Below are 57671 nucleotides of genomic sequence, written 5' to 3' on the forward strand. Positions count from 1 at the left end.
ATATTGAGTCCTCCACAGGAAATAATACGATTTGTGTGCAGTGGGGTAGTGATGTTTTGTTAAGCGGACTTACCCTGGATAGTGGTGTTGCCAATCCATCAGATTATACTTTCCAATGGTTTTTAAATGGAAATCTAGTGGGTACAGGCAGTACATATTCAATTACAGCCACCACACCGATGCCTTGGGAAGGAGACTACACGGTAGTGGCTACCAGTACCAGTGCTTTAGGATGCGTATCGCTACCATCTGATCCCTTCCAGGTAGTTCAGGCAGGACCGCCTGTGGCACAGGATCCACCCTATGAGATAAACAATTTCTTTTCGGATAACCAGATTGTCACTATTCTGGTGAATGGATATGGTTACTACCATTATTCAATGGACAATGGACCGAGATTGGACAATGGAGGGGTGTTTGAAAATGTAGGCATTGGCAATCATACTGTAATGGTATACGATGTTGAGGGAGATTGCGGACCGCCGATTTCAATAGATGTTGTGACCGTTAATTATCCGACGTTTTTTACCCCTAACGGGGATGGAATTCATGACACTTGGAATATTATTGGATTTAAACCGGAAAATAACGCAAAAATTTATATATTTGACCGCTACGGAAAACTCCTTAAACAGCTCAGTCCGATTAATTCAACTGGCTGGGACGGTACTTTTAACGGGCAGCCCCTATTTTCAACAGATTACTGGTTTACAGTAGATTATACTGAAAAAGGTGCCAATAAAGTATTTAAAGCGCATTTTTCATTAAAAAGATAAACACCAATGAATTTTAAGAAGAGGTATATAGTATTACTATGGTTTATATCACAAGTGTCTTTTTCGCAAGAAGGCGTTGCAGTATATTCAGATTATTTATCTGATAACTATTATTTAATTCATCCCTCCATGGCCGGCGCAGCAAATTGCGCGAAAATCAGACTTACGGCACGTAAGCAATGGTTTGGTCAGGAAGATGCGCCTCAAATGCAGACAGTGAGTTTTAATGGAAGTATCGGTGAAAAATCTGGAGCGGGTATTATTATTTTTAATGATAAAAATGGTTATCATTCTCAAAAAGGAGTGAAGTTTACTTATGCGCATCATATTATGTTCTCGCGAGATAACATTGATTTGAATCAATTGTCATTCGGTATCAGCGCGGCTTTAATTCAAAGCTCCTTAGATGAAACCGAATTTAGAAATTCGCCGGGTTTTGACCCGAATGTAGCAGGAACAATTGTTCAAAAAGATTCCTATTATAATTTTGATATTGGTGCGTCGTATAACTATTTGGATTTTTATGCACACTTAACTGTTAAAAATGCGGTTGAGACCAGAAGAGAAATATACAGCGAATATGAGAGTGACAATCTTAGAAAAATCATCGTTAGTGCCGGTTACATCTTTGGCGACAAAGAAAATATTTTATGGGAACCTTCTTTAATGTTTCAGACAGTGGGTCAAACTAAGGAGAGGTCAATTGATTTGAACTTAAAAGCCTACAAGACATTAGATTTTGGAAAACTATGGGGTGGCATATCTTACAGAAGAAGTATTGAAGGAGCAGAATATCAGAATGGAAATACTATTGTAAATCAAAAATTGCAATACATTACACCAATTGTTGGCGTAAATTATAATAATTTCATGTTTTCTTATACTTATTCACTTGTATCAGGTGCTGTAAGATTTGATAATGGGGGCTACCACCAAATTACATTAGGAATGAACCTTTTCTGCAAAAGAGAAAAATACGAATGTAATTGTCCGGCAATTAATTAATTTTAACGTTAATATTAATTCAGTCCCGATTTTTATCGGGACTATTTTTTTTAGACTATGTTGATAAAATCTGTAAATGGAAAAAGCCCTGTGATTCCACAGGATTGTTATGTTGCTGAAAATGCAACTATAGTGGGTGATGTAACATTTGGAACATCCTGTAGTGTATGGTTCAATGCAGTCATTCGTGGTGACGTTCACTTTATTAAAATAGGAAATAAAGTCAACATCCAGGATGGTGCTGTTATTCACTGTACGTACCAAAAGCATCCCACTGTTATTGGTAATAATGTTTCTATTGGGCATAATGCAATTGTTCACGGGTGTACTATAAATGATAATGTTTTGATCGGAATGGGATCCATTGTAATGGACAACTGTGTCATTGGCAGCAACTCTATTATCGCTGCCGGTGCTGTTATCACGCAAAATACGGTAGTGGAATCCGGAACGATCTGGGCCGGTGTTCCTGCGAAGAAAGTCAAAGATATTGATCAGTCGGATTTTTCCGGGGAAATTGAACGTATTTCCAATAATTATGTAATGTACTCGAGTTGGTTTAAGGAAGGGTAGTCCTCGGACAGGGATTGCTCCGCCAGTTTGCTTTGCTCGTGTAGCGGCATCCCGCGCTTTAGCTCGGATACACCTAATAGCCCGGCCATCCGCATGCTAAAAATATTTTTCTGTCACCGAAAATTTGTGTTCCAGTATGTCCGACAATACCTTTGGATTTCCATTGGTGTAGAAAACATGGGTACTGCTTGTTGCGGTATTGAATCCTATTTTCTCTTTTAGGATGTTTTGGGTCTGTCTTGCAACTGCTTCGCCTGAATCGATAATCTGAATATGTTCGGGCAGTATTTTTTTGATTTTTGGAATCAGATAAGGATAATGACTGCAGCCTAATACCAGGTAATCGATATTGGCTTCAATCATCGGAGTGATATAGGCTGTCAATAGCTGATCCGTTTCAGGGGAATCAATATCACCGTTTTCAATCAATTCTACCAGTCCGTGACCGATTTGCTCGATGATTTTGGTGTTTTGATACATCTCGACCGTCTTGCTGAAAAGCGCACTATTAATGGTGCCTTTAGTGGCCAAAATGCCAATTGTCTGGGTCTTCGAATTATTGGCGGCCGGCTTGATTGCCGGTTCAATTCCAATGAACGGTACATCGTACTTAGCTCTTAACTCTTTAATTGCGTTTGTTGTGGCGGTGTTACAGGCGACAACAATTATTTTGCAACCCATTTCTAAAAGCAGTTCGGTGTTCTTTTTGCTGAGTGCAATGATTTCCTCTTTAGATTTTTTCCCGTAAGGTGCATTACTGCTGTCCGCCAAATAAATGGTATTTTCGCCAGGCAGCAATTGATAAATCGCTTTCCAGATGGAGGTGCCGCCAATTCCGGAGTCGAAGAGACCTATGGGGTTGTTGTTATTCATAAAAACAAATGTAAAAAAAAACTGCTCAAAATGTTCGAGCAGTTTTTAAATATTTTTTTAAAGGAAGATTTTTAGAAACCTAAGTCTTTCTTCACATCAACAGTGATTTCCGGTCCGTCAGCCAATAAAAGACCTTCAGAATTCAAAACATACTGATATCCTTTTGCTTTACCTACTTTTTGGATCGATGCTTTGATTTTTTCGTAGATTGGTTTGGTGATATCCTGTTCTTTTTGTTGCAATTCTTTTTGAGCATTGTCTCTGTAGTCAACAATCCTTTTTTGCATTTCCTGCACTTCTTTTGAACGGTCCTCGTTTACTTTGTCACCAACAGTAGCGGCTTCCGATTCGTATTTTTTAAGTTTGTTCTGGTATTCCTCAACCATTGTTTTGTATTCGGTATCATAAGTAGCGCTCAATTTTTCCAATTGTTTTTGAGCATCTAACATAGCTGGCATTTTTGCCATAATTTCGCTAACATTAACGTGTGCTGTTTTAGATTGCGCATTTGCAAGTTGGTTAGCGCCAAAGAAGAAAACTGTGGCTATTAGTAAAGTTTTCAATTGTTTCATCATTTTAAAAGTATTAATTAATTTATTGGTTTCTATTCGGTTTTATTCTATTTCAATTTGTCTGCTTTTGCTTTTTTTGCAGCTTCACGATCTTCTAAAATCTTTTTTCTTCTTTCTTCAAGGACTTTTTTACGATCTTCCAAAGTTTTTGCCTTGGCATCGGCCGCTTTTTGCTTAGCGTCTGGAACTGTAGTGACAGTACTATCGGCTGGTTTATTGTTATTAGCAGGAACCGTGCCATTTTTTTTGGCAGCCTTGTCAGCTAATACTTGTTTTCTCTTTTCTTCCGCTGCCTTTTTCTTTTCATCGGCTGCCGCTTTTCGGTCGGTCATCATTTTTTCGCGTGCAGCTTTTCTTTCGTCCAATGCTTTTTGTCTTTCTGCCAAGGCAGGATTGTCGGATTCAAGATTTTCTTTATATTCTTTAGCTTCCTCTAATTTCAGCTGTTTTTTGGTCATCTGTTCCCTTTTCTGAGCCCGGGTGATTACACGAACTACACGGTCGCTGATATCAAATCTTTTGGCAGCGAATAACATGGTCAAATCGGAGGATTTGTCAAAGATAAAATCATATTTCTGAGCTTCAGAGATATCCTGAACAGCGGTGAAAACCTGATCTTGAATTGGTTTTACCAGAACAGCTTTCTGAATGATTAAATCCCCGTTAGGGCCGAACCTTTTTTGTTGGTAATCATATAATTCGGTCTCCAGAAATTTTATTTCTTCTTGTCTTTCGGCAATCAGCTCCTTTGTTAACAGGATTTCTTCTGTTTTTAAGGCGTCCTTAAGTTTTACAATATCATTTTTCTTTACTTCGATTTCCTGCTTCCACTTTTGGGCTTTTTGTTCTAATTGATTTTTAGCCTCGGTATAATCCGGAACGTTCTGCAAAATATATTCCATATCAATATAGCCAATCTTAACCCCTTTGGTTTGTGCCTGAGTGGTTAATGAGACCGCTGTAATCATCAATAATAAAAAATGTTTCCTCATAACGTAAAAATTATATTAGAAAATATTGTCTCTGCTTTTATTAAAATTGCTGTCCGATAATGAAATGGGTTTCCCATCCATTAGGTTTTGTTTCCCCTGGAAGTGCATCAAAACCGTGAGCAAAATCAATACCCAATAATCCGAATGCAGGCATAAATACTCTAAGTCCAAATCCAGCCGAACGTTGCAGTACGAATGGGTTGTAATCCTTAAAGTTGTCATAGGCAGCTCCTCCTTCAATAAAGGTCAGCGCATAGATGGAAGCTGACGATTTCATGGTTATTGGATAACGCAATTCTAATGAGAACTTATTGTATATAGTTGCTCCATTTTGAGCCCCTTTATCAGGTCCGCTCGGAACAATTGGCGTTAATGATTGGTTAGGATATCCTCTTAACCCGATAACTTCGCGTCCATCCAATGCAAAATTCGCCAATCCGTCACCACCGAGATAGAAACGCTCAAACGGAACGAGTCCTCTGTCCTGATTATAAGCACCTAAGAATCCGAATTCGCCCAAAGAACGAAGTACTAATTTACCATAAATTTTGGTATACCAGTCGGCTTTGAACTTAATTTTGTAATATTCCAACCAATTAAACTTTTTCTGATCGACTTTGGCGGGATCCGCACTAGCTTCGCTATACGTGGCAACTGCGGTGTAATTTAGCAATTTTCCGTCGTCGTTATAATTTGCAACTAAATATTCTCCGTTTTGTACTATAGTTCCGCCAGGTCCTGTTGCGGAGGAAAGTGGCTCGGTACCTGTATAGGTCTTTTTGTACGCTTCCTGATTTTCTAAATCGCCATAATCGATTCCATTCATCAAGGAGTAAGGAGGTGTGAATTTTGCTGAAACAGTGAATTCAGAACCATATGTTGGGAATATCGGATTGAATCCTTTATTACTTCTTGTTAATCCAACCGTATAAGCAAAGTTTCTTGATGCTCCGTCTCCAAATTTAAACAATCCGGTGTTGTAATTATTTAAATCATAATACTGGAAGCTGACTGAGTTTGAAAACACGAAAGAATCATCCGGTTTTGCCAATCTTTTTGCCAATCCTACCGATACCGACAGGATATTAAAGCTTTTGCTTTTATCGACACTTCTAGTTTGATAATTGTTCAGGAATTGCTTGCTATAGGAGAAAGAGGTACTGAATTGTACCGGTTTCTTGCCTCCAAGCCATGGTTCTGTAAACGACATGCTATAGGTCTGGAAATAAGAACTTCCCTGTAAACGCAAAGCTACTTTTTGTCCGTCTCCCATCGGAAGAGGTCTGTAAGCTTCTTTCTTGAAAATGTTACGCATCGAGAAGTTGTTGAAAGACAATCCTAAGGTTCCAATGAAACCTCCGCCGCCATAACCTCCCTGAAGTTCGATTTGGCTGGATCCTTTTTCTACTAAGTTGTATTCGATATCTACAGTTCCGGCCTGCGCATCTACATTTTTGAATTTTGGATCAATTGCTTCCGCATCAAAAAATCCTAACTGTCCAATTTCGCGAATGGTTCGTACCAAGTCTTCCTTACTGTATTTCTGTCCAGGTCTTGTTTTTAGTTCGCGGTAAATAACTTCATCATTTGTTTTATCATTCCCCACGACGGTAATTTTGTTGAAATAGGCAATAGGGCCTTCAGTAATCCTGATTTCAAAATCAATCGTGTCGTTTGCAGTTTTTACTTCGACCGCATTGATGTTTGAAAATAAATATCCGTTGTTTTGGTAAATATTAGTAATGTCATCCCCGTCAGGCTTGGTCTTATCGGCAATTCTTTTCTGCAAAAGCACTCCGTTATATACATCCCCTTTTTTGATTCCTAATTTGCGGGCAAGAGTTTGATCCGAGTAGACTGTGTTCCCCAAAAATTTAATATCCCCGAAGTAATATTTGTTTCCTTCTTCGATATTTATTTTAATGGCCAGTTTATTTTTTTCGTTGTTGAAAGTAACACTGTCTGAAACAATCCGGGCATCACGGTAACCTTTCTCTTTATATTTATCAATGATTTTTACCAAATCCTCTTTGTATTTGTCCTTGATAAATTTAGAGGCTTTCCAAAAACGAAAGAGGTTCTGCTGCTTGGTACTCGACATGGTTCGACGGAGCTTAGCATCTGTAAATTTCCCGTTGCCAACAAAGTCAATTTTACTGATTTTGATTTTATTGCCTTTGTCCACGGCTACCAGCATTTTTACTTCATTTCCATTGATGGTATCCGGCATCGTACGGATGTTTACTTTGGCATTGTAGTAACCGTCCTTGCGGTATTTATTTTCTATATAATTTTTGGTGGTGGTAATCAGATTTTCATTGACAACTTTTCCTTTGGTCAGGCCATTATCTTTAATGAACGTTTCTTTTTTACTTTTTTTGATTCCGGTAAATTTCACCTCGCCCAATTTTGGCAATTCAATAATATTCAGTTCCAGCCAGATGCTATCGCCGTCTATTTTATTGACATAAAAATCAATTTCACTGAAAAGTCCCAGTTTGCCCAATTTCTTGATGGCATTGCTGATTTCTTCTCCCGGAACAGTAATGGATTGTCCTTTTTCAAGGCCGGCAAAGGTGACTACGGTTTGTTTGTTGAAACTTATTTTGCCTGTAACATCTACATCGGCTAAAATATATTTTGTCCCTTGGTCAAAAGGAACTCTTTCTTGGGCGTTTATTTGAGAAATACTTCCAAAAACGAATAAGGCGAGGAAGATTTTTAAGGCTTTATTTAACACTAAAAAATTATTTAATTTGTTCACTTGTTTTTCCAAATCTGCGTTCTCTTTTTTGATAGCTAATGATTGCCTCATATAAATCTTCTTCTTTAAAGTCTGGCCATAAAACCTCGGTAAAATACAGTTCTGCATAGGCTATTTGCCATAATAGAAAGTTGCTGATCCGGTGTTCTCCGCTGGTTCTGATTAATAAATCTACCTCTGGTAAATTTTGCGTGTAAAGATGCTGATTAATAATTGATTCGTCAATACTGTCTATTGAAATTATATTATTTTTAACTTTATCACTAATGTTCTTCACGGCATTCACGATTTCCTCCCGTGAACCGTAGCTTAACGCCAAAGTCAGCACCATTCTGGTATTGCTTTTTGTTTTAGTGATTACTTCCTGAAGTTCTTTTTGAGCGGATTTCGGCAACAAATCCAGATTACCGATCGAGTTCAATTGGATGTTGTTATCCTGAAGGGTTTTGAGTTCGTTTTTTAAAGAACTGATTAACAGTTTCATGAGGATGTCGACCTCTAATTTTGGCCTGTTCCAATTTTCTGTAGAAAAGGCGTATAAAGTCAGATTCTCAATGCCAAGCCTGGCACAAGTTTCTACTGTGGTCCTGACGGATTTAGTTCCGCTTTCGTGACCAAAGGCCCGTAACAACCCTTTTTGTTTCGCCCAACGCCCATTGCCGTCCATAATGATGGCGAGGTGTTTGGGTAAATTATTCTTATTTATAGTATCTAGTAAACTCATTTTTATTCTACACAATAACACGGCTTGTTCCCAAAGGTATACATCAGTGTTATTCCGGTAAATACATACCAGTCATTATTATTAATATTCCCAAATTTCAAAGTTTCAAAATTCTCATTTTTAGGATTGTTGCCGTCAAGATTATCCGTAAACGTATATCTTGCACCAACTTCAACTCCTAAAATAAGATGCGGCATAATATTCGATTTTAATCCTACTGTCATCGGAATAGCTAGGGCTCCATGCGTATAATCCACTTTTGTTTCGCCTCCAACCACAAATAACTCGTCATAAGCAAAATAACTCACTCCGGAATATACATAGGGAGTAATTTTTCTTTTGATATCGTGCAAATTGAAATCAAAAAAATTGAATTCAAGCCCTAAAGATACTTCTTTTATGCTATTTTTAAAACTATAGCCTCTTTGATATCTTCCGGGTGTTTTGGCATCCTTGTCATTCGAAGCAATTTCCGATTGCATGTATGAAAATCTCCAGGCATGGCGTGGACTTCTGTTCCATTTGTATAAAATTCCGATAGCAGGTTCATTCGGTGCAATATAATCAGTTGGACCCACGTCGCCGATATAATTGCTTCCACCCAGAAATACTCCAACTTCGTGAATTTGTGCATTCATAGAAGTTAACCCGAAAAGGCAGAAATACAAAACGAAAATTCTATTCATTGGTTTGAAAATAGCGTGCAAATATAATAATTATGACTACTAATCCCGTATCAAATTAGTATTTCTGTTAAATTATATTTATTCGGGTTTTTAAAAATCTAAAATTAATTCACAATTGAATAAAATAGGAAACGGAGTTTATAGCGATTGTAGTATAAAGCAGTTTAAAAATACCTTAATTTCTTTTGTCTTCACCCCAGAGTAATTTGTTCCGAAGGGTTTTCAGAAAGGACTCTTCCGGTATTTCGACCATGTTTATTTTGAAAGGGGTTTTCTTGATGGTCAGTATCGATTCGTTTGGGATAGAAGCGATTCTTGAATCCAGTGACACCAAATAATGGTCTTCGCGTCCTGAAACTTTCAATTTTATTTCGGTTATATCGGGAATAACCAATGGTCTCGCATTTAAATTATGGGGCGCGATAGGGGTAATCACCAGGCTTTTTACATCGGGTGTCAAAACGGGTCCGCCGCAACTCATCGAATATCCCGTGGATCCCGTCGGTGTCGAAATAATCAATCCGTCTGCCCAATACGAATTCAGATATTCCCCGTTCAGCGATGTTTCGATCGTAATCATCGAGGCGGTATCTTTCCGGCTTACGGTGATTTCATTCATAGCAAAATTAATCTCCTGAATTTCGGCGTTTTTTGGGGAACAGCTTAAGCTTAATAATGTTCTTGGAGAAATGGTATATTTTTTATCGATGACAATCTGTAGGAAGCGTTCAATATTTTCTTTTTGGACGGTAGCCAAAAAACCTAGCCTTCCGGCATTTATACCTAAAATGGGAATTCCGGAATTCCGGACCAATGTTGCCGCTCTCAATATCGTACCGTCACCGCCAATACTGATCAGCATATCGAAACTTGAATTTAATTCAGTATGGGAAGTAAAAGTCTGGTATTCATTTTTTAGCAACCGTTTTTCAAGCAACATTTTCAGGAAGCCGCCTTCAATAACCAGTTCGATTTTGTTTTTGTTTAAAAAATCAAAAATGTCGTTAATGATTGGTTCGGTACCGTTTTGGTAATATTGGCCGTAAATCGCTACTTTCATAGATTACATATTTAAATATTTATCCAAATAATCCGATCGTTCTTTCAGACTATTCAAATAATTATCTTCCTGATGTTCCGAAATGATTTCATAACTGTATCTTCTGAAAGTCTGGATGATTTCGTTCATTCCGCCCAAAGCCATTTTTATTGTAACCTGAACGGTTTCAGCAGAAGTTTCCGAGATAAACAACCCCAATACTTTTCCGTTATTGCTTTCAATAATCTGAACAATCTGGCTCATCGAAAAGTCCACTATGTTTTTTTCGACGATAAGAATACCGCCTTGTTCTCTTAAGAATGGCGTGTCGTAGAAAAATTTAATGATATCCGTGATCTCGTAATACCCCACATATTTATTTTCATCATCCAGAACCGGGATCACATTGGTGTGGTTTTGCGCAAAAATTTCGATGACGTCAAGCCAGATCATATTCGTTCGGGCATAAAATCCCTCGAAGGCATACCGATAATGTTTGAGTTTTTTATCCGTCTCATACGTCTCAACATCGTTCGCCGCAATGCTTCCTATATAAATGTTTTCTTCCAATACAGGAAAATGCGAATATGGGGTTCTTGCAAAAAAATCCTGAACCGTCTCGATAGATTCCATACTATCAATCGCTTTAAAATCATTGTTTATATAATCGGTAATTTCTTGCATAAAAGTCTGTCGGTAATTGACTGCAAAATAATCAAAATTTCGCATAAAATAGCTTGTTTTACTTTGTATTTTTGTGGTAAAATTTGGGTAATCCCGTTTCAAAAAATTTTCACATGACAAAATTAAGTGTAAATATCAATAAAATTGCCACTTTGAGAAATGCCCGTGGCGGCAATGTTCCTGATTTATTGCAGGTTGCAAAAGACATCCAAAGATTCGGTGGCGAGGGGATTACCATTCATCCGCGCCCCGATGAGCGCCATATCCGCTATCAGGATGCCCGGAATCTGAAGTCAATTGTGACAACCGAATACAATATTGAAGGAAATCCCGACAGGAAATTCATTGATTTAGTACTGGAAGTAAGGCCGACGCAAGTAACCTTGGTACCCGATGCGGTGGACGCGATCACCTCTAATGCGGGTTGGAATACGGTTATACATAAGGACTTCCTGACAGAAATGGTCCAGGAATTTAAAAGAAACAACATTCGTACTTCCATATTTGTAGATCCAACGCTGGAAATGATTAATGGAGCTGCGGCAATTGGAGCCGAAAGAATCGAATTGTATACCGAAGCTTTTGCACACCAATATGGTTTGGGCAATAAAAATGGCGTCCAGCCTTATATCCACTCGGCCGTTTTGGCTAATGAATTGGGTCTTGGTATCAATGCGGGACACGATTTGAGTCTGGAGAACATCCAGTTTTTCCAACAGAGCATTCCCGGTTTATTGGAGGTTTCGATAGGACATGCGCTAATTTCGGAAGCCATTTACCTCGGACTGGAAAATGTGGTTAATATGTACCTGCAAAAATTAAAATAAAATAATTTGGGCGTGTTCGCCGCGGCGAACGGGCTGTACGTTGCAATCTTTTTTCGTTCCTCAAAAAGGATTTCCACTGCCATCCCTCACGCTAAAAAAGGTACCTGACAGCCACTGGCTGTCCTCCTTTTAATTTCACCCGAGCGATAGCGAACTGACGAAGTAAATCTCACGCAAATAAACAACGATATCAAATGTTATATTCAAAAATTGAAGGCCAGGGCCAGCCACTACTAATCCTGCACGGATTTCTCGGTATGTCGGATAATTGGAAAACTCTGGGAACGCAATATGCACAGGAATTTGAAGTTCACATGATTGATTTGCGGAACCACGGCCGGAGTTTTCATTCGGAGGCTTTTGATTATGAGGTGATGGTTCAGGATATTGTCGATTATTGCGAGACTCATAATTTCGAGTCTATTAATGTTCTCGGACATTCGATGGGTGGGAAAGTGGCGATGCTTTTTGCGACAACCTATCCGCAAAAAGTGAAAAAATTAATTGTCGCCGATATAGGCCCGAAATTTTACCCGCAGCATCATCAGTCCATTTTAGAAGGTTTGAATGCGGTGGATTTTTTACGGAAACCATCTCGTACCGAAGTTGAAGAAATATTGACTACACAAATTCCGGATTTCGGGACGCGGCAGTTTTTGATGAAAAGCCTGTATTGGAAAGACCCGGGTCAATTGGCATTCCGGTTTAATCTGGAAGTTTTTAACAAAACGATAGATCAAATTGGGACTGCTTTACCGCAAAACCATACATTCGAAAAACCCACATTGTTTTTGCGCGGTGGAAACTCCAATTATATTCTGGACAATGATTTGGATACTATTCTGCATCATTTTCCATTGGCTAAAATTGTTACCATCAACAATGCCGGGCATTGGCTTCATGCCGAAAATCCAAAAGATTTTTATCAGGCGACAATTTCTTTCCTGAAAGAGACGTAATTTTTTTTTCAGAGTGTCAAAAAAATAGTACATTTAATAAACTTTTCAAATTAAAACTTATGAATTTAATAATCAGAATATTTTTGACGGCAGTTCTGGTCATGCTTATCGCGCACTTTATGCCAGGAGTAACAGTCGCAAATTTTACCATTTCTATTTTTGTCGCGATTGTTTTGGGATTACTCAATCTTTTTATCAAACCAATTCTTGTGTTGTTTACCTTACCGGTGACTGTCCTGACTTTTGGATTGTTTCTGTTGGTAATTAATGCGGCCATGATTTTATTGTGCTCGGAGATTGTAGGAGGGTTTCGTGTAGACTCCTTTCTGACGGCGTTATTATTTAGTGTTATCCTATCCGTTTCGCAATCGATCTTATATAGTCTGATGGGTGGCGATAAATAAATGCAATAAGATAGCAATACGCTAAAATACAAACTGTAAAAACTTGGTTGGGTTGCAAAAATGTTCTAATTTTGCAACCCAATTTTATTATGTAAATTAAGAAAGAAAATGGATATTAAAAGAGTAGCAATAAACGCTGTTAACGAAGTAATTGAAATGACAGTGGTTCCAATGGATTACAAAGGCCAAGTGGCAAAAAGAATAAATGAAAAAATGCCTTTGGCAACAGTTAAAGGATTCAGAAAAGGTGCAGTGCCAAAAGATCTTGTTGAAAAACAATATGGTAAAGCAATCAAAACTGAGGAAGTAAATAAAGTGGTTGAGTTGGCTCTTAGCCGTTACATTCAATCGGAAAGACTGAACCTTCTAGGTACTCCGCTTCCGAAAGAAAACGAGAATTTTTCTTGGGATGATGAAGAATTGGTTTTTGAATATGAAATTGGTTTGGTTCCTGAATTCGAAATTGATCTGGATGCCAAAAACAATATCGTGAAATATGTGATTTCTGCTGATAATGAATTAATCGACGAGCAAATAACACGTATCCAGAAACAATTCGGAAAAGCAATCCCGCAGGAAGTGGTGGCTGCAGATCATGATGTAACCGGAACTTTCACTAATTTGACAAAAGGGATCAATACACCGGCTTCATTCTCTTTATCTATTTTTAAAGATAAAAAAACAGCTGATAAATTCATCGGTAAGAAAGTAGGTGATGTGGTTACGATCAATACTAAAGGTTTGTTTGAAGATGATCACCAATTGATGGATCTTTTGAAAGTAGGTCATGATGATGTTCATGGATTGGATATCGATGTCGATTTTACAATCGAAACTATCAATGCTACAGAAATGGCAGAATTGAACCAGGAATTGTTCGACAGATTGTTCGGTGCTGGAAATGTTGCTTCTTTGGAAGAATTAAAAGCAAAAATCAAAGAAGATGCTGAAAGCCAATTCGCACAACAAGCGGATCAAAAACTATTGAGTGATGTTACTGATTTTCTAATCGAAAACACAAAATTCGAATTGCCGTCTGAATTCCTAAAAAAGTGGCTTCAGACTGTTGGTGAAAAAAACCTAACTCCTGAAGAAGCTGAAATCGAATATGCACGTTCTGAAAAAGGATTGCGTTTCCAATTGATTGAAGGAAAAGCTTTGGCGCAAAGCAATATCCAAATCACTTTTGAAGATTTGAAAACATTCACCGCAAAAGCAATCCGTCAGCAAATGGCACAATTCGGACAAACAAATCCTACGGATGAGGAAGTACAGGGAATTGTAGCTAGAGTATTGGCTAATCAGGAAGAAGTGAAAAAACTTTCTGATCAGGTAGTAGCTGAAAAAATGCTAGACCTATTCAAAGAAAAAGCAAATGCAAAAACCAAAGAAGTTTCATACCAAGAGTTTATTAAAGCTTCTTACGGAGAATAAAATTGTAAAAAAATCAGTATATTTGAGCGTCAAACGAATCCGTTTGACGCTTTTTTCTGTTTAATAAAAAAGATAAAAATCTATGAACTACGGTAAAGAATTCAAAAAATTTGCTACAAAACACCACGGTGTGAACAGTATGTATTATGATAAAATCGTAAATACAATGACTCCAACAGGGATGACTCCATATATTATCGAAGAACGCCAATTAAATGTTTCCCAGTTGGACGTTTTCTCGCGATTGATGATGGACCGGATTATTTTCCTTGGAACAGGAATTGATGACCAGATTGCCAATATAGTTCAGGCGCAATTATTGTTTTTAGAAAGTGCGGATGCCTCCAAAGATATCCAGATTTACATCAATTCTCCTGGGGGAAGTGTGTATGCCGGATTGGGAATTTATGACACGATGCAGTACATCAAACCAGATGTAGCCACAATTTGTACCGGAATGGCGGCCTCGATGGGTGCTGTTTTATTGTGTGCCGGAGCGGTTGGAAAACGTTCTGCTCTGCCACATTCAAGAGTAATGATTCATCAGCCTTCAGGAGGTGCACAGGGAGTTACAACCGACATGGAAATCAACTTGCGTGAAATGCTGAAGCTGAAAGAGGAATTGTACCAAATCATTTCAAAACATTCGGGACAAACTTACGAAAAAGTACATTTGGACAGTGAGCGTGACTATTGGATGATTTCCGATGAGGCCAAAGCATATGGCATGATTGATGAAGTATTGAGAAGAAGTTAAATCAAATTTGATTTAAATATATAATTGAATAAAAATCGGATTTAGGAGAAGTAACTCTTTTCCTGAATCTGTAACTAAGAAAAGATGGCGAAAGAAGTATTAGAGTGTTCGTTTTGTGGTAGGAAAAAACCAGAAACCAATTTATTGATTGCTGGGATTAATGCGCATATTTGCGACAAATGTATTGAGCAGGCACACGGAATTGTAATTGAAGAATTAAAACAGAATAAAAAGCATGGCGCTTTGGTATCGGATTTGGTATTGAAAAAACCAAAAGAAATCAGAGCTTTCCTTGACAAATATGTTATCGGGCAGGACCAGACCAAAAAAGTAATGTCGGTAGCCGTATACAATCACTACAAACGATTGATGCAGCAGGAATTGGATGACGATGTGGAAATTGAGAAATCAAACATCATCATGGTCGGTCAAACCGGAACCGGGAAGACATTGGTAGCCAAAACCATCGCAAAGATGCTCGATGTTCCTTTGGCCATTGTAGACGCAACTGTTTTAACGGAAGCCGGATATGTTGGAGAGGATGTCGAAAGTATTCTGACGCGTTTGCTTCAGGCTGCCGATTATGATGTGGCAAAAGCTGAACGTGGTATCGTTTTCATTGATGAAATTGATAAAATCGCCCGAAAAGGTGATAACCCGTCGATTACCAGAGATGTTTCCGGTGAAGGAGTGCAGCAAGCCTTATTAAAATTATTGGAAGGAACTGTTGTGAATGTGCCGCCAAAAGGAGGAAGAAAGCATCCGGACCAGAAATTCGTAGAAGTAAACACCCAAAATATTTTATTTATTGCCGGTGGTGCTTTTGACGGAATCGAGCGTATCATTTCCAAAAGACTGAACCGTCAGGCCGTAGGATACAGCACTTCTAAAAATGCTGATAATGTAGATAAAGACAATCTGTTGCAATATATCATTCCAAAAGATATTAAAGATTTTGGGTTGATTCCTGAAATCATTGGACGTTTACCGGTATTGACACATATGGATCCTTTAGACAGAGAAACGTTAAGAGCGATTCTGACCGAGCCTAAAAATGCATTGATCAAACAATACCAAAAATTGTTTATGATGGATGAAGTAGAATTCACCATTACAGATGAAGCATTGAATTTTGTGGTAGATAAAGCATTAGAATACAAGTTAGGTGCCCGTGGTTTGCGTTCTTTATGTGAAGCGATATTAACCGATGCAATGTACGATTTGCCAAGTTCTGACGAAAAGATATTGACTATCGATCAGGATTACGCTAAACATGCGCTGACCAAAAATTTATTGAAGCGATTGGAAATTGCCTCTTAAATTAAATTTTATATAGAATAAAAAATCCTGCAATTGCAGGATTTTTTTATGAACTAATTTGAATTTTTATAAGATGATGAATTCGACTCTTCGGTCTGCATCTAATTCGGTTTTGGTACATTTTTCTTTGCAATTGGTGAGCGGTTGTGTTTCACCAAGTCCTTTTGCATTGACTCTGCTGGCATCGATACCGTTTTTAATCAGATACGAGCGCGTTTCCTGAGCTCTCTTTTCAGATAAGACTAAATTGTATTGATCGGAACCTTTATTGTCGGTATGGGCATTAATCATGATTTTCATCGTCGGATTTTCACTCAGCAGACTTACAATTTTGTTCAATGATAAGGTTGATTCTTTTTTAAGTGATGATTTGTCAAAGTCAAAATAAATTTTCTCAATCGAAATCATAGACTTGCCTGCTTTCTCGACGATAACTGGTTTATTTTGATTTAAAGCGATGTCTACACGCGAATTTCCATTGTTGGAAGTGATAACCGGTAATTCAAATTTTTCATATCCGTCTTTGTCGGCAACGATAGTATATTTTTCTGAAGGTTCGATTTCAAAATCATACACACCATTCTCTCCCACAGTTTGAGTGGAAACAACAGTTCCTTCGTTATCCAATAAACTGACTTTAGCATTAGGCAACGCAATTTTACTTACCGACTCATGCACAATTCCACTTAGTCTTTGCTCGATTACGGTAATTTCAAATTTGTAGATATCAAAAGAACCTAATGTGTTTACTCTGTTTGACGAAACAAACCCGTAGCTCTTGGAAGCCATAATGAAGGAAACTTCATCTGCTGCCGTATTGATAGTCTTACCTAAATTTAGGGGAGCTGAAAAACTGCTTTTTTTGATTTTGGATACAAATACATCCTGACCGCCAAAACCTGGATGTCCATTGGATGAAAAGTATAAAGTTTTTAAATTCTGTGTTACATAGGGATGCGTCTCATTATTGGAAGTATTAATGGCTGCACCTAAATTAACTGGATTGACAGGATATCCAAATTGGTCTAATTCGGCTGCATAAATATCAAAACCGCCAAAACCACCCGGCATATTGGACGAGAAATACATTGTTTTACCATCAGCTGTTACGATAGGGTCTTCAATAGAATAATTAGGACTGTTCAATGGGATCGGTTCTTCATTAATCCATTTGCATCTGCAAACCGGATCGAAATCAGATTTATACAACTGATAATTGCTGGCGTTCTCTTTTTCACTTTTGGTGTAATAAATCACGTTTTCATCCGGGGAAAAAGCCAGTCCGCCCTGATTTCCGTTGGAACGGATTAATCTGGAAAAAAATAATGGTTTGGAGAGGTTCCCGTATTTATCGATATTCAAACAATACAGATTGGTAAAAGGCTGTTGGGTCGCTTCATCTCTTCCGGCGCCAATTTCCCCTGTTTTTCTGGAAGAATACATGATGTATTTATTTTTGAAAAAAGTAGATCCTACTTCCGATAGTTTGGTGTTGATTGCAGTGTGAGATATGGTGAACTTCAAATTGCTTTCCAATACTTCAGATTCTATACTATTCAAATCGGAAAGATTTTCGGAACCGGTAAAGGAGTCTTGGGCAAAATTAGTAAGGCTTATAAAAAATAGTATAATGACGGCATAATTTTTCATGTAAACAAAAGTCAAAAAAAGGTTAAAATTTTTACGGCACGAATATATGGTATTGCCATTTTTTTTAATAATCTTTTAGACAAGTGGCAGTAATACTCGATGAAATGCACTTTTTATACAGATAAGCCAAAAATATAGTTTTAATTTTAAAAGAATTTACTCTAAAAAATGATATAAATTGTGACAATGAAAACAAAAAAGAGCCTTTTTGTTTGAAAAAGACTCTTTTGAATAATAGATTTAGATTTATGTAGTTCGGATTTTTTTATCTGTTTCTTTTTTGGAAACATCAACACATCGCTTGCCGGGGCCACATTTCATTCGGTGCGGGCCGCAGGAAACTAAAACAGTTAGCGCGAACGCCAGTAATAAGATTTTTTTTTTCATTATAGGTAAAGCTGTAATTTTTTCAGCTGTTCCAAATAATCTCTTTGATTGGAAAGTCGGGGAATCTTATGTTGTCCTCCTAATTTATCCTGATCTTTCAGCCAATCGTAAAATAGATTTGGTCTAGCCACGTTGATTACTAACGGATTAAGTGTCATATTATTGTATCGCTTCGCTTCATAATCAGAATTTAACGACTGTAACGTTTCATCCAATACTCTTTGGAATAATTGAATGTCGGCTGGATTCTGTTTAAATTCGATAATCCATTCATGTGCGCCCTTCTCTTTGTCTTTCATGAAAACCGGGGCGACAGTATAATCAACGACTTCGGTTTGCGTGATCTGACAGGCTTTGGCAATAGCCTGATCCGAGTTTTCGACCATCAGTTCTTCGCCAAAAACATTGATATGGTGTTTTGTTCTTCCCGTCACACGGATTTTGTAAGGACTCAATGAGGTGAAACGCACCGTATCGCCGATCATATATCGCCATAACCCGGAGTTGGTTGTAATAACGATGGCGTAATTTTTATTCAGGCTTACTTCCGATAAGGGTATCGCTTTTTCATTTACAGTTCCGAAAGTATCCATCGGGATGAATTCATAGAAAATTCCATAATCCAGCATTAATAATAGGTCATTGGAATAATTCAAATCCTGAATGGCAAAAAAGCCTTCCGACGCATTGTATATTTCGTAATATTTGAAATCTTTTTTTGGCAGTATTTTTTGGTATTGTTCGCGATAAGGATCAAAACTAACGCCGCCATGAAAATAAACCTCAAGGCTGGGCCAGACTTCCAGTAAATTTTGCCGTCCGGTTTTTTCGAGGACCTTGTTCATTAATACCAACATCCAGGATGGAACGCCGGCAAAACTGGTCACATTTTCGTTTGTTGTTTCATTGATGATGGCGGCAATCTTGGATTCCCATTCGCTCATCAGTGAGACTTTATTGCTGGGCGTACTGCTGTATTCCGCCCAAATTGGCATATTTTCAATCAGGATAGCAGATAAATCCCCGAAAAAAGTATTGTTATCTTCATAAATCTGTTTGCTTCCGCCCAAGCGCAGACTTTTGCCAGTAAATAATTCGGAGTTTTCATTATTGTTAAGATAGAGACACAGTAAATCTTTGCTGCCTTTATAATGACAATTCTCTAATGCTTCCGAGCTTACAGGGATAAATTTACTTTTGGCATTGGTGGTTCCGCTTGATTTGGCAAACCATTTTATGGGTGTATTCCAGATTACATTTTGTTCCCCTTTTCGTGTTAGTTCAATCAAAGGCTCAATATCTTCATAACTGGAAATAGGAATTCTCTCCGTAAATGTCCGATAGGTTTTTATCGAAGAAAAATCATTTTTTTTACCGATAACCGTATTTTCTGAAGAACGCAGTAAGTTCATCAGCAATTCTTCCTGCACCTCATTCGGGTATTTTATAAACAACTCAATCTGATGAATGCGTTGTTTTAAAACCCAGGAAGCAAAAGAGTTGATTATCGATAGTGGCATTTTTTATTGATGAATTTGTAATTATGATTAAAGTAATTGCAAACTTTGTAACTTTACAACTTTATCAAAAATAGCAAAAAAAAGATGCAATACGAAGGCGTACTTACAAAAATGCAAACCGAGTTTGAAAAGCCAATTCAATATTATTTGATTTTTGATAATAGTTTCCTGAATGTCAATCAATTATTGAATAAGGAAGTGGAGATTACATTCAAAGGCCATCAATGCCTGAATTGCAGCAAGAGGAAAAAAATCTATCGTCAGGGATTTTGTTACGACTGTTTTTACAGTAGTCCCGCTGTTGGCGATTGGATTATGAGACCGGAATTGAGTACGGCCCATCTCGGGATACAAGATCGGGATTTGGCCTATGAAGAAAGAGTACAGTTACAGCCTCATATTGTATATTTGGCTTTGTCCGGCGGTATGAAAGTTGGAGTAACCCGAAAAACTCAAGTGCCGACGCGTTGGATAGACCAAGGAGCAAGCGAAGCCATTGCCATTGTTGAAGTCCCCAACCGATATCTGGCGGGAATAACCGAAGTCGCACTTAAAAATTACTATGCAGATAAAACCAACTGGAAACGGATGCTACAGGAAATGGCAACTGTTGGTAATTTGATTGAAGAAAGACTGAAATTGGAAAACCTGATTCCGGAAGAGGTACGCGAATATTTCCATTTGGATAAAAATGATGTTTATACTATGGAATATATGGTAATCCAATATCCAAAAAAAATCAACAGCCTGAACTTGGATACCAAATCATATTTTAAAGGAAAACTGATGGGTGTCAAAGGACAATACCTGATTTTTGAAGACGGGACCGTTTTTAATGTCAGAAGCCATGAAGGGTATGTCGTAGAAATTAATGTATAAAAAAACACCTGCTACAATTGATTTGAAGCAGGTGTTTTTGATTTTAGTTTCGGAAATTAAGGCGTTTTAGGTTCCTCTTTTTTCTTTTTACCAAACAAATCTTTTATTGCATTTGTAGCCTGGGTCTTGATGTCTTTTGGTGGCGCCGGGGTATTGGTTTTGGTAGTGTCCTTATCTTTTGGTTTGGTTCCACCAAGCAAACCGCCCAATGCACTGGTGCCTTGATTGATCAACTGGTCTTTTTGTTGTTTTAACAACTGCGTAGCCAAATTATTTACAGCCTGTTTCATGTCGGTGGAAACTTTCGGATTCTTAAAATTTCCGGTAAGTCCGGCATTGATTGGAATGTTTTCTAATTTTTTTGCTTCAGCAGGAGTTAATTTCGCTAATAATTTAGTTACTTCCGATCCTAGATATTTTGCAGGTACATCAAATTTTAAATCGTATTTCATGGATTGGTCGAAACCATGGGCGCCACCAACAGTAATTTTGATGTCCTGATACTTCAGGTCAAACGGTCTCACATTTACTTTACCATCCTTAAAAGTGATTGCGGCTTTCAAATCATTCAGATTCAATTTACTGACATCGATGAATTTTAAGTTGGAACCCAAAGTGGTCAATATTTGCGAATTATTCGAATTTACGGTTGTCGAAAGCAATTGGGCCAACAAGTCGCCGGTCACAGTTTTCAAATCCGGCGTCATTTCTTTGGCATCCAGATTTCCCGATAATTTGATGTTCGAATTTAATTTTCCGTTGATGATTCCCGCAATTGGAGCAATTTTTTTAAGCATATCTAATTGGGTAAACGTCTGAGCAATATCCACTGAATTTAATCCAAGTATCATATTGAAAACCGGAACTTTTCCTTTTGTCGAAACATTTCCGTTCACACCGATTGTCCCTCCGAAAATAGATGATTTCACATTTTCCAGCGTCACTTTTTCATCCTTCACTATTAATTTTCCGGAAACGTCTTTCAATATCAGATTGTCGTAAAGGACTGTATTGGCTCTGGCCGTCAATGTACAGTTAAGGAACGCCGGTATTTTCATTGCCTCTTTTGGTTTGGCTGCTCCTTTTGGATCTTCTGTAGTCATAAAATCCGATACCGCCAATTGATTGCATTGCAAGTTGAAATTACCTTTCAGTTCCTGATCTTTAAACAGAAACCCATAAAAATTCTCCAAAACCCCCGTTACATTTAAATCGCTTTTACCGGTTGTGGCATTAAACTGCTGTAAATTGACACGGCTCGGATTGAATTGTACTGCGGCCTGATGAATATTCAATGCTTTGCCATTTTCATCGGTATATTTGAACTGGGACAGACTCATCGTGCCCGAATTATAGATGTTCTCATACTGGCTTTTTTCAACCGATTGCATATCAAATTTTGTCACGACATCCGCTTTCAGGATTCCGGATAGTGGCTTGTCCATTTTTATAGGGTAAGCCTTTGATAAATTAGCCAAGTTTATGGTTCCTTTTAAAGCCGCGTCTACCAATGGATTTACCGTAATATTTTTAATATTGGCTTTCGCATTGAAAACATCCTGGTCAATCTGGAAGGACAATTGATCCAGATTTACATAAGTATCATTAAGAATTCCGGTTTCATTGATGATTTTGGTGTCAATGATGATGTTTTCTACCGTTTTTGGTAAATTAGGATATTTGAAAGAGGCATTGTTCGATGCAATTTTCACGTTAAATTGGGGAACCGTTGTGTCGGAATACAATCCTTTTGCAAAACCGGACACAGTAAAATCCCCGGAGGTTTTCACATCTTTCAAACTGCCGGAATAGGCCGATGGAATCAGCCCCAAAAAGTTTTGGAAAGAGGAAGTTGGCGTTTTGAAGGTCAGGTCGTATTGCTGCCCGGTTTCCACTAATTGGATGAAACCATCAAATTCCAGTGGTAATTGGTTGATTAATGCTTTGTTCATTTTGAAAGAATATTTGCTTTTATCCAAATCAATCCCTAAAACGGCATCGAGGGTCAAAGGTACTTTATTCATATAATTGATTTTGTCCATATCCAGCGATATCCGAGCTGTGGATTTTGTAACCAAATCCAATTTGGAGGCCGCAAAATCTCCTGTTCCGGAATGGTTCAGGCTGTCAATTTTCATTTTTATTTTGGATGCCTCATCAAAATATTTGAAAGTATAATTCTCGATTGTGTACTCTTTGATTTTTAAAGATAAAGGATCACTTTTACCGTCACGTTTGTCTTTGTCCTTTAAGGCGATATCAAAATTACCTATTCCGTCTTTATTGAAAATGATATTGATTAATCCGTTTTTAGAAGAAATAGCCTCAATATTCATGGCTTCATCTTTTCCTTTAAAAAGTTCCCTTATGGACATTTTTAGATTTAATTCGCCTAAATACACCAAAGTATCGCCGGCAAACGGAGCTTTATTAAGGATGCTCAATTTATCTATTGTAACATTTGCCTGAGGAAAACTCTTGAACAAACTCAAATCGGCATCGGCAAAAGCGACCGTCGCATCCAAATTTTCATTGATGGTAGCGGCGATTTTTGCTTTTATCTGATCCTGAAAAAAGTAGGGGATAGCGAATAGAGCTATGGCTAATAGTAAAATTAAAATTCCTATTATTTTTAAAATTTTCTTTATCATGGCTGTAAATTTGTGATATGCTAAATTATTAAATAAAAAGCCAACTTATCTAAAAAATTAAACAAGTTGGCTTTATGATACTAGTTGTATAAAGGTTACTTGATGTTGATTTCATAAGGCATCACCGCTTGAACTCCTTTTTTCTCGCTCATTTTTCGGATTTGTTCAATTACCCGGTAATTTTCTTCGCCTACTTCCTCCTTGATGAAACTTTCTTTTGATTTTATAAAAGGAACACCCAAGTTAGACAACAGATCGCGGAGATTCTTCTCGTATGTCGGGAAATTTTGGGTTTTGTAATTTTTTACTTTAGATAAAGTCGCTGCATGTTTCAATGCTTCATCCATACCACCGATTTTGTCAACCAATCCAATTTTTAAAGCTTCAGCACCAGACCAAACTCTTCCTTGAGCAATAGCGTCTACTTGCGCGAAAGTCATTTTTCTTCCGGCGGCAACGCGATTAACAAAAGTGGTATAAATCCTTTCGACACTTTCCTGTGTTACGGCTCTGAATTTGTCATCCAAAGGTTTGAAAACACTGTAATCGGCTGCATTTTGATGCGTATTCACCTGCTCCACATGAATCCCGATTTTATTTGTTAATGGTGCAAAATTTGGCAACGTCCCAAAAACACCGATAGAGCCGGTGATGGTATTGCTTTCGGCAAAAATCGTATTGGCGTTGCAGGCTATATAATACCCTCCCGAAGCCGCCAGATTCCCCATCGAAACTACGACGGGTTTTACTTTTTTGGTCAGTTCAATTTCACGCCAGATTAAATCCGATGTCAGCGCATTTCCCCCTGGACTGTCGATGCGCAGTACGATTGCTTTTACATTTTTGTCTTTTCGGGCTTCCTGAAGCGAACGACGCATAGAGCCTTCTCCGATATAATTCACATCGCCTTCACCACTGCCGATTTCTCCCTGCGCATAAATAATAGCAATTTTATCTTTTGCAGACTCTTTGGTTGAAGTTGTCGCCACATTTTCGGCATAATCGAGGATTGAGACTTTCTTGTAGTCTTCGTCCTTATCTACTTTCAATGCTTTTCTTATATCATCATGGTACACATCTTCGTAAGCGATTTTGTCTACCAATTTCTGTGCTTTTGCCATTTCCGGAGTTCGTCCCAATAAACCATTCGCGATTGCGTTCAAATTCGTTACAGAAATTTTTCTACTTTTCGAAATGTCGCTCACCATCGAATTCCATACCGAATTTAGTAATACAGTAATTTGTTCCCGATTGGCATCACTCATTTTGTTTTCCAAAAACGGTTCTACGGCACTTTTATATTTGCCATGACGGATAACTTCCATTTTCAAACCGGATTTCTCCTGAAAATCTTTAAAGAATAAAATTTCTGATGATAATCCTTTGAAATCCAATTCGCCCACGGGATTGATATAAATCTGGTCCGCAACCGAATTCAGATAATATTCTTTTTGGGTATACATGTTGGAATAAGCCAATACAAACTTTCCTGATTTCTTGAAGTCTTCCAATGCTGCTCTTAAGTTTTTGATTTGGGCCATACCTAAATGCGATTCATCGTTCAGGATTGAAATCCCTTTGATTTTAGTATCCGTTTTGGCTACATCAATGGCGTGGATGACATCGGACAGGCCATCATGGTGGACTTCGAAATAATCAAAATCCTTGAAGTTGAATTTCCCGCCATAATCATTTCTGACTTTGGACAAATCCAATTCAATAACTGAATTCCGGTCTACTGAAACATGTTCTGAGCTTCCGCCAAAAACAGCTGCAATGAATAGAATTCCGAAAAAGAACAGCATGCAAAAAATAAAAAGCCCCACTATGGTTGCCAGTACATTTCCTAAAAATTTCATATGATTTTTTGTAATAAGACGGATTGCTGTCAGAAAAGTTACGCGCCGTCTGTTTTAATTTTATAAAAAATAAATTTATTAACAGTCTGTGCAAATATACTTCTATTCTAAAATTCTTTTAGTTAATTTGTGGTTAATATGAAACTCCAGAACCAAGTCATTTTATCGATAGGAAGTAATCAGGGCGACCGACTTGAAAATATGGTTCAGTGTATCGATTTGATACATCAGAAAATCGGAACCGTTGTCAAAGTGTCCAACTTATATGAGACGCCTTCGTGGGGTTTTGCCAGCGATGCTTTTTATAACGGGGCGTTGATTATCCATACCCATAAATCGGCCCCAGAAGTCCTCGCCGAAATTTTTCAGGTCGAACATCTGTTAGGAAGAACCCGTTTGGAGCATGCCGGATACCAGCCGCGAAGTATCGATATTGATATTATCAGTTATAATGATGAAATCATGGAAAGCGAACATTTGCATATCCCGCATCCGCAAATGCAAAATCGCCTGTTTGTTTTGCTTCCGATGAAAGATCTGAAAACCGATTTCATTCATCCTGTATTTAATAAATCGATTTCGGAATTAATTGCCGATTGCCAAGATACCAGTGCCTGTGAAGTGGTCATGGAATTGAGGCGTCCACTAGGGAAATACAATCTGGAACAATTTAATTATATTGCCATTGAAGGAAATATTGGTGCCGGAAAAACTACATTGGCGAGTAAAATAGCAGAAGATTTTAATGCGAAAATAGTTTTGGAACGATTTGCAGATAACCCTTTTCTTCCGAAATTTTATCAGGACCAGAGTCGGTATGCCTTTTCATTGGAGATGTCATTTCTGGCTGACCGATACCAGCAATTATCGGATGATTTGGCCCAGTTTGACTTGTTCAAGGATTTTTTAGTGGCCGATTACCATATTTTCAAGTCTCTTATTTTTGCCAAAGTAACCTTGCCCGATGATGAATTCCGTTTGTACAGAAAGCTGTTTGAAATTATCTACAAAGAAATGCCGAAGCCCGATTTGTATGTTTATTTATATCAAAACACCGGACGTTTACTGGAAAATATAAAAAATCGGGGCCGATCGTATGAACAGGAGATACCCGCAGAATATCTGGATAATATCAATCGCGGTTATTTGGATTACATCAAATCACATACCGGATTAAATGTGTTGGTTATAGATGTTTCCGACAGGGATTTTGTGCAAAATCAGGATGATTATATTTTTATTCTGGATGAGATTCAAAAGAAACTCGGATAATGCTTGTTATTTATGATGCTCAAATTTCATTTTCGAAAACAAATCCCAAACCACTATTCCGGCAGTTACAGAGATATTTAACGAGTGCTTGGTTCCCAATTGCGGAATCTCAATACAGCCGTCGCATGCTTCAACTGCTTTTTGAGACACACCGAAAACTTCATTGCCAAACACCAACGCATATTTTTTTGTTGGATTCGCTTCAAAATTCTGCAGAAAAATGGCGCTTTCCACTTGTTCGATTGCCAAAACCGTGACCTGATCGTTTTTTAGTTTCTGAATCACTTCAATAACATCGGTAGAATGTTCCCAAGCTACGGTATCGGTAGCGCCTAATGCGGTTTTATTTATTTCCTTGTTTGGAGGGGTGGCTGTAATACCGCACAAATAGATTTTTTCAACTAAAAAAGCATCTGCAGTCCTAAATACAGAACCAATATTGTGCAGGCTTCTGATGTCATCAAGGATTAATATGATTGGGGTTTTATCGGCTCCTTTAAATTCTTCAATGGATATTCTTTCTAATTCGCTGTTTTCGAGCTTTCGCATATTTTGTTGATGATGTTTCAAAAAAAAAGCTTCCTAAATGAATTCAGGAAGCTTCGTATATTTGGATAATATTAATTAGCTTTTTGGAGCAGCAGGAGCTTCGTCACCTAAAACAGTTCCCTTAATAGTCAAAGTTTTACTTGGCATTCCTTCCGCATTAGAAATAACAGTTACAGTTTTGGTAAAAGGACCAACTCTGTCAGTAGCATATTTAACACCGATAACTCCTCTGGCTCCTGGAGCAATTGGCTCTTTAGGAGAAGTAGGAACGGTACAGCCGCATGAACCCTGTGTATTAGTGATAATTAATGGTTTAGTGCCGTTGTTAACGAAAACAAATTCACGCTGTCCATCAGCATTATGGGCTACAGTTCCGTAATCAATAGTTTCATTTTCGAAAACCATTCCGGCACCTTCAATCTTAGGAATTACAACCTTTGGAGTTACAACTTTAGTTACAACAGCTTTTTTAGTAGCTTTTTTAGTGGTTTGAGCATTAGAAGTAGTTACTCCTAAGACAGTTAGCGCAGCTAGTAAAAGTATTTTTTTCATTGTATTTAATTTAAATTAAAAGACAAATCTATATAAAAAAAAGTAATGACATTATAAATTTTTCTTAAAATTAAATTAATTTTTCTATTGCGGCGTATTGATTATAAAATTTTTAAATTCGCTGTCATAATTAATCACTCATTTTAAAACCCTCAAATTTTGGCTTCAAAAGATACTCAACCGAAAGAAACCCCGTTAATGAAGCAATATAACGAAATCAAAAGGAAATATCCTGATGCTTGTTTATTGTTCCGGGTGGGTGACTTTTACGAAACTTTTGGAGAAGATGCAGTTCGGGCTTCTAAAATTCTGGGGATTGTTCTCACAAAGCGTGGTGCGGGTTCCGAAACCGAAACGGCATTGGCGGGATTTCCACATCATTCCCTGAACACGTATTTGCCTAAATTGGTCAAGGCAGGATTACGGGTGGCTATTTGTGATCAGCTGGAAGATCCAAAATTGACCAAAACTATAGTGAAACGGGGTGTGACTGAATTGGTTACGCCGGGGGTATCGATGAATGATGAGGTGCTTCAATCGAAATCCAATAATTTTTTGGCATCCGTCTATTTCGGAAAAAAAACTATAGGAATTTCCTTTCTGGATGTTTCTACTGGAGAATTCCTGACTGCACAGGGGAATGATGAGTACATAGATAAACTACTTCAAAATTTCAATCCTAGTGAAGTTCTAATTCCAAAAAACAACAAGAACGATTTTAAGGAAATTTTCGGCGAGGATTACCATAGTTTTTATTTGGAAGATTGGATTTATAAAGAAGATTACGCTTTTGAAACCCTCACGAATCATTTTCAGACCGTTTCCCTAAAAGGTTTTGGAATTGAGGATTTGCACGAAGGCATTATCGCTTCAGGTGCCATTTTATATTATTTATCGGAAACCCAACACAATCGGGTACAGCATATCACTGCCATCCATCGTATCGCCGAGGATGCCTATGTGTGGATGGACCGTTTCACCATCCGGAATTTAGAACTGTATCATAGTTATAATCCAAATGCGGTGACGTTATTGGATGTTATTGACCGGACACTTTCGCCCATGGGTGGCCGTTTATTAAAACGCTGGTTAGCCTTGCCATTGAAGGACCTTAATAAAATCAGAAACAGGCATGAAGTGGTCTCGTATTTAAAGGAGAATACCGATGTCTTAAAAACGATCCAGCAACATATCAAGCAGATTTCTGATTTGGAACGATTGATCTCTAAAATTGCTGCAGGAAAAGTTTCACCAAGGGAAGTGGTGTATTTGAAAGAATCCTTGGACGCGATTATCCCTATAAAAGTGCTGGCACTGGCTAGTCCACAGGAAGCCGTGAAAATTATCGGAGACAGCCTGCACAGTTGTGAGTTGTTACGGGAAAAAATTAATACTACGTTAAATCAGGACGCGCCGGTCGCTATTGCAAAAGGGAATGCGATTGCCAAAGGAATAAATGAAGAGCTTGATGATTTGAGGGCCATTTCCACATCCGGAAAAGAATATTTGGAAGGCATTGAAAAGAGGGAATCGGAACGAACCGGAATTACGTCGCTGAAAATCTCTTTCAATAATGTGTTTGGATATTACATAGAAGTCCGCAATACGCATAAGGATAAAGTTCCTGCAGAATGGATCCGGAAACAGACTTTGGTCAATGCGGAACGATACATTACCGAAGAGCTAAAAGAATATGAAACTAAAATTCTGGGTGCAGAGGAAAAAATCCACAAACTGGAGTTGGAACTATTCGAACAATTAGTAGCCTGGATTACAACATATATCAAGCCGGTTCAGTTGAACGCGAACTTAATTGCCCAATTGGATTGTTTGACTTCCTTTACGCAATTAGCCATTGAGAATAAATATGTATGTCCGGAACTGGATGAAACTTTTGAACTGGATATCAAAAACGGAAGGCATCCGGTTATAGAAAAACAATTGCCGGTGGGAACTCCGTATATTGCAAACGATGTTTATCTGGATCGGGATACCCAGCAGTTGATCATGATAACGGGTCCCAATATGTCCGGTAAATCGGCTATTTTGCGTCAAACGGCCTTGATTGTGCTGTTGGCTCAAATGGGAAGTTTTGTTCCGGCGGATAGCGTCCGAATCGGGATTATTGACAAAATATTTACCAGGGTAGGGGCATCCGATAATATTTCTATGGGTGAATCCACTTTTATGGTTGAGATGAATGAAACTGCCTCGATTTTGAACAACATCTCCGACAGAAGTTTGGTTTTGTTGGATGAAATTGGGCGAGGAACGAGTACGTACGATGGGATTTCAATTGCTTGGGCTATCGCCGAATTTTTACATGAGCATCCTTCAAGTCCCAAAACACTTTTTGCAACGCATTATCATGAGTTAAACCAGATGACGGATATGTTGCCGCGAATACAAAATTACAATGTCTCGGTAAAAGAACTGAAAGACACCGTTCTTTTTATTCGGAAGTTAGTCAAAGGAGGAAGTGCCCACAGTTTTGGAATCCATGTGGCAAAAATGGCGGGAATGCCGCAAACCGTTATTCTGAAAGCACAGAAGTTATTGAAGAAACTGGAAAAAGATCATTCCGGTGAAGCATTGAACGGCATAAAGTCGGCAAAAGATGGCTCGAGCCTAAAAGGCGAACAGGCGGAGCAAATACAGATGAGTTTCTTTAATCTGGATGATCCTTTATTGGAAGAAATCAAGGAAGAAATCCTGAATCTGGACATAAATACACTGACGCCGATTGAGGCCCTGATGAAACTGAATGAGATTAAGAGAATGTTAACCAAGAAGTAATTCAGGATTAAAGCATGGGTTATCAGTTGATTAATTTTTTAGATCTATTTTTTTATAAAAAACGCTTGTGTAATTGAATTAATGTATTAAATTTGCCACCGCAATACACGATAAGTATAGCAGTTCTTAATAAAGATGAAATGCGAAAATAGCTCAGTTGGTAGAGCGCGACCTTGCCAAGGTCGAGGTCGCGGGTTCGAGCCCCGTTTTTCGCTCAACACCACATAATGCTCGGATGGTGAAATTGGTAGACACGCTGGACTTAAAATCCAGTGAACAGCAATGTTCGTGCGGGTTCAAGTCCCGCTCTGAGTACTAAAAAGCTTCAAACTATGTTTGGAGCTTTTTTATTAAATAATTTTTTCAAATGTATTTTATATATATAATTTATTCTAAAAAATTAAATAGATATTACATTGGAACAACTGATGATATTGAAAAAAGATTGAATGAACATAATGCGGGTTTTTATAGAGATTCGTTTACGGTAAATGGTATACCTTGGGAATTATGTTTGGATTATGGATGTGAATCAAGTGAGAAGGCTTATAGTTTAGAAAAATTTATAAAAAGGATGAAATCCAGAAAATTTTTAGAAAAAGTAATCAGTAATCCAGATGTTTTACGAGATATTCAAAATAAATTATAACGTTTGTGCGGGTTCAACTCCGAAGCTTCGGAGCCGCTCTGAGTACTAAAAAGCTTCAAACTATGTTTGGAGCTTTTTTATTTTTAACTAATTCTTATTTCAATGGGTGCCTTTGTAATCAGCAAGCGTTTGAGTGGGGAGTATAAATATGAATTCACTTCTAGAAAAGGCAAGCCAATATTCACGAGCAATAGCTTTGAACTGCGATTTGAATGCGAGGAGGAAATCGAATATTTAAAAGCTTCATTGGAAGGCATAACTTTTTTAAAATTCAAATCGTCTAAAGGCAAATATTTTTTCAGGCTTATTGTTGATAAAAGAGAAATTGCCATCAGCCGAAAATACACTACTGAATTGCTTTTGCAAAAAGGAATTAAAGAGATATCGACTTATGCGTCAAAATCAGATATTCTTGATTTTTCTAATGATGCTTTTGTTTTTCCAGATCTGGATTGAAAAATGAAAAAAAAAAGAGCCGCGCATTGCGTGGCTCTTTTTTTTGCGCTTCAACTGGGTAATAGCAATAAAAAAGCCACGCATTGCGTGGCTTTTAAAATTTTTAGAATTGGATTCTAATTATTTTTTTGCAGCATCAGTAGCAGTTGCAGCAGCATCAGTAGCAGTTGCAGCAGCATCAGTAGCAGTTGCAGCAGCTTCAGTAGCTTCAGTAGCAGCTGAATCAGCAACTACAGCAGCATCTTCAGCAACTTCAGTAGCTTCAGTAGCTTCTACTGTAGTTTCTTCTGTTTTTTCTTCTGCTTGTTTACAAGATACAACTGTCAATGCAGCAACTAGTGCTAAACTTAAAAATACTTTTTTCATCTTACTTAATTATAAAAGGTTAATTATTAATTCGAGGCAAAGATATAAATTTTTTGATATGTAAAATTATTTTTCAATTTTTTTTTCAAAAATAATATTCTATTGCAACAGTCTAACATTTAACAACTATCATACCAAAATAACAGTGGATTTTAAAAAAATATCGTTTTTTATCGCGATGCCTTACAAAAAGTTTATTTTTTCCTGAGATTCTTCTTTTTCACTGCTTTGACCTGCTTAGGATGGACTAATTTTAATTCATTTATTAAATTGGTTGCCCCCGCATATTTATCCATTATGAACAATACGTAGCGAATATCTACCATAATATTCCGGCAAATGCTCGGGTCATAATAGATGTCACTCATGGTGCCTTCCCAAACCCTGTCAAAGTTTAATCCGATAAGATTTCCGTAGGCATCCACCGCGGGACTTCCTGAATTTCCTCCTGTGGTGTGATTCGTGCCTATAAAACAAACCGGCATTTTTCCTTTTTCGCCATACTGGCCATAGTCTTTGGCGTTGTATAAATCGATCAGCTTCTTTGGTACATCAAATTCGTAATCACCAGGGATATATTTTTCCATCACCCCATCCAAATACGTCATATGGGTATATACCGTAGCGTCTTTTGGCTCATAACCTTTCACTTTTCCATAAGTAACACGCAACGTGCTGTTGGCATCCGGGAAAATACGGGAATCTTTATTTAGTTCCAATTGTGCTTTCATATAAGCACGCTGCAATGCCGTAATTCTTAAATTGATTTCGTCATATTTTGGAGCAACATCCTTATGGTATTTATCGCTCAGTTCCTTAACGAATTGAAATCCTTTGTCATTGTTTAGGTTAGCTAACACCGTTTTCGTATCGCCGGTAAGCAGCTCTTTCAAGCCATTATAATTGGTTAATTTTGATTTCTCATAAATATCCGCCGCCAGATTTTTGGCATTTACATTAGATAAAGACGCCGGTATAAATTGTTTAGGCGATTTTGTAGCATACAATTCGATTAACTGCTCAAAAACCTTGGCGTCAACTTCCGCGTTAAAATCTTTATAAAAACCACCTAAATCCTTGATCAGATTATTTTTTCTGTCAGTAAATGATTGTTCGCCCTTAGTTGTATAAACTTGTTCTAATTGATAAAGTTTATAACCCACGCTCAACATTTCGGTGTTTCTTTGAACGATTTCCAGAAAATAATCACGTGACAATGCATAAGGGGCTATTTCGGTATAGTTTTTTTCAAAATCAGCAAGTAAATTGCCATATTCCGATTGTTTTCCGGCTTTAATTATTTTTTGCTGGAATGCTCTTTCGGCGTCTCTTTTGATGGCAACGGCATTGGATTTTTTCAGACCTTGTGTCTCACCTATCCATTTTTTCCAATAATTCGCAATACCGGCATACTTGGATGCATATTGGATTTTAATTGCATTGTTCTTTCTCATAAAACCATCGGCAACTTTCAGTGCACGATCACGGATTTCAATTTTTGCCGGATTCAATTCATTTGCGATCTGCGCAATAGCAACTGCAGGCAGATATTCATTTGTTTTCCCAGGATATCCAAAGACCATGGTGAAATCGTCTTCTTTCACACCATCCAGTGAAACCGGTAAAAAGTGCTTCGGGGTATACGGTACATTGTCTTTCGAATAAGCCGCAGGATGATTGTTTTTATCAGCGTAGATTCGGAACAAAGAAAAATCTCCGGTATGTCTGGGCCAAATCCAATTATCCGTATCCGAACCGAATTTTCCAATTAATGAAGGTGGAGCGCCTACTAAACGAACATCTTTAAAGGTTTCCGTTACAAAAAGCATGTATTGGTTTCCTTCGAAAAAAGTACGGATTTTATTTTCCTGCCAGCTTTCTTTAGGTAAGGAAGTCGATAAAAAGGCGATGTTTTCCTGAATTTTCTTCTGTTTTTCAGCTTCAGAAGTAAGTGAAGCCACACCATTCAATACCTGTGTGGTTACATCTTCGATTTTGACAATAAAGGTTACCACCAAATTTTCATTCGGCAATTCCTCTTCCATTTTATAAGCCCAAAAACCATCCGTCAGATAATCGTGATCTACTGTAGAATGCGTTTGGATTGCACTGAAACCACAATGGTGATTGGTTAATATCAGACCTTTTGGCGAAATTACTTCCGAAGTACAGCCACCATTAAAATGAGGAACAGCATCTTTCAGACTCGAATGATTTACATCATAAATGTCTTTTGCGGTCATTTTCATGCCCAGACTTTTCATTTCTTTTTCATTCATTCCCTGCAAAAGCGAAGGAATCCACATACCGCCTTGTTGTGCTTGGGTCTGCAAGACAAATAATAAAAGAAGTAATTTTAAAAATTTCATAGGATTAAAATTTGATTTGGGATTTTATTTGACAATGTATTTCATCAGTTTTCGATGGTGGAATACAAAATCGTTGGCAAGATACAATTTTTGAGCCTTTTCATTGTGTTCTTCGACCTCAAGGTAGATAATTTTCAGATTTAAATGTTTGGCTTCGGTATGGATGAAGTCAATCGTTTGGCGCCCAATGCCTTTACCGCGGACGGATTCCGAAAGATACAGTTCGTCAAGAATAGCGATTTTGCCCTGATATTCAAACATAAATACAAAAGTCAGAATCACATAACCTATAGGCGTTTCATCTTCCAGAATCATCCAGGCTTTTCCAAAATGTTCGTTTTCTATAAATTGAGAAAAAAGCGCTCTGGATTTTTCCGGATCGATCGGATAGCCGTCAATCGCATAGAATTCCTGCATCATCTGAAGGATGACTTCAATGTATGAGTTTTCGAAGGGTTTAAATGTGATCATCTGAATATAATGTAAAAAAACATTTCAATGATTAATATTAAAATTAAAGGGAGGATAATTATCGAAGTTAAAGAGAACCAAATAGAATGTTTGATGAGATTTTCATATTTTCCGTTATATTTTTCCAAAATTATTTCTCTTTTTCTTTTTTGGAAATAATTAAAATAGTCAAAAACGGTAAATATAAAAATCGAAAAAAACAATACAAAATTTTTGACGTCTGCAGATTTATCGTAATACTCAAACCAATTTAATACGCCACTTATATTTAATTTATGGAGAAGAAACAAAGATGGAGCAAAAAATATCAAAATTTGTCTTGCAATAAAAACCATATGTAATTTAAATAAATTAGATAAGTCATTAGGGTATTTCATTCCTCGATATTCCAAATAATATAATTTCTCCATCATAATTAAGTGGTAATATTTTTCAGAATAGTAGCTGTCGCATTTTTATTCATTTGCACGAAAGTGCTGCAGATATGGCCTTTTTCATATCGGATGTCTTCGTTTTGAATCAGGTTTTCAAACGCATCATTCAGTTCCTTCTGATTGGAAACGCTGATACAGCCTTCCATATTGACCAATGCTGTTGCTTCTGCAAAGTGCGAAAAATTCGCTCCGATTACAATTGGAACCCCAAAAGTGGCGGGTTCTAAAATATTATGAACTCCCGGATTTCCGAAACCACCGCCTACATACGCGATGTCGGCATAACTGTAAATTTTGGTCAGGATACCAATGGTGTCTATGACAAAAACATCATAATCGGCAAGATTTGCATTTTCTTTTTCCGAGAACAAAATCGTTTTTTTGGAAATGCTGTTTTTCAATTGCTGGATCTGCTCCTTTTTGATGTTATGGGGAGCAATGATGAATTTTACCTTATGAAGTGTCGAATTGATAAAATTTACAAGCAAATTTTCGTCTTTCGGCCACGAACTTCCCACCACAATGGTCAGGCTGTTGTTTTTAAATTCCTCTATAAACTTCAGAGTATTGTCTTTTTCCAAAATAGCCGCCACCCGATCAAAACGGGTATCGCCCGAAACAGTAACATTCGTTTTTCCGAGCTGTAGCAATAGTTCTTTCGATTTGGTATTTTGTACAAAAAAATGTTTGAAAGCATCCAGGGCATTTCGGTAAAATCCACCATACCATTTGAAGAACAATTGGTTTTTTCTGAAAATTCCGGAAATCAGATACGTTGGGACTTGCTGTTTTTTTAGTTCGTTCAGATAATTGGGCCAATATTCATATTTGATAAAAAATGCCATGTCAGGGTGAACAGCTTCTATGAAACGGGCTGCATTGTTGCGGGTGTCCAAAGGCAAATAAATCGTGACATCGGCCACGGAGTTGTTTTTTCGGACTTCAAAACCGGAAGGCGAAAAGAAAGTCAGCACGATTTTATGCTTCGGAAAGCGCTCTTTTATTTTTTCAATGACAGGTACGCCTTGTTCATATTCGCCCAAAGACGCAGCGTGAACCCAAATCGTTTTGTCTGAAGGAGATATATTTTCCGCTAAAACAGAAAATACCGTTTTCCTTCCCTCCACAAAAAGCTGCATTTTGAGGCTGAAAAGGGCAATTAATTTTATGATTTGTGCGGTGAGAATCACCATCAGGTTGTACAGAAAAAACATAGGCACGGAATTGTGTGGCTAAATTACGTCACTTTCTATAATTTTCATTGTTGTCAGTCATTAAATTAGTAATTTTGCTTGTTTTAAATTTATACTTGAGATGAAAAAAATCCAGATGGTTGACCTGAAAGGGCAATACGAACGCATAAAGGAAACGGTAAACCACGCTATTCAGGAAGTTTTGGATACCAATACATATATCAACGGACCGCAAGTCCACCAATTCCAAAAATCATTAGAAGAATATCTTGATGTGAAGCACGTTATTCCTTGTGCCAACGGAACTGATGCGTTACAAATTGCGATGATGGGACTGGATTTAAAACCGGGCGACGAAGTCATTACAGCCGATTTTACGTTTGCCGCCACTGTTGAGGTAATTGCGCTGTTACAATTGACCCCAGTGTTAGTCGATGTCGATTTGGATACGATGAACATTTCTATAGAAGCCATTAAACAGGCCATTACACCAAAAACCAAAGCGATTGTACCGGTTCATTTATTTGGACGCGCGGCAAATATGGATGCCATTATGGAAATAGCCGAAGCGCATAATTTATTCGTTATCGAAGACAATGCACAGGCTATCGGCGCTAATCACACCTCGAAAAAAGGAGTGAAAAGCAAAGTCGGGACCATCGGACATGTAGCATCAACCTCATTTTTTCCTTCTAAAAATTTAGGATGTTACGGTGATGGTGGTGCAATATTTACTAATGATGATGCCTTGGCTCACAAGCTCAGGGGAATTGTAAACCACGGAATGTACGTGCGGTACCATCATGATGTTGTGGGAGTAAATTCAAGACTGGACAGTGTTCAGGCGGCTGTTTTGAACGCAAAATTACCTTTATTGAATACCTATAATTTGGCACGTCGTGAAGCGGCGGCCAAATACAATGCCGCGTTCGCCGGACATGAGAATATTGTGATTCCAACCTTTGAGTCAAACGGGGATGATCACGTTTTCCATCAATACACGTTGCGTATTATTGATGCCGACAGGGATGCTTTGATGAGTCATTTATTAGGTAAAGATATTCCGTGTGCGATTTATTACCCCATACCGTTGCATTCCCAAAAGGCATACATGAATGTAAGGTACAAAGAGGAAAATTTCCCAGTAACGAATCAATTGGTCAAAGAAGTGATTTCATTGCCGATGCATACCGAACTGGACGAGGTGCAGATTCAATTCATCACCGACAGTGTGTTGGAATTTTTAAAATAATTTTTTCAGGAGCTATTTCCTGCTCTCCGCTGTATTCACGCCAAAAAGCGTGGGATGCCGCTTCCATCAGGGCTAACATTCAATCAATCATATACAAAATTAGTTTTCATGAAAATAGTAGTAACAGGAGGTTTAGGTTTTATAGGTTCGCATACCGTGGTGGAATTGCAGAACGAAGGTTACGAAGTCGTTATTGTCGACAATCTTTCCAATTCTTCCGAAGACGTTCTTAAAGGAATTGTTGCCATTACCGGTAAACAACCCATTTTTGAAAAATTGGACTTAAGAGAAAAAGCGGCGGTTCAGAACTTTTTCCAAAAACACACTGACATTTCAGGGGTGATTCACTTTGCTGCCTCAAAAGCCGTGGGCGAAAGTGTTGAAAATCCGTTGCTATATTATGAAAATAACATCAGTGCTTTGGTATATCTGTTACAGGAATTACAACAAAAACCCGAAGCACATTTTATTTTCAGTTCGTCCTGTACTGTCTATGGTCAGGCCGAAAAGATGCCAATCACCGAAGACGCCTCTATTCAAACTGCTATGTCGCCATATGGAAATACTAAACAAATTGGCGAGGAAATCATTACGGATGTTGCAAAAGTGAGCAATATCAATGCCATCCTATTGCGTTATTTCAACCCAATCGGTGCCCATCCTTCCGCAGAAATTGGGGAATTGCCAATTGGGATTCCACAAAATTTAGTGCCATTCATCACGCAGACTGGATTTGGTTTGAGAAATGAATTATCCGTTTATGGAGATAACTATCCAACACCGGATGGTACTTGTATTCGTGATTATATTCACGTGGTAGATTTGGCGAAAGCCCATGTCGTAGCCTTACAGCGGTTGTTAAATAAGAAAAACAGCGATAAGATTGAAATTTTCAATTTGGGAACAGGAACCGGCAGCTCGGTTTTGGAAGTAATTAACACTTTTGAAAAAGTGAGCGGTAAAAAATTACCTTATAAGATTGTTGACAGACGGGAAGGGGATATCACTTCGGCGTATGCCAATACCGATAAAGCGAATAATGTGCTGGGCTGGAAGGCAAAATCTACGTTAGAAGACGGTCTGGCCAGTGCCTGGAAATGGGAACAGAAGATCCGTTCTTGAAAATTGAAATTCTTTTAGTAAACAAAAATCCCAAATGATCATACAGATGATGATTTGGGATTTTAAATTTCAATGGCATCCCAAACTTGTCAATAAGGACAGTTTGGGATTTTTTGGTTGCAAGCATATTTTCTATTGTTTATAAAATGTTTGGATGTGGAGCAAACAAGTGCTGTTAAGCACAGAATTTTGTTCCATAAAAAAGCTAAATACTGTATTTCGTCGGATTTTTTGGTTTTTTATCGATAATAAAACCATAATGAATTTTTCTCCGTAAGTGGATTTAACGAAATATAAAATCTTCTGAAATGAAAAAAATTATACCATTATTAGTTTGTTTAGTCAGTTTTGCATCTTCAAAGGCGCAAGTGGGAATTGGGACAACAAATATTGAAAATGGAGTGCAATTACAAATAGAAAGTAATTCAAAAGGCTTATTAATTCCAAGAGTAATTTTGACTTCAACTTCGGTTGAGGCGCCGGTTGGACCTTCTCCTATTGCCGCTGGAGTCTTAATTTATAATACAGCCACTAATGGTTCTGGCGAAACAGCCGTAACGCCGGGTTTTTATTATTGGACAGGAACAATATGGACCTCTTTAAAAGCAACATCGGGGCAAAATTGGTCCTTGTCGGGAAATGCAACAACTACTCCCGGATCCAATTATTTAGGAACTTCGGACAATGTAAACCTTCAAATTAAAACCAACAATGCTTTGCGCATGACTGTTGAAAATGACGGACAAGTTATTGTAGGGAGTAATACCACACCATTAGCCAGTACTTTAATGAGTATTTATCCCGGAAGTGGGCAGGTAGGTTTGTATGTTTCGAGTACTAATTCACAAAGAACCATTAGGGCATTATCGGCATCCAATTCACAATTTGTGATCGATGGCGGAAATTTAGATGCCACCGGAGGCAATGGTGTTATTGGAATCAGTGCTAATCCTGTTGCCAATACCAGTGCAACAGTTGTTGGGGTTAGAGGAGTTGCGGGAAGGACTACATTTACCGAACTTGATGGGGAAGCAGTTGGAGTTGCCGCTTCGGGAACCACAGGTTTGCATGTTCGAGGTGTTGGTAAAAATACAACTGTAGATTTTAATGCAGCTTATTTTGAATATGATGAGGATGATAATTTGAGTACCAGTTCTGGCCCATTTGCCAGAATAGCCGGAAAGGATGTAAATTATTTTACATCAGGAACAACTGCAGCAAGACGGGATGTAGTCTATGGAGGTTACTTTGATGCGAATACTTCGGCTACCGACTATGTATTTGTAGGGGCGAAAAATAACGGCACTTCTTACAAGGTTTTAGGAGGAGGTTCTGTATCAACTATGATTGAAGACAAGGCGGGAAACAACAGAATTCTTCATGCTACTGAAACACCAGAAATTCTTTTTGAAGATTTCGGTATTGGGAAATTACAAAATGGAGAAGTCAGAATTACATTAGATCCATTATTATCCGATCATATTTTTGTAGATGAAAAGCACCCGATGAAAGTGTTTATCCAATTGGAAGGAGATTGTAATGGTGTATATGTTACTGCCAAATCAAAAGAAGGTTTTATGGTAAAAGAGCTGAAAAATGGAAAATCGAGTGTTTCCTTTTCATGGAATATTGTTGCTAACCGTGCCGATGAAAAAGATTCCAATGGCAACATTGCCTCTAAGCACGTAGATGTTCGTTTTCCTATCGGACCAAAACGATTGGAACAATCCAAACAAAAACTGGCAAAATACGATATTGAGATGAAATAATGATTAACAGAAATCCCAAAATGTCAGTTTGGGATTTCTGTTATATGATTTTGAGTAATAAATTAGGGTCAGGACAGTTCTCAGAGTAATATTCTAAATCTTTTTGGCTACAAACCCCGGGATAATCGCCGCTGTAATATTTAATATTTTTAATCAATTGAAAATGTAGATGTGGTGCATAATCTCCATTTACGGAAGCATCACCTAAGGCGGCAATTTGCTGTCCTTTATGCACTGTTCTTCCCACTTCCATTCCTACTAAACTCTGTTCGGATAAATGTCCATATAAAGTATAAAAAGTCATGTTTTCAATTTGATGTTCTAAAATGATCGTAGGGCCATAATCTCCAATGGATTTATTATTTTGAAAACTGTGTACTTTCCCATCTAATGCTGCTAAAACTGACGTTCCCGCTTTTATCCATAAATCTAAACCAATATGAATGTTTCGCTCTTCGGAAATGTCATTTTTAAAAACGGTACTTCTTTTGTATAAATTTCGGACTTCCCGATATCCTCCAAATGCAACTTCAGCATCATTCTTCGTTAAATTATTTTCAATATACGCTTCAAAAGCAATAGCGTCAGTAAGGTTTAAACTAGCCAGGTCACTATTAGACGCACTTAAATCAAGAGGTATATAATATTTATAATCAATGGACGCATCAATTACTTTTACATTATTAATTTTTTGAAGTAGTTCTAAAAAAGTTGACATTTTATCTAAGTTTTTTCAAATATAAAAAATCCTCACAAACTTTCATTCATAAGGATTGAATTTCACTAAGGTTAATATTTTTAACTAATGTTATTAAATATTCTTGCTTTGATTCACGATTGTCAACTTAGGCCGTAATCGTTTCCATTTCTTTATTGATTTTATTAACTAGTCCAACCAACACTTTTCCGGGTCCGACTTCGGTAAAGGAAGTGGCACCATCGGCAATCATTTGTTGTACCGATTGGGTCCATTTTACCGGAGCGGTCAATTGGATAATTAAGTTTTTTTTGATTTCCATTGGATCTGATACGGCAAGCGAGGTCACGTTCTGATAAACCGGACAGATAGGAGTGGAGAATGTGGTCGCTTCAATGGCAGCGGCCAGTTCTTCTCTTGCCGGCTCCATCAACGGGGAATGGAAGGCGCCTCCGACAGGCAACAACAAAGCTCGTTTTGCTCCCGCGGCTTTCATCGCTTCACACGCTTTTTCCACGGCAGTATATTCGCCTGAAATTACCAGTTGGCCCGGACAGTTATAATTAGCTGCCACGACCATTCCATTAGTTGCATCACATACTTCTTCTACAATTTTGTCGTCTAAGCCTAAAACAGCTGCCATCGTTGACGGCTTGACTTCGCAAGCTTTTTGCATTGCTAACGCACGCTGTGAAACTAATTTCAGACCGTCTTCAAACGACAAAGTTCCATTAGCCACCAAGGCGGAAAATTCACCCAATGAGTGTCCTGCCACCATTTCGGGCTGAAAACTATCGCCCATCGTTTTTGCCTGGATTACCGAGTGCAAAAATACCGCCGGCTGCGTAACTTTAGTTTCTTTCAATTCTTCTGCAGTGCCTTCAAACATGATGTCTGTAATGCGGAAACCCAATATTTCATTCGCTTTTTCAAACAGTTCTTTGGCTAAAGGGGAATTTTCATAGAGGTCTTTGCCCATTCCTGTGAATTGTGCACCCTGACCTGGAAATACGTATGCTTTCATCTGTAGTTTTTTGTTTAAGTTTATTTATCAGATGGAATGCCAGAAGGCATTTCATATTTTATTAAAAGATTGAATTTCTAAACAAAAATAGCATTTTTTTAGGATTTATCCGAGAGATAAAACTGTTGGAAATGCAAAAATCCTATATTTGCTTGGTATAGGATTTGTACATTAAATAAATATAAAATTATTGTTTGGCCAATTGCAGTTCGATAATCAATGAAACATCTTCTCCTACCAGTACGCCACCCGTTTCCAATGCGGAGTTCCAGTTTAATCCCCAGTCTTTCCGGTTAATTTTTCCTGAAATGTTCAAACCGGCTTTGGTATTTCCCCATGGGTCTTTCATCAATCCACTGAATTCAGCGTCTAATTTGACGAATTTTGTTACCCCTCTCATCGTTAAATCTCCTGCTAATTCATACTCTCCATCTGCTTTTTTGGTAAAGGAAGAGGCTTTGAATGTTAATTTGGGATGATTTTCCGCATTAAAGAAATCCCCGCTTTTTAAATGAGTGTCCCTGTCGGTATTTCGGGTATTGATCGAATCGATATCGGCTGAAAATTCCATTGTTGCATTTTCAAAGTTATCGTCGTCTGATACAATCGTAGCATCATAATTTTCGAATTTACCGGTAATGTTGGTAAACATCATGTGTTTTACTTTAAAGCCTATTTCGGAGTGTGCCGGGTCTATTACCCATTTTGTTGTTGCCATTTTGTTGTTGTTTAATGTTTTATATAAAAGTTTAATTTTTTGGATTATTGTATTTTCATTGGAACCTCCATTAATAAAAACTCTGCCTCGGTGTCCGCTTTTATGATTACGGCATCAAAATCCCAAATTCCGAAACCATCCCGGGTGTTTAATTGCTGGTCGTCTACTGTAATGTCTCCTTTCAGGACAAATAGATATAATCCGTTTCCTTTTTTCCTGATATTGTACTCCTGAGTAACTCCTTTGTCAAATTTTCCTAAATGAAACCAGGCATCCTGGTGGATCCACACACCTGCATCATCAGGGTTTGGTGATACTATCTGTTGTAATTTATTGTGTCTTTCTTCATCATTTAGCGTAATCTGATCATAACGTGGAGTAACATCTCGTTGGTTTGGAATCACCCAAATCTGAAGAAATTTCACTTCCTTATCCGCATTTTTATTGTATTCACTGTGTTTAATACCCGTTCCGGCACTCATAATCTGGACATCTCCTTTTTTGATGACCGTTTTGTTTCCCATGCTATCCTGATGTTCCAAATCTCCGTCTAACGGAATGCTTATAATTTCCATATTATCATGCGGATGCGCACCGAATCCCATTCCTTGTGAAACCGTATCGTCATTCAGTACCCGGAGAACCCCAAAACTCATGCGTTCCGGATCATGGTAATTGGCAAAACTAAAGGTGTGGTAACTGTTGAGCCAGCCGTGATTAGCTTTTCCGCGGGTATCGGCTTTATGTACAATTGAATTTTTCATAATAGTTGTATTTTGATAAAGCAAATTTACAACCGATTGACTTTGAAGATACTTAACCTAGATTAAGAAATAAAAAAGCCGACAAAAGGAGGTTTGTCGGCTGGAGAGAATTGATAAATTTTATTTTTTGAGAAGCTTCGCTTTCATTTTGCTGAAAAATTCCGGAGTGACCCCGATATAGGAAGCAATCTGTTTTTGCGGAAGACAATGGATTAAATCAGGATATTTTTTGGAGAATTTGTCATAGCGGGCCTCTGCAGTAAAACTCAAGTTGTCCATTAATCGCTGCTGGTTGGCAACGAGGGAATTTTCAACCAGAATACGAAAGAAACGTTCCGTTTTTATAATATCATGATAGAGTCGTTCCTGGTTTTCTTTGGATAACAATAGCACATCTGCATCTTCGTTGACTTCAATATATAAATGTCCCGGACGCTGCGAGAGATAACTGTACATATCTGCAATCCACCAACCCGGGCAGGCGAAACTCATGACATGCTCGACACCATTTTCATCTAATGTATAACTGCGTAAAATGCCTTTGGTTACAAAAAATGAATGCGTACAGATTTCCCCTGCTTTCAACAATATGGTTTTTGCCTTGTAATTTTTAGTTTCGGTAAAAGCCAGGAATTGTTGCTGCTCTTCGGGAGAAAGCGAAATATGACGGGCGATACTTTGAAGCAATAAATCCACTTATTATTTTTTTGCGGGTGCTGTTAGTGGCAACAATTTGAATGCCGTCGCCTTGAAACGATTGTCAACTACTGCCCCGGTCACTTCTGCTTTGCGTATTGCGGAACAAAATCCGTCTTCAGCGTGCGCATCACCATGTTGGTCCAACGAAGTTCCATCTACGAAATACGATTTACCATCAATACGGACTGCTAAATCACAGCCTTTGGCTGGCATTCCAAATTGGCATTGCCCGCAGGAAGCTTCTACAGTCTGGGTTTTTGGTTGTTCTTTTTTATCCTGGGCATTTATCAATGCTGCTGAAAACAGGAGTAGGAATAGGAATATTTTTTTCATTATTTTATTTTTTAAGGGTTTACTGTTACTAAGGTAGCGGTTTTTTTAGCTTTTTCTATAATTTCTTCAATGGGTGTTTCGAGTGAATCATTGACTAATACGACGCCCATTCTTCGGTACGGTCTGGAGGAGGGTTTTCCGAAAAGCCTGAAGTCGGTTTTCGATAAGCTTGCTACTTTTTCTATTCCGGAGTACGTCGGATTGTCGGAATTTTGAGTAGCCAGAATCACAGCGCTGGCGCCTATTTTTTCCAAAGTGATTTCAGGAATTGGAATGCTTAAAATGGCACGAAGATGCAATTCGAATTCGTTGAAATTTTGTGTTTTTGCCAAGGTTACCATTCCAGTATCGTGCGGACGCGGGGAAAGTTCCGAAAAATAAACACCATCATCGGTAAGGAAGAATTCTACCCCAAATAATCCGGCACCGCCTAATGCCTCTGTCACTTTTTCGGCCATGTCCTGCGCTTCGTATAAATCCTTGTCGGAAACACGTGCCGGCTGCCAGCTTTCCTGGTAATCGCCCCGTTCCTGACGGTGCCCGATCGGTGGGCAAAACAAGGTCGGGTTGTTGTTTTGGGTAATGGTCAGTAAGGTGATTTCTGAATGGAATTTGACAAAAGCCTCGACAATTACTTCGACCACGTCACCGCGGGAACCTTCTACGGCATACTGCCATGCTTTGGCAATATCATCTTCTGTTTTTATGGTTGATTGGCCTTTTCCGGAAGAAGACATCAGCGGTTTTACCACACAGGGCATTCCGACTGCTTCGACTCCTTTTTGCAATTCCTCGGCTGAGGTAGCGTACCGGTAATTGGCTGTTTTTAGTCCCAATTCTTTAGCTGCCAAATCACGAATCGCTTTTCTGTTCATGGTGAAGTTTGCCGCTTTCGCCGAAGGAACCACTGTTATTCCCTGTTTTTCATAATCATAAAAACGTTCGGTGCGGATCGCTTCGATTTCGGGTACGATGAAGTCGGGTTTGTGTTTGGCGACAATTCGGTCCAGTTCGGCCCCGTCCAGCATATTGATGACTTCGAAACCGTGAGCGACCTGCATCGCCGGAGCATTTTCATAACTGTCGACGGCAATGATGGTCTGGCCAATGCGCTGGGCAGCAATTGCAAATTCTTTTCCTAATTCTCCGGAACCTAAGAGTAGTATTTTTGACATTGTTGTGGATGTTTTCGTAGTTGTATTGGTGAGTTTGCGTGAGGGATTGCGGCGGTATCCTCGCAACGAAGTGAAGAGATAAAGCCAAAAGCCCGACCCGAAGGGACACGCCCTGATATAAAAAAGCCCCAAGAAGTCTTGAGGCGTTTGTTTTATGCGGGAACTTCCGTAGTTGTTACGGCTTCCTTAATGCGGCGCATGGCTTCTTTTAATAAATCTTCGCTGGTGGCGTAGGAGAAACGAATGCAGTTCGGGTTTCCGAAAGCTTCTCCGGTAACCGTTGCCACGTTGGCTTCGGCTAAAAGATACATAGAGAAATCGCCGGCGTTGTTGATTTTGGTGCCTCTTAATGTTTTTCCAAAGAAAGAAGAAACGTCCGGGAACACGTAAAATGCCCCTTCCGGAACATTGATTTTCATTCCTGGAATTTCTTTGATCAGTCCAACCACTAAATCCCGTCGGCTGTGGAAAGCATCAACCATGTATTTTAAAACGGAAGGATCGGCATCGACAGCTGCAATTGTGGCGCGTTGTGCGATACTATTGGCTCCGCTGGTTACCTGTCCTTGTATTTTGGTACAGGCTTTGGCAATGAATTCCGGTGCTCCGATATATCCGATTCTCCATCCGGTCATGGCGAAAGCTTTCGCTACTCCGTTAACCGTAATGGTTTTTTCCAACATTCCCGGAACGGAAGCAATACTGCAGAACGTTCCTGAGAAATTGATGTGTTCGTAGATTTCATCTGAAACCACGTATATGTTTGGGTATTTTTCCAATACTTTGGCCAATGCTGTCAATTCTTCACGGTTGTATACCGAGCCACTTGGGTTACAAGGGGAGCTGAACCACATCATTTTTGTTTTTGACGTAATGGCCGCTTCCAGCTGTTCCGGTGTAATTTTGAAATCACTTTCTATAGTGGTAGGAACCTCAATTGGAGTTCCGCCCGAAAGTTTGATGATTTCGAAGTAACTAACCCAATATGGAGCCGGCAGAATCACTTCGTCCCCTTCGTTTAACATTACCTGCGCGATGTTGTATAACGATTGTTTGGCTCCTGTTGAAACAACAATCTGCGAAGGTTTGTATTCTAAATTATTATCTCTTTTAAATTTACGGCAAACGGCTTCTTTTAATTCCAGGTAACCTTCCACTGGGGTGTAGGTGCTGTAGTTTTCATCGATGGCTTTTTTTGCTGCTTCTTTAACGAAATCCGGCGTATTGAAATCCGGTTCCCCTAAACTTAAACTGATGATGTCTCTTCCTTGGGCTTTTAATTCTCTTGCCAAGGCCGCCATTGCAAGTGTTTGTGATGTGGATAAATTGTTAATTCTATCGGATAATGGATTCATCTTTTATAATTAGTTGGTCGTTAGTCTGATATTTAAGATGCCAAAGCAGGATTTTTACCTAAATCCTTCAAGTGTTTGATGTGCGCGATCAAAGCGCTGCCCATCGTGTTGAACTCATAATAAGGCAGGTTGCATTCTTCAGCAGTTTGTTTGACAAAATCTGCAATCTTATTATAGTGAATGTGACTGATATTCGGATATAAATGGTGTTCAATCTGGTGGTTCAATCCGCCAGTGTAATAATTCCACAACCAGCTTTTTGGAGCGAAATTGGTAGTTGTATACAATTGGTGGATGGCCCAGGTATTGTCCATTTCGTTTAGTTCGTTCGGTGTTGGGTTTTCGGTTTCTTCGACTACGTGCGCCAATTGGAATACCAAACTCAAGATAAGACCCGCAGTATAATGCATAATGAAAAAGCCTAATAGCACTTTCCACCATACTACGAAAAACATCGGAAGCACTAACCAAAAGGAGAAGTAAACAATTTTAGAAATCACTAATCCTGTCCATAGTTTGGCTGGGTTTGGAGTTCCTCCGTATGATAATTTTCTTCTCAGGTATCCGCCCATTTGTTTGAAATCAGTGGTCAGGCACCAGTTGATGGTCAAAAGGCCGTACGCCAGAATGGCGTAATATTGTTGGAATTTATGGAAACTACTCCAGTCGGCATGTTTGGTAAAACGGATGATTCTTCCCGCGTCCAAATCCTCATCATGTCCTGGGATATTGGTATATGTATGGTGAAGCACATTATGTTGTACCTGCCAATTGTATACGTTTCCGGCCAAAATATAAATACTTCCGCCCATGATTTTATTAAGCCATGGTTTGGAAGAGTAGGAGCCGTGGTTTCCGTCGTGCATTACGTTCATTCCAACACCAGCCATTCCGATTCCGATAACCACACTCAAAAGAAGGTGCAGCCAGAAAGGCATCGCAAATATAAGGATGATGAAATAAGGGGTAAAGAAAAGAGTAAACATGATAACGGTTTTTAAATGTAATTTCCAGTTACCAGTTTTCTTGATGTTATTGTTCTTGAAATAATCGTTAACGCGAGAATTTAAGGTTTTGAAAAACTTAACAGAGTCTTGTCTTGAAAAGGTTGGGGCATTCGTATTCATAGTAATTCTAAATGGAATAAGCCCCAAAGATAATTATTATTAAATTTCCTGAACCTAAAAAACAGTTAAATATTTCAGAGTTAAAATCCTTACTTTTGCCCAAAAGTAAAAACAGATGGAAGAAATCATCAAATATTTCCCAAATTTAACGGAACTGCAACTACAGCAGTTTCAAAAATTGGAAGCGCTATATCATGATTGGAATTCGAAAATCAATGTCATTTCCCGTAAGGATATTGATGAGTTGTATGTGAAACATGTACTGCATTCTTTGGCTATTGCCAAAATTCAGAAATTTGAGCCGGGTACCTTTGTTTTAGATGTGGGCACCGGAGGCGGTTTTCCTGGAATCCCGTTAGCGATACTTTTTCCTGAAACGCGGTTTTACCTGATTGACGTGATCCTGAAAAAAATAAATGTGGTTAAGGCTGTGGCCGAAGTATTGGAACTAAAAAATGTAAAAGCCGAGCAAATCCGTGCGGAGAATGTCAAAGGCGATTTTGATTTTATCGTAAGCCGGGCAGTAACCAATATGCCGGATTTTGTGTCCTGGATAAAGGATAAAATCAAAAAACAGCAGAAACATCAGTTGGCAAATGGTATTCTATATCTGAAAGGCGGTGATCTGACCGAGGAATTGAAAGATTTCCCGAAAGCCACCGAATATAACATATCTGATTTTTTCGAAGGCGAATTTTTCGAAACCAAAAAAGTAGTACACGTACCCTTGAAGTTTAAAGCATAAAAAAAGTCCCGATTGGGACTTTTTAGTTTTATAATTATTCTCCTAAAAATGGATATCTGTAATCTTCCGGAGTAACAAATGTTTCTTTGATAGTTCTTGGCGAAGCCCAACGCAATAAGTTCAGTGCAGAACCTGCTTTGTCATTGGTTCCTGAAGCTCTTGCGCCACCAAAAGGCTGCATTCCTACCACAGCTCCTGTTGGTTTGTCGTTGATGTAGAAATTCCCTGCGGCATTTTGCAAAGCAATAGTTGCCTGCTCAACAGCGTAACGGTCCTGGCTGAAAATGGCACCAGTCAATGCGTATTCAGAAGTAGTGTCTACCAAATGTAAAGTATCTTCCCACTGGGCATCTTCATAAACATAAATGGTCATTACGGGCCCGAACAATTCCGTTTCCATCGTGGTGTATTTTGGATTGGTGGTCACGATAATCGTAGGCTCAATGAAGTATCCAACGGATTTGTCGTAATTTCCACCCACGATAATTTCTGCCTCGTCGTCTTTTTTCGCCTGATCAATATAACTGGCCAATTTATCAAAAGAACCTTCGTGGATAACCGCTGTGATAAAGTTTCCGAAATCTTCCGGAGAACCCATTTTCATGGATTTTACATCTCTAATTAATTGCTCTTTCACTGCCGGCCATAAACTTTGCGGGATATAGGCTCGTGATGCAGCCGAACATTTTTGACCCTGGAACTCGAAAGCCCCACGTACAATTCCGGTTGCCACTTGTTTTACGTTGGCGCTTGGATGTGCCACAACAAAATCCTTACCACCAGTTTCCCCAACAATTCTAGGATATGTTTTATAGTGGTGGATGTTCGTACCGATTTTTGCCCAAATATCTTTGAATACATGAGTAGAACCTGTAAAGTGGATTCCAGCGAAATCACGGCTTGCCAATACGGTATTGGTAATCATTTCGGCATCGCCAAAAACAACATTGATTACTCCATCAGGAACTCCAGCTTCTTTGAAAACATCGATAATGATCTTTGCTGAAAATATTTGACTGTCGCTTGGTTTCCAAACCACCACATTTCCCATCATCGCTGCACTGGCAGGTAAATTGGCGGCAATAGCAGTAAAGTTGAAAGGAGTAATTGCGTAAACAAAACCTTCCAAAGGACGGTACTCCAAACGATTCCATACAGCAGAATCAGATTTTGGCTGATCGTTGTAGATTTGTGTCATGAATTCCACGTTATAACGTAAGAAGTCAATCAATTCGCAGGAAGCATCAATTTCTGCCTGAAAAATATTTTTAGATTGTGCAATCATTGTTGCAGCATTGATTCTTGCTCTGTATGGTCCGGCAATCAACTCGGCAGCTTTAAGGAAAATAGCACCTCTTTGTTCCCAGGCCATGTTTGCCCATTTTGTTTTTGCCTCCAATGCATTGGAAATCGCTTTTTCAACATGGGATCTTTCGGCTAAATGGTACGTTCCAACGATGTGTTTGTGATCGTGAGGTGCGGTCATATTACGGGTATTCCCAGTTCTGATTTCTTCACTTCCAATATATAGGGGAACATCAATTTTAGAATTCCACATTTGTTTGTAAGCAGCCAGAACAGCAGCTTTTTCAGGTGAATTGGGAGCGTATGATTTTACGGGTTCGTTTACCGATTTTGGTACATGAAAAAAACCTTTTAACATAATTGAGAGTTTAAGGATGAAAGATATAGACATAATTTATTTATGCGGCACAAAAGTACAAAGGATGTTTTAAATATATCCTAACATAAATATAAAAAGTAACTGTTGATTCTAAATATTCCAAAAGTTAATTTTTTTTCATGCCCCGAACTATTTTCGTAATTTTATTAAAATTGAAACCAATGAAAATCCCATTATTGGCATTTAATGACAAAGGCATATACTGCCAACAGGCAGACGTTTACCTGGATCCATGGCGTCCGGTAACGAATGCAATAATCAGTCACGGTCACGCCGACCATTCCCGCTGGGGACACAAAAATTATATCACCCATCATACTAATGTTCCAATTATCCGGCATCGCTTGGGCGAAATAAATGTAACAGGCAAAGATTGGAATGAAACTTTTGTAATCAACAATGTGAAATTTTCGCTGCATCCTGCAGGACATATTATTGGAAGTGCACAAATACGGGTTGAACATAAAGACGAAGTATGGGTTTTCACTGGGGATTATAAAACTGAAGATGACGGAATTGCCGTCCCTTATGAGGTCGTAAAATGCAATGCTTTTATTACCGAATGCACTTTTGGCCTGCCCGCTTTCAAATGGCAGCCGCAAGCGGAGGTGATGGAAGACATCAATAACTGGTGGATGGAAAACAAAGCAGAAGGAAAAACTTCAGTTCTTTTTGGATATTCTCTTGGTAAGGCGCAACGGCTTTTAAAATATCTTAATCCTGAAATTGGAACAATCTTTACTCACGGAGCAATAGAAAATATGACAGAAGTCATCCGGCCAATGGTAGATTTACCCCCAACTGTCCGAATTACAAAAGAAACTAAAAAAGATGCATTTACTGGGAATATGGTTCTGGCACCACCAAGTGCCCACGGAAGTATCTGGATACGTAAAATGACCCCTTTTGTGACTGGTTCTGCCAGTGGATGGATGGCTTTTCGCGGAGGAAGACGCCGACGTGCAATAGACAAGGGCTTTGTTTTAAGTGATCATTGCGACTGGTACGGATTACTGGACAGCATAAAAGCAACCGGTGCCGAAAAGATAATTTGTACCCACGGATATACAGATATTCTTTCCAAATATCTCATCGAACTGGGTTATGATGCACGAACTGCCCATACCCAATATGAAGAAGACGAAATGGACACCAAGAAAGAAATGGAGGAGGAATTATGAAAAATTTTGCCGAACTCATAAAAGCCCTCGACAGCTCCAATAAAACTTCTGCGAAAGTAGGCGCTTTGACTATTTATTTCCAAACAGCAAGTGATACCGATAAGGTTTGGGCCATAGCGATACTTTCCCATCGCCGTCCGCCAAGACCTGTTAATACTACTTTGCTGCGGCTTTGGGCCAATGAACTGGCGCAGATTCCGTTATGGCTTTTTGAGGAAAGCTACCATATTGTTGGCGATCTTGCAGAAACTATTGCGCTTATTATTCCGGCTTCAAAAGAGCATTCCGATAAAAGCCTTACCGAATTCGTAAAGGAAATAATTGCCCTGAAAAAAAAATCTGATGGAGACAAAAGAGCCTATCTTCACGAAAATTGGCTTGCCCTGAATTACTATGAACGTTTTGTTTTTACCAAATTAATTACAGGAAGTCTTCGCATTGGCGTAAGCCAGAAATTGATGATGCGCGCTTTATCAAAAGCTGAGAATATCGATGAAGACTTATTAGCCCACAAGCTGATGGGGGATTGGAATCCGGACACCATTACTTTCCAGGAATTGGTCCGGGATGAAAAAAGCGGGGATTATCTTTCGAAGCCCTTTCCATTTTATCTCGCGTATCCAATAGAAGGGGAAATTGCGAATCTCGGTGAACCCGAAGACTGGAGCGCAGAACACAAATGGGATGGCATCCGTTCCCAAACCATTATTCGGGGAAATGAAATTTATGTATGGAGCCGCGGGGAAGAATTGGTAACCGATAAATATCCTGAATTCCGTTCCTTTATTGGAGTAATTCCCGATGGAACGGTGGTTGATGCGGAAATCCTGCCTTTTCTGGATGGCGAAATCGGCACATTCAATGATTTACAAACCCGGATTGGACGTAAAACCACCTCTGCCGCATTATTAAAAAAAACTCCGGTAATTCTAAAAGCCTACGATTTGCTGGAATGGAATGGCGTTGATTTGAGAAACCAACCATTTATGGAAAGGCGACTCTTGTTAGAAAAACTTTACGACAGCATAAAATCCCAAAAAATCCCTTTTCATATTTCTGAACGGTTTTCATTTACTTCCTGGGACGAGGTAATCGCAGAGAGAATGCGCTCCCGCGAGATGAAAAGCGAAGGCCTGATGCTGAAAAGAAAGGATTCTCCTTATCTGGTCGGCCGAAAAAAAGGCGACTGGTGGAAATGGAAACTTGAGCCTTTGGTCATTGACGCGGTTTTGACTTATGCAATGCGGGGCCACGGCCGAAGATCAAATTTATTCACAGATTACACTTTCGCCTTATGGCAGACCACTGAAAATGGCGAGAAAGAGCTTGTCACCTTCGCCAAAGCATATTCGGGTTTGACCGATGCGGAATTCCGGCAGGTCGATGATTGGATAAAGAAGAATACCTTGGAAAAATTTGGTCCCGTAAGAAGCGTTACGCCAACATTGGTTTTTGAAATCGGCTTTGAAGGGATTGCACTTTCAAAAAGACACAAAAGCGGAATTGCTACGCGTTTTCCCCGAATTTTAAGATGGCGACAGGACAAGAAAATTGAAGAAGCTAATACCATACAAGATTTAAAAGATATGATTATATAATGAACAGGGAGCAACTCATTGGCCTTGCCGAAAGCTGGTTTAAAGACCAGGGGTGGCATTCTTTTCCGTTTCAGAAAGAAACATGGAGGGCATTTCTGCAAGGCAAAAATGGTTTGCTGAATGCACCTACAGGCAGCGGAAAAACCTATGCGTTATGGATTCCAATAATTTTGGAATACATCAAAAACAATCCGGATTACACTAAAAAACATAAAATAGGGCTCAAAGCAATATGGATTACGCCATTACGAGCCTTGTCCGTAGAAATAAAGCAGGCCGCTGAAAGGGTAGTGGCAGATTTGGATATACCATTGACTGCAGGAATTCGTTCCGGCGATACGTCGCAAAGCGAACGTACCCAACAAAAAAAAAAGATGCCCGATTTGCTGATTACAACTCCCGAAAGTTTACACTTAATGTTGGCTTCGAAAGGCTATGAGAAAGTTTTTGAAGGCTGTACAGCAATCATTATTGACGAATGGCACGAATTATTGGGAACAAAACGGGGCGTACAAACAGAGCTGGCATTGAGCCGATTAAAATCGATAGCTCCCAAAATGCGCATTTGGGGAATTTCGGCAACGATTGGGAATATGGAACAGGCGCAGGAGGTATTGCTCGGAATGGATTCAGATGCCTGTAAGAATTCGGTTTTGATCCGTGCAAACATCAAAAAAAAGATAAAAGTCATTTCTATAATCCCGGAAAAAATGGAAAGTTATCCCTGGCGCGGTCATATGGGATTGCATTTGATCGATGAGGTTGCGCAAATTATCCGGAAGAGCAGAACCACCCTGATTTTTACAAACGTGCGTTCTTCGTGTGAGATTTGGTTTCAGCGGTTACTCGAAAATTATCCGGAATTTGCCGGCGTAATGGCAATGCATCATGGTAGTATCAATCGGGAAACACGGCTTTGGGTGGAGCAGGCCATAAGAAATGAAGAACTCAAAGTGGTGGTCTGTACTTCGAGCCTGGACTTGGGCGTCGATTTTGCGCCCGTGGAAACCATTATCCAGATTGGCGGACCAAAAGGGATAGCCCGATTTCTGCAACGGGCTGGAAGAAGCGGCCATCAGCCGGGAAAAGAGAGTGTGATCTATTTCCTTGCCACCCACGCGATAGAACTGATTGAATCCTCTGCGTTGAAAAGGGCGGTAGAAGAAACCGTCGTTGAGGATAGGATTCCATACTTAAACAGTTGGGATGTTTTGGTGCAATACCTGAATACATTAGCAGTTTCGGACGGTTTTTATCCTGATGAAATTTTTGAAGAAGTAAAAAAAACCTTTTGTTATCAGGCCATTACTAAGGAAAACTGGAACTGGATACTGAATTTTATTTCAAAAGGAAGCCAAAGTTTACAAGCATATGACGAATATAAAAAGGTCGAAATAGAGGCGGATGGATTATTTAAAATACACAGCCGTTCCACTGCCATGCACCACCGGATGCAGATCGGTACCATTGTAGGGGATTCGGTTTTAAATGTAAAATTTTTGGGCGGCGGCTATATCGGAAGTGTCGAAGAACGTTTCATATCCAGTTTAAAACCCGGTGACACTTTTACTTTTGCCGGAAAAAATCTCGAATTGTTTTCTGTACGGAATATGCAGGTGTTGGTCAAAAAAGCGCAAACTACAAAAACTTCGCGTTTTGCAAGCTGGATGGGTGGCAGAATGACCTTATCCGCTCCAATGAGTGAACTGTTACGACAGGAATTATACAAAGCGAATACAGACAAGCTAACCCCGGAATTAAAAGCATTGGCTCCTGTTTTCAAAAGACAGAGAAAAGAATCGATTGTTCCTGGTGATGATGAATTCCTTATTGAAACCTTTAAAACCCGTGAAGGGTTCCACGCCATTTTTTATCCTTTTGAAGGACGATTTGTACACGAGGCATTGGCAAGTTTGCTGGCGTACAGAATCAGTCTGCTATCACCAATAAGTTTTTCCCTGGCGTATAATGATTATGGTTTTGAACTTTTGTCTGATCAGGAAATAAATATGGAAGACGTATTGGATAATAATTTATTCACCGTGTCACATTTACATTCGGATTTGCAGACCAGCCTGAATTCAACCGAAATGGCGAAAAGAAAATTTCGGGACATTGCCGTAATTGCCGGTTTGGTTTTTACAGGATATCCGGGAAAAATTATCAAGACCAAACATTTGCAAAGCAGTTCCCAGTTGCTTTTTGAGGTTTTTAAGGAGTATGAACCCGATAATTTACTGTATCTTCAATCGTATAGGGAAACATTTGAACATCAGTTGGAAGAAGGTAGGCTGACAATCGCATTGAAAAGAATTGAAAACCAAAAGATTGTGGTGAAACAATGCCAGAAACCAACGCCTTTTAGCTTCCCGATTATAACCGACCGGCTTCGGGAAAAATTATCAAGCGAAAGCCTTGCCGAAAGAATTAAAAAAATGACCGCTTCGTATATGAAAAATGAAAAATAACCATGCAGGTAACTATAAACAACCAGACTTTTACACTTCATTTTACTGGGGCAGTTTTTTGGCACGAACAAAATGTACTTCTGATTTCTGATTTGCATTTAGGTAAGGTTTCCCATTTTAGAAAGCATGGAGTCGCCATTCCCAAAAATGCTGTGACTAAAAATTTTTCTCAACTCGATTTTGCAGTTGCTTTTTTTAATCCCGGAAAAGTAATATTTCTAGGAGATTTATTTCACAGTGCTATTAATAGTGAATGGGAATTATTTCAGGGTTGGATGTTGTCAACTTCAATTGAAATCACTCTTATTGCAGGCAATCACGATATCATATCCCAAAATTTCTATACTGATATTGGAGTGCAAGTTTTTAATGAAATTGTAGCGGAAGGTTTTTTATTGACCCATTACCCGGAAGTAAGAGAAGGCTTTTTTAATTTCTGCGGGCACATACATCCCGCAGTCAATATTTATGGAAAAGGGAGACAATCCATTAAATTGCCGTGTTTTTTTCAGAAAGAGCATCAGATGATTCTTCCGGCTTTCGGTGAATTTACAGGCACTTTCGTAATAAACCCATCGGAAAATGATAACATTTATGTGATTGCAAAAAAAGAGGTAATGCTGATTTCTAAAGTTTAATTCAATGCAAAAGGAGCACTCAATCTGAAGGTTGGCACAACCACACTAAAGTTTCGGGTAGACGTAAAGTTGACCATATTAAAATGACCGCGCATGGCACCAAATGGGGAGGATAGTAAACAACCGGAACTGTAAGTATGGGATTCTCCCGGCTTAAGGACCGGTTTTTTTCCAACAATTCCTTCTCCGTCGACAATCTCATTATAGTTTAGCGAGTCAAAAATTTCCCAATGACGGGAGATCAATTGAACGGAATCCTTACTGTGGTTTTCTATGGTCACTTCGTAACTAAAGGCGAAATGAATCTTGTAGTTCTTGAAGTACGTGCCTTCAAAACTAGTCAGAACCGAAATTTTTATACCTCTTGTAATTTGTGAAACCATAATGGCTGGAATTGATAATGAGATTTATCCTTATGCCAAATTTACAAATTTTAGCAATGAGAAATACTTCTGGAGCCGATTTTTTTTGTTAGTTGGTGATATCGACCGAATTAGCAACGCCTTTTCCGATAACCCTGTCGTAACGCTGCCCGTTTAGACGGTAATATACGATAGCAAAATAATTGTTTTCCGTTTGGTAAAAATTTCCGTCGATGGCATTTTCAGCATCAATCTGGCCATTTTTATCAGCGACAACATACTGGTAGTTGTTGAAACCCTGTTTCATCATGATTGCTTTCTCATACATGCCTTTTTCGGCATTATAGTCCATTTTATATTCCGGACTTAATGCATAATTATTAAACATCCCATTGATGTAAATATCTTTTTTACCATAATAAGCGGGAGCCGAAAGGGTAAAAAACACCCAGGTATAATCGGATTCGATTTCATTTTTCTCCGCATTGAGATTATGAATTATGAAATTACCGTTGGTA

At 38.7% G+C, this 57671-nt stretch carries 52 protein-coding genes and 2 tRNA genes (1 of these 54 running past the window's edge); 24 read left to right on the forward strand and 30 right to left on the reverse strand.

All coding sequences use genetic code 11. The annotated features are described in order from the left end of the window. The 3 genes from FNW07_RS10140 to FNW07_RS10150 form a co-directional block, all read left to right on the forward strand. The coding region (locus FNW07_RS10140; protein ID WP_144265625.1) for a T9SS type B sorting domain-containing protein at nucleotides 1-776 on the forward strand (776 nt) is incomplete at its 5' end. 6 nt (nucleotides 777-782) lie between these two features. Next, nucleotides 783-1781 carry a type IX secretion system membrane protein PorP/SprF gene (locus FNW07_RS10145; RefSeq protein ID WP_126745128.1) on the forward strand — a complete coding sequence of 333 codons (999 nt, stop codon included), beginning with the start codon at nucleotides 783-785 and terminating at the stop codon, nucleotides 1779-1781. Nucleotides 1782-1838: 57 nt separating this feature from the next. After that, nucleotides 1839-2354 (forward strand): gamma carbonic anhydrase family protein, encoded by a 516-nt coding sequence (locus FNW07_RS10150; protein ID WP_126745129.1) that lies wholly within the window; start codon nucleotides 1839-1841, stop codon nucleotides 2352-2354. A gap of 96 nt (nucleotides 2355-2450) precedes the next feature. On the opposite strand, the gene murI is transcribed toward FNW07_RS10150, so the two are convergent. From murI to FNW07_RS10190, 8 genes are all read right to left on the reverse strand, one after another. Next, entirely contained in the window at nucleotides 2451-3227 is a 777-nt protein-coding gene (gene murI / locus FNW07_RS10155; protein WP_126745130.1) for a glutamate racemase, read from the reverse strand. A 71-nt stretch (nucleotides 3228-3298) separates the two neighbouring features. After that, on the reverse strand, nucleotides 3299-3799 hold the full coding sequence (locus tag FNW07_RS10160) for an OmpH family outer membrane protein (protein ID WP_126745151.1): 501 nt from the start codon (nucleotides 3797-3799) through the stop codon (nucleotides 3299-3301). Nucleotides 3800-3846: 47 nt separating this feature from the next. Then, the gene (locus FNW07_RS10165) at nucleotides 3847-4791 is read right to left on the reverse strand and encodes an OmpH family outer membrane protein (RefSeq protein ID WP_126745131.1); all 945 of its coding nucleotides are present in this window, start codon (nucleotides 4789-4791) and stop codon (nucleotides 3847-3849) included. A 40-nt stretch (nucleotides 4792-4831) separates the two neighbouring features. After that, a complete protein-coding gene (locus FNW07_RS10170) occupies nucleotides 4832-7606 on the reverse strand; it encodes an outer membrane protein assembly factor (RefSeq protein WP_126745132.1) in 2775 nt (924 codons plus the stop codon). Further along, nucleotides 7539-8279, reverse strand: coding sequence for an isoprenyl transferase (locus tag FNW07_RS10175; protein ID WP_126745133.1), 741 nt, complete (start codon nucleotides 8277-8279; stop codon nucleotides 7539-7541). Before FNW07_RS10175 ends, FNW07_RS10170 begins: the two co-directional genes overlap by 68 nt. Before the next feature lie 2 nt (nucleotides 8280-8281). After that, on the reverse strand, nucleotides 8282-8965 hold the full coding sequence (locus FNW07_RS10180) for a DUF6089 family protein (RefSeq protein ID WP_126745134.1): 684 nt from the start codon (nucleotides 8963-8965) through the stop codon (nucleotides 8282-8284). 175 nt (nucleotides 8966-9140) lie between these two features. Further along, a complete protein-coding gene (locus tag FNW07_RS10185; RefSeq protein WP_126745135.1) occupies nucleotides 9141-10025 on the reverse strand; it encodes an NAD kinase in 885 nt (294 codons plus the stop codon). Between the two features lie 3 nt (nucleotides 10026-10028). Then, nucleotides 10029-10688: a CBS domain-containing protein gene (locus FNW07_RS10190; RefSeq protein WP_126745152.1), complete on the reverse strand. Its 660-nt coding sequence runs from the start codon at nucleotides 10686-10688 to the stop codon at nucleotides 10029-10031. Nucleotides 10689-10801: 113 nt separating this feature from the next. Between FNW07_RS10190 and FNW07_RS10195 the strand changes: the two genes are divergently transcribed. From FNW07_RS10195 to clpX, 6 genes are all read left to right on the forward strand, one after another. Next, the gene (locus FNW07_RS10195) at nucleotides 10802-11515 is read left to right on the forward strand and encodes a pyridoxine 5'-phosphate synthase (protein ID WP_126745136.1); all 714 of its coding nucleotides are present in this window, start codon (nucleotides 10802-10804) and stop codon (nucleotides 11513-11515) included. A gap of 194 nt (nucleotides 11516-11709) precedes the next feature. Then, nucleotides 11710-12474, forward strand: a complete 765-nt coding sequence (locus FNW07_RS10200; protein ID WP_126745137.1) for an alpha/beta fold hydrolase — start codon at nucleotides 11710-11712, stop codon at nucleotides 12472-12474. Nucleotides 12475-12533: 59 nt separating this feature from the next. Next, nucleotides 12534-12878, forward strand: coding sequence for a phage holin family protein (locus tag FNW07_RS10205; RefSeq protein ID WP_126745138.1), 345 nt, complete (start codon nucleotides 12534-12536; stop codon nucleotides 12876-12878). Between the two features lie 108 nt (nucleotides 12879-12986). After that, nucleotides 12987-14312 carry a trigger factor gene (locus FNW07_RS10210; RefSeq protein ID WP_126745139.1) on the forward strand — a complete coding sequence of 442 codons (1326 nt, stop codon included), beginning with the start codon at nucleotides 12987-12989 and terminating at the stop codon, nucleotides 14310-14312. Between the two features lie 82 nt (nucleotides 14313-14394). Next, on the forward strand, nucleotides 14395-15069 hold the full coding sequence (gene clpP, locus FNW07_RS10215) for an ATP-dependent Clp endopeptidase proteolytic subunit ClpP (protein WP_126745140.1): 675 nt from the start codon (nucleotides 14395-14397) through the stop codon (nucleotides 15067-15069). Nucleotides 15070-15153: 84 nt separating this feature from the next. Further along, a complete protein-coding gene (gene clpX / locus FNW07_RS10220; RefSeq protein WP_126745141.1) occupies nucleotides 15154-16389 on the forward strand; it encodes an ATP-dependent Clp protease ATP-binding subunit ClpX in 1236 nt (411 codons plus the stop codon). A 66-nt stretch (nucleotides 16390-16455) separates the two neighbouring features. Here clpX and FNW07_RS10225 read toward each other — a convergent pair whose 3' ends face one another. Together FNW07_RS10225 and FNW07_RS10230 are read right to left on the reverse strand one after the other, a co-directional pair. Then, on the reverse strand, nucleotides 16456-18039 hold the full coding sequence (locus tag FNW07_RS10225; RefSeq protein WP_126745142.1) for an OmpA family protein: 1584 nt from the start codon (nucleotides 18037-18039) through the stop codon (nucleotides 16456-16458). A gap of 386 nt (nucleotides 18040-18425) precedes the next feature. Continuing rightward, nucleotides 18426-19946 carry a GH3 auxin-responsive promoter family protein gene (locus FNW07_RS10230; protein ID WP_126745143.1) on the reverse strand — a complete coding sequence of 507 codons (1521 nt, stop codon included), beginning with the start codon at nucleotides 19944-19946 and terminating at the stop codon, nucleotides 18426-18428. Nucleotides 19947-20030: 84 nt separating this feature from the next. On the opposite strand from FNW07_RS10230, the gene FNW07_RS10235 reads away from it, so the two are divergent. Further along, nucleotides 20031-20825 (forward strand): DUF2797 domain-containing protein, encoded by a 795-nt coding sequence (locus FNW07_RS10235; RefSeq protein WP_126745144.1) that lies wholly within the window; start codon nucleotides 20031-20033, stop codon nucleotides 20823-20825. Between the two features lie 56 nt (nucleotides 20826-20881). On the opposite strand, the gene FNW07_RS10240 is transcribed toward FNW07_RS10235, so the two are convergent. After that, entirely contained in the window at nucleotides 20882-23476 is a 2595-nt protein-coding gene (locus tag FNW07_RS10240) for an AsmA-like C-terminal region-containing protein (protein WP_126745145.1), read from the reverse strand. Between the two features lie 95 nt (nucleotides 23477-23571). After that, complete coding sequence (gene sppA / locus FNW07_RS10245) at nucleotides 23572-25335, reverse strand: signal peptide peptidase SppA (RefSeq protein WP_126745146.1); 1764 nt, start codon at nucleotides 25333-25335, stop codon at nucleotides 23572-23574. A gap of 138 nt (nucleotides 25336-25473) precedes the next feature. Here sppA and folK point away from each other — a divergent pair, with 138 nt between their 5' ends. Further along, nucleotides 25474-26607, forward strand: coding sequence for a 2-amino-4-hydroxy-6-hydroxymethyldihydropteridine diphosphokinase (gene folK / locus FNW07_RS10250; protein WP_126745147.1), 1134 nt, complete (start codon nucleotides 25474-25476; stop codon nucleotides 26605-26607). Between the two features lie 6 nt (nucleotides 26608-26613). Here folK and FNW07_RS10255 read toward each other — a convergent pair whose 3' ends face one another. Further along, on the reverse strand, nucleotides 26614-27156 hold the full coding sequence (locus FNW07_RS10255) for an RNA methyltransferase (RefSeq protein WP_126745148.1): 543 nt from the start codon (nucleotides 27154-27156) through the stop codon (nucleotides 26614-26616). A 75-nt stretch (nucleotides 27157-27231) separates the two neighbouring features. After that, entirely contained in the window at nucleotides 27232-27708 is a 477-nt protein-coding gene (locus FNW07_RS10260; RefSeq protein WP_126745149.1) for a DUF1573 domain-containing protein, read from the reverse strand. A 198-nt stretch (nucleotides 27709-27906) separates the two neighbouring features. On the opposite strand from FNW07_RS10260, the gene mutS reads away from it, so the two are divergent. The 5 genes from mutS to FNW07_RS10285 all read left to right on the forward strand — a co-directional run bounded on the left by mutS (nucleotide 27907) and on the right by FNW07_RS10285 (nucleotide 31609). Then, nucleotides 27907-30504, forward strand: a complete 2598-nt coding sequence (gene mutS, locus FNW07_RS10265) for a DNA mismatch repair protein MutS (protein ID WP_370511509.1) — start codon at nucleotides 27907-27909, stop codon at nucleotides 30502-30504. A 142-nt stretch (nucleotides 30505-30646) separates the two neighbouring features. Further along, nucleotides 30647-30719, forward strand: a tRNA-Gly gene (locus FNW07_RS10270). A 14-nt stretch (nucleotides 30720-30733) separates the two neighbouring features. Beyond that, nucleotides 30734-30819 (forward strand) — tRNA-Leu (locus tag FNW07_RS10275). A 52-nt stretch (nucleotides 30820-30871) separates the two neighbouring features. After that, nucleotides 30872-31153: a GIY-YIG nuclease family protein gene (locus FNW07_RS10280; protein ID WP_126745015.1), complete on the forward strand. Its 282-nt coding sequence runs from the start codon at nucleotides 30872-30874 to the stop codon at nucleotides 31151-31153. A gap of 102 nt (nucleotides 31154-31255) precedes the next feature. Next, entirely contained in the window at nucleotides 31256-31609 is a 354-nt protein-coding gene (locus tag FNW07_RS10285) for a DUF1508 domain-containing protein (protein WP_126745016.1), read from the forward strand. A gap of 120 nt (nucleotides 31610-31729) precedes the next feature. On the opposite strand, the gene FNW07_RS10290 is transcribed toward FNW07_RS10285, so the two are convergent. From FNW07_RS10290 to FNW07_RS10305, 4 genes are all read right to left on the reverse strand, one after another. Continuing rightward, on the reverse strand, nucleotides 31730-31975 hold the full coding sequence (locus FNW07_RS10290) for a hypothetical protein (RefSeq protein ID WP_126745017.1): 246 nt from the start codon (nucleotides 31973-31975) through the stop codon (nucleotides 31730-31732). Between the two features lie 194 nt (nucleotides 31976-32169). Then, complete coding sequence (locus FNW07_RS10295) at nucleotides 32170-34344, reverse strand: S46 family peptidase (protein ID WP_126745018.1); 2175 nt, start codon at nucleotides 34342-34344, stop codon at nucleotides 32170-32172. A gap of 24 nt (nucleotides 34345-34368) precedes the next feature. Beyond that, nucleotides 34369-34815 (reverse strand): N-acetyltransferase, encoded by a 447-nt coding sequence (locus tag FNW07_RS10300; RefSeq protein ID WP_126745019.1) that lies wholly within the window; start codon nucleotides 34813-34815, stop codon nucleotides 34369-34371. 415 nt (nucleotides 34816-35230) lie between these two features. Then, nucleotides 35231-36463 (reverse strand): 3-deoxy-D-manno-octulosonic acid transferase, encoded by a 1233-nt coding sequence (locus tag FNW07_RS10305; protein ID WP_126745020.1) that lies wholly within the window; start codon nucleotides 36461-36463, stop codon nucleotides 35231-35233. Nucleotides 36464-36563: 100 nt separating this feature from the next. On the opposite strand from FNW07_RS10305, the gene FNW07_RS10310 reads away from it, so the two are divergent. From FNW07_RS10310 to FNW07_RS10320, 3 genes are all read left to right on the forward strand, one after another. Then, the gene (locus tag FNW07_RS10310; protein WP_126745021.1) at nucleotides 36564-37694 is read left to right on the forward strand and encodes a DegT/DnrJ/EryC1/StrS aminotransferase family protein; all 1131 of its coding nucleotides are present in this window, start codon (nucleotides 36564-36566) and stop codon (nucleotides 37692-37694) included. Nucleotides 37695-37802: 108 nt separating this feature from the next. Next, a complete protein-coding gene (galE, locus tag FNW07_RS10315; protein ID WP_126745022.1) occupies nucleotides 37803-38816 on the forward strand; it encodes a UDP-glucose 4-epimerase GalE in 1014 nt (337 codons plus the stop codon). Nucleotides 38817-39124: 308 nt separating this feature from the next. Next, complete coding sequence (locus FNW07_RS10320; protein ID WP_126745023.1) at nucleotides 39125-40585, forward strand: hypothetical protein; 1461 nt, start codon at nucleotides 39125-39127, stop codon at nucleotides 40583-40585. 40 nt (nucleotides 40586-40625) lie between these two features. Here FNW07_RS10320 and FNW07_RS10325 read toward each other — a convergent pair whose 3' ends face one another. The 9 genes from FNW07_RS10325 to FNW07_RS10365 all read right to left on the reverse strand — a co-directional run bounded on the left by FNW07_RS10325 (nucleotide 40626) and on the right by FNW07_RS10365 (nucleotide 48477). After that, nucleotides 40626-41303 (reverse strand): peptidoglycan DD-metalloendopeptidase family protein, encoded by a 678-nt coding sequence (locus FNW07_RS10325; RefSeq protein WP_126745024.1) that lies wholly within the window; start codon nucleotides 41301-41303, stop codon nucleotides 40626-40628. Between the two features lie 127 nt (nucleotides 41304-41430). Then, the gene (fabD, locus tag FNW07_RS10330) at nucleotides 41431-42306 is read right to left on the reverse strand and encodes an ACP S-malonyltransferase (RefSeq protein ID WP_126745025.1); all 876 of its coding nucleotides are present in this window, start codon (nucleotides 42304-42306) and stop codon (nucleotides 41431-41433) included. 187 nt (nucleotides 42307-42493) lie between these two features. After that, a complete protein-coding gene (locus tag FNW07_RS10335) occupies nucleotides 42494-43024 on the reverse strand; it encodes a YceI family protein (RefSeq protein WP_126745026.1) in 531 nt (176 codons plus the stop codon). A gap of 44 nt (nucleotides 43025-43068) precedes the next feature. Further along, nucleotides 43069-43788, reverse strand: a complete 720-nt coding sequence (locus tag FNW07_RS10340) for a pirin family protein (RefSeq protein WP_126745027.1) — start codon at nucleotides 43786-43788, stop codon at nucleotides 43069-43071. 120 nt (nucleotides 43789-43908) lie between these two features. Beyond that, nucleotides 43909-44484, reverse strand: coding sequence for a Crp/Fnr family transcriptional regulator (locus tag FNW07_RS10345; RefSeq protein WP_126745028.1), 576 nt, complete (start codon nucleotides 44482-44484; stop codon nucleotides 43909-43911). Between the two features lie 3 nt (nucleotides 44485-44487). Continuing rightward, nucleotides 44488-44820 (reverse strand): DUF6370 family protein, encoded by a 333-nt coding sequence (locus FNW07_RS10350; protein ID WP_126745029.1) that lies wholly within the window; start codon nucleotides 44818-44820, stop codon nucleotides 44488-44490. Nucleotides 44821-44831: 11 nt separating this feature from the next. Continuing rightward, nucleotides 44832-46127, reverse strand: a complete 1296-nt coding sequence (purT, locus tag FNW07_RS10355) for a formate-dependent phosphoribosylglycinamide formyltransferase (RefSeq protein ID WP_370511506.1) — start codon at nucleotides 46125-46127, stop codon at nucleotides 44832-44834. 20 nt (nucleotides 46128-46147) lie between these two features. Beyond that, the gene (locus FNW07_RS10360) at nucleotides 46148-47350 is read right to left on the reverse strand and encodes a pyridoxal phosphate-dependent aminotransferase (RefSeq protein WP_126745031.1); all 1203 of its coding nucleotides are present in this window, start codon (nucleotides 47348-47350) and stop codon (nucleotides 46148-46150) included. 32 nt (nucleotides 47351-47382) lie between these two features. Further along, nucleotides 47383-48477, reverse strand: a complete 1095-nt coding sequence (locus FNW07_RS10365) for an acyl-CoA desaturase (RefSeq protein WP_126745032.1) — start codon at nucleotides 48475-48477, stop codon at nucleotides 47383-47385. A 115-nt stretch (nucleotides 48478-48592) separates the two neighbouring features. Here FNW07_RS10365 and rsmG point away from each other — a divergent pair, with 115 nt between their 5' ends. Continuing rightward, nucleotides 48593-49222: a 16S rRNA (guanine(527)-N(7))-methyltransferase RsmG gene (gene rsmG / locus FNW07_RS10370; protein WP_126745033.1), complete on the forward strand. Its 630-nt coding sequence runs from the start codon at nucleotides 48593-48595 to the stop codon at nucleotides 49220-49222. Between the two features lie 34 nt (nucleotides 49223-49256). Here rsmG and pruA read toward each other — a convergent pair whose 3' ends face one another. Further along, complete coding sequence (pruA, locus tag FNW07_RS10375; RefSeq protein ID WP_126745034.1) at nucleotides 49257-50885, reverse strand: L-glutamate gamma-semialdehyde dehydrogenase; 1629 nt, start codon at nucleotides 50883-50885, stop codon at nucleotides 49257-49259. Between the two features lie 182 nt (nucleotides 50886-51067). Between pruA and FNW07_RS10380 the strand changes: the two genes are divergently transcribed. The 4 genes from FNW07_RS10380 to pdeM are packed head-to-tail and all read left to right on the forward strand — an operon-like array spanning nucleotide 51068 to nucleotide 56791. Beyond that, nucleotides 51068-52087 carry a ligase-associated DNA damage response exonuclease gene (locus tag FNW07_RS10380; protein ID WP_126745035.1) on the forward strand — a complete coding sequence of 340 codons (1020 nt, stop codon included), beginning with the start codon at nucleotides 51068-51070 and terminating at the stop codon, nucleotides 52085-52087. After that, nucleotides 52084-53685 (forward strand): ATP-dependent DNA ligase, encoded by a 1602-nt coding sequence (locus FNW07_RS10385; RefSeq protein ID WP_126745036.1) that lies wholly within the window; start codon nucleotides 52084-52086, stop codon nucleotides 53683-53685. The genes FNW07_RS10380 and FNW07_RS10385 overlap by 4 nt, the downstream gene beginning before the upstream one ends. Next, nucleotides 53685-56153, forward strand: a complete 2469-nt coding sequence (locus FNW07_RS10390; protein ID WP_126745037.1) for a ligase-associated DNA damage response DEXH box helicase — start codon at nucleotides 53685-53687, stop codon at nucleotides 56151-56153. The genes FNW07_RS10385 and FNW07_RS10390 overlap by 1 nt, the downstream gene beginning before the upstream one ends. Nucleotides 56154-56155: 2 nt before the next feature. After that, nucleotides 56156-56791: a ligase-associated DNA damage response endonuclease PdeM gene (pdeM, locus tag FNW07_RS10395; RefSeq protein WP_126745038.1), complete on the forward strand. Its 636-nt coding sequence runs from the start codon at nucleotides 56156-56158 to the stop codon at nucleotides 56789-56791. On the opposite strand, the gene apaG is transcribed toward pdeM, so the two are convergent. Both apaG and FNW07_RS10405 read right to left on the reverse strand, forming a co-directional pair. Beyond that, nucleotides 56788-57174: a Co2+/Mg2+ efflux protein ApaG gene (apaG, locus tag FNW07_RS10400; RefSeq protein ID WP_126745039.1), complete on the reverse strand. Its 387-nt coding sequence runs from the start codon at nucleotides 57172-57174 to the stop codon at nucleotides 56788-56790. The genes pdeM and apaG overlap by 4 nt on opposite strands. 88 nt (nucleotides 57175-57262) lie before the next feature. Beyond that, a protein-coding gene (locus tag FNW07_RS10405) for a DUF5103 domain-containing protein (RefSeq protein WP_126745040.1) crosses the window boundary here: on the reverse strand, nucleotides 57263-57671 show its 3' end. 854 nt of this gene lie beyond the right edge of the window; the window shows 409 of its 1263 coding nt (coding positions 855-1263); its start codon lies beyond the right edge, outside the window; the stop codon is at nucleotides 57263-57265.

This window comes from Flavobacterium sp. GT3R68 (assembly GCF_007109225.1).
Lineage (GTDB): Bacteria > Bacteroidota > Bacteroidia > Flavobacteriales > Flavobacteriaceae > Flavobacterium.

What these genes read in the sequence shown, in the direction of transcription:
- FNW07_RS10145 (WP_126745128.1), top strand. Translation starts at nt 783, where the DNA reads ATGAATTTTAAGAAGAGGTATATAGTATTACTATGGTTTATATCACAA.
- FNW07_RS10150 (WP_126745129.1), top strand. Translation starts at nt 1,839, where the DNA reads ATGTTGATAAAATCTGTAAATGGAAAAAGCCCTGTGATTCCACAGGAT.
- murI (WP_126745130.1), bottom strand. Translation starts at nt 3,227, where the DNA reads ATGAATAACAACAACCCCATAGGTCTCTTCGACTCCGGAATTGGCGGC.
- FNW07_RS10160 (WP_126745151.1), bottom strand. Translation starts at nt 3,799, where the DNA reads ATGAAACAATTGAAAACTTTACTAATAGCCACAGTTTTCTTCTTTGGC.
- FNW07_RS10165 (WP_126745131.1), bottom strand. Translation starts at nt 4,791, where the DNA reads ATGAGGAAACATTTTTTATTATTGATGATTACAGCGGTCTCATTAACC.
- FNW07_RS10170 (WP_126745132.1), bottom strand. Translation starts at nt 7,606, where the DNA reads ATGAGGCAATCATTAGCTATCAAAAAAGAGAACGCAGATTTGGAAAAA.
- FNW07_RS10175 (WP_126745133.1), bottom strand. Translation starts at nt 8,279, where the DNA reads ATGAGTTTACTAGATACTATAAATAAGAATAATTTACCCAAACACCTC.
- FNW07_RS10180 (WP_126745134.1), bottom strand. Translation starts at nt 8,965, where the DNA reads ATGAATAGAATTTTCGTTTTGTATTTCTGCCTTTTCGGGTTAACTTCT.
- FNW07_RS10185 (WP_126745135.1), bottom strand. Translation starts at nt 10,025, where the DNA reads ATGAAAGTAGCGATTTACGGCCAATATTACCAAAACGGTACCGAACCA.
- FNW07_RS10190 (WP_126745152.1), bottom strand. Translation starts at nt 10,688, where the DNA reads ATGCAAGAAATTACCGATTATATAAACAATGATTTTAAAGCGATTGAT.
- FNW07_RS10195 (WP_126745136.1), top strand. Translation starts at nt 10,802, where the DNA reads ATGACAAAATTAAGTGTAAATATCAATAAAATTGCCACTTTGAGAAAT.
- FNW07_RS10200 (WP_126745137.1), top strand. Translation starts at nt 11,710, where the DNA reads ATGTTATATTCAAAAATTGAAGGCCAGGGCCAGCCACTACTAATCCTG.
- FNW07_RS10205 (WP_126745138.1), top strand. Translation starts at nt 12,534, where the DNA reads ATGAATTTAATAATCAGAATATTTTTGACGGCAGTTCTGGTCATGCTT.
- FNW07_RS10210 (WP_126745139.1), top strand. Translation starts at nt 12,987, where the DNA reads ATGGATATTAAAAGAGTAGCAATAAACGCTGTTAACGAAGTAATTGAA.
- clpP (WP_126745140.1), top strand. Translation starts at nt 14,395, where the DNA reads ATGAACTACGGTAAAGAATTCAAAAAATTTGCTACAAAACACCACGGT.
- clpX (WP_126745141.1), top strand. Translation starts at nt 15,154, where the DNA reads ATGGCGAAAGAAGTATTAGAGTGTTCGTTTTGTGGTAGGAAAAAACCA.
- FNW07_RS10225 (WP_126745142.1), bottom strand. Translation starts at nt 18,039, where the DNA reads ATGAAAAATTATGCCGTCATTATACTATTTTTTATAAGCCTTACTAAT.
- FNW07_RS10230 (WP_126745143.1), bottom strand. Translation starts at nt 19,946, where the DNA reads ATGCCACTATCGATAATCAACTCTTTTGCTTCCTGGGTTTTAAAACAA.
- FNW07_RS10235 (WP_126745144.1), top strand. Translation starts at nt 20,031, where the DNA reads ATGCAATACGAAGGCGTACTTACAAAAATGCAAACCGAGTTTGAAAAG.
- FNW07_RS10240 (WP_126745145.1), bottom strand. Translation starts at nt 23,476, where the DNA reads ATGATAAAGAAAATTTTAAAAATAATAGGAATTTTAATTTTACTATTA.
- sppA (WP_126745146.1), bottom strand. Translation starts at nt 25,335, where the DNA reads ATGAAATTTTTAGGAAATGTACTGGCAACCATAGTGGGGCTTTTTATT.
- folK (WP_126745147.1), top strand. Translation starts at nt 25,474, where the DNA reads ATGAAACTCCAGAACCAAGTCATTTTATCGATAGGAAGTAATCAGGGC.
- FNW07_RS10255 (WP_126745148.1), bottom strand. Translation starts at nt 27,156, where the DNA reads ATGCGAAAGCTCGAAAACAGCGAATTAGAAAGAATATCCATTGAAGAA.
- FNW07_RS10260 (WP_126745149.1), bottom strand. Translation starts at nt 27,708, where the DNA reads ATGAAAAAAATACTTTTACTAGCTGCGCTAACTGTCTTAGGAGTAACT.
- mutS (WP_370511509.1), top strand. Translation starts at nt 27,907, where the DNA reads ATGAAGCAATATAACGAAATCAAAAGGAAATATCCTGATGCTTGTTTA.
- FNW07_RS10280 (WP_126745015.1), top strand. Translation starts at nt 30,872, where the DNA reads ATGTATTTTATATATATAATTTATTCTAAAAAATTAAATAGATATTAC.
- FNW07_RS10285 (WP_126745016.1), top strand. Translation starts at nt 31,256, where the DNA reads ATGGGTGCCTTTGTAATCAGCAAGCGTTTGAGTGGGGAGTATAAATAT.
- FNW07_RS10290 (WP_126745017.1), bottom strand. Translation starts at nt 31,975, where the DNA reads ATGAAAAAAGTATTTTTAAGTTTAGCACTAGTTGCTGCATTGACAGTT.
- FNW07_RS10295 (WP_126745018.1), bottom strand. Translation starts at nt 34,344, where the DNA reads ATGAAATTTTTAAAATTACTTCTTTTATTATTTGTCTTGCAGACCCAA.
- FNW07_RS10300 (WP_126745019.1), bottom strand. Translation starts at nt 34,815, where the DNA reads ATGATCACATTTAAACCCTTCGAAAACTCATACATTGAAGTCATCCTT.
- FNW07_RS10305 (WP_126745020.1), bottom strand. Translation starts at nt 36,463, where the DNA reads ATGTTTTTTCTGTACAACCTGATGGTGATTCTCACCGCACAAATCATA.
- FNW07_RS10310 (WP_126745021.1), top strand. Translation starts at nt 36,564, where the DNA reads ATGAAAAAAATCCAGATGGTTGACCTGAAAGGGCAATACGAACGCATA.
- galE (WP_126745022.1), top strand. Translation starts at nt 37,803, where the DNA reads ATGAAAATAGTAGTAACAGGAGGTTTAGGTTTTATAGGTTCGCATACC.
- FNW07_RS10320 (WP_126745023.1), top strand. Translation starts at nt 39,125, where the DNA reads ATGAAAAAAATTATACCATTATTAGTTTGTTTAGTCAGTTTTGCATCT.
- FNW07_RS10325 (WP_126745024.1), bottom strand. Translation starts at nt 41,303, where the DNA reads ATGTCAACTTTTTTAGAACTACTTCAAAAAATTAATAATGTAAAAGTA.
- fabD (WP_126745025.1), bottom strand. Translation starts at nt 42,306, where the DNA reads ATGAAAGCATACGTATTTCCAGGTCAGGGTGCACAATTCACAGGAATG.
- FNW07_RS10335 (WP_126745026.1), bottom strand. Translation starts at nt 43,024, where the DNA reads ATGGCAACAACAAAATGGGTAATAGACCCGGCACACTCCGAAATAGGC.
- FNW07_RS10340 (WP_126745027.1), bottom strand. Translation starts at nt 43,788, where the DNA reads ATGAAAAATTCAATTGTACATAAAGCCGATACCCGCGGAAAAGCTAAT.
- FNW07_RS10350 (WP_126745029.1), bottom strand. Translation starts at nt 44,820, where the DNA reads ATGAAAAAAATATTCCTATTCCTACTCCTGTTTTCAGCAGCATTGATA.
- FNW07_RS10360 (WP_126745031.1), bottom strand. Translation starts at nt 47,350, where the DNA reads ATGAATCCATTATCCGATAGAATTAACAATTTATCCACATCACAAACA.
- FNW07_RS10365 (WP_126745032.1), bottom strand. Translation starts at nt 48,477, where the DNA reads ATGAATACGAATGCCCCAACCTTTTCAAGACAAGACTCTGTTAAGTTT.
- rsmG (WP_126745033.1), top strand. Translation starts at nt 48,593, where the DNA reads ATGGAAGAAATCATCAAATATTTCCCAAATTTAACGGAACTGCAACTA.
- pruA (WP_126745034.1), bottom strand. Translation starts at nt 50,885, where the DNA reads ATGTTAAAAGGTTTTTTTCATGTACCAAAATCGGTAAACGAACCCGTA.
- FNW07_RS10380 (WP_126745035.1), top strand. Translation starts at nt 51,068, where the DNA reads ATGAAAATCCCATTATTGGCATTTAATGACAAAGGCATATACTGCCAA.
- FNW07_RS10385 (WP_126745036.1), top strand. Translation starts at nt 52,084, where the DNA reads ATGAAAAATTTTGCCGAACTCATAAAAGCCCTCGACAGCTCCAATAAA.
- FNW07_RS10390 (WP_126745037.1), top strand. Translation starts at nt 53,685, where the DNA reads ATGAACAGGGAGCAACTCATTGGCCTTGCCGAAAGCTGGTTTAAAGAC.
- pdeM (WP_126745038.1), top strand. Translation starts at nt 56,156, where the DNA reads ATGCAGGTAACTATAAACAACCAGACTTTTACACTTCATTTTACTGGG.
- apaG (WP_126745039.1), bottom strand. Translation starts at nt 57,174, where the DNA reads ATGGTTTCACAAATTACAAGAGGTATAAAAATTTCGGTTCTGACTAGT.